The 56,788-nt window shown below is 55.3% G+C and carries 52 protein-coding genes and 1 tRNA gene; 36 read left to right on the top strand and 17 right to left on the bottom strand.

Translation table 11 applies throughout. The features are described from left to right. Positions 1 to 262: 262 nt before the first annotated feature. The 5 genes from ACZ6J2_RS21360 to ACZ6J2_RS21340 all read left to right on the top strand — a co-directional run bounded on the left by ACZ6J2_RS21360 (position 263) and on the right by ACZ6J2_RS21340 (position 2,330). A complete protein-coding gene (locus ACZ6J2_RS21360) occupies positions 263 to 511 on the top strand; it encodes a VENN motif pre-toxin domain-containing protein (RefSeq protein ID WP_471726606.1) in 249 nt (82 codons plus the stop codon). Next, a complete protein-coding gene (locus tag ACZ6J2_RS21355) occupies positions 508 to 756 on the top strand; it encodes a DUF4258 domain-containing protein (protein WP_471726605.1) in 249 nt (82 codons plus the stop codon). Before ACZ6J2_RS21360 ends, ACZ6J2_RS21355 begins: the two co-directional genes overlap by 4 nt. Next, on the top strand, positions 753 to 1,019 hold the full coding sequence (locus ACZ6J2_RS21350) for a hypothetical protein (protein ID WP_094935933.1): 267 nt from the start codon (positions 753 to 755) through the stop codon (positions 1,017 to 1,019). Before ACZ6J2_RS21355 ends, ACZ6J2_RS21350 begins: the two co-directional genes overlap by 4 nt. A gap of 485 nt (positions 1,020 to 1,504) precedes the next feature. Then, positions 1,505 to 1,756: a MafI family immunity protein gene (locus ACZ6J2_RS21345; protein WP_096150344.1), complete on the top strand. Its 252-nt coding sequence runs from the start codon at positions 1,505 to 1,507 to the stop codon at positions 1,754 to 1,756. A 304-nt stretch (positions 1,757 to 2,060) separates the two neighbouring features. After that, positions 2,061 to 2,330, top strand: a complete 270-nt coding sequence (locus ACZ6J2_RS21340; protein WP_471726604.1) for a contact-dependent growth inhibition system immunity protein — start codon at positions 2,061 to 2,063, stop codon at positions 2,328 to 2,330. Positions 2,331 to 2,362: 32 nt separating this feature from the next. Here the strand turns inward: ACZ6J2_RS21340 and ACZ6J2_RS21335 are convergent, their stop codons facing one another. After that, positions 2,363 to 2,563 carry a hypothetical protein gene (locus ACZ6J2_RS21335; RefSeq protein ID WP_471726603.1) on the bottom strand — a complete coding sequence of 67 codons (201 nt, stop codon included), beginning with the start codon at positions 2,561 to 2,563 and terminating at the stop codon, positions 2,363 to 2,365. Between ACZ6J2_RS21335 and ACZ6J2_RS21330 the strand changes: the two genes are divergently transcribed. The 4 genes from ACZ6J2_RS21330 (at position 2,552) to ACZ6J2_RS21315 (ending at position 4,959) form a co-directional block, all read left to right on the top strand. Then, positions 2,552 to 3,001: a VENN motif pre-toxin domain-containing protein gene (locus tag ACZ6J2_RS21330; RefSeq protein WP_471726602.1), complete on the top strand. Its 450-nt coding sequence runs from the start codon at positions 2,552 to 2,554 to the stop codon at positions 2,999 to 3,001. The two genes, ACZ6J2_RS21335 and ACZ6J2_RS21330, sit on opposite strands and share 12 nt — an antisense overlap. Further along, positions 2,989 to 3,216, top strand: coding sequence for a guanyl-specific ribonuclease (locus ACZ6J2_RS21325; protein ID WP_471726612.1), 228 nt, complete (start codon positions 2,989 to 2,991; stop codon positions 3,214 to 3,216). Before ACZ6J2_RS21330 ends, ACZ6J2_RS21325 begins: the two co-directional genes overlap by 13 nt. An 8-nt stretch (positions 3,217 to 3,224) precedes the next feature. Next, positions 3,225 to 3,611 (top strand): barstar family protein, encoded by a 387-nt coding sequence (locus ACZ6J2_RS21320; protein WP_471726601.1) that lies wholly within the window; start codon positions 3,225 to 3,227, stop codon positions 3,609 to 3,611. An 895-nt stretch (positions 3,612 to 4,506) separates the two neighbouring features. Further along, positions 4,507 to 4,959, top strand: a complete 453-nt coding sequence (locus ACZ6J2_RS21315; RefSeq protein WP_471726600.1) for a hypothetical protein — start codon at positions 4,507 to 4,509, stop codon at positions 4,957 to 4,959. A 209-nt stretch (positions 4,960 to 5,168) separates the two neighbouring features. Here ACZ6J2_RS21315 and ACZ6J2_RS21310 read toward each other — a convergent pair whose 3' ends face one another. The 5 genes from ACZ6J2_RS21310 to ACZ6J2_RS21290 all read right to left on the bottom strand — a co-directional run bounded on the left by ACZ6J2_RS21310 (position 5,169) and on the right by ACZ6J2_RS21290 (position 11,681). After that, a complete protein-coding gene (locus ACZ6J2_RS21310) occupies positions 5,169 to 6,239 on the bottom strand; it encodes an ABC transporter ATP-binding protein (protein ID WP_471726599.1) in 1,071 nt (356 codons plus the stop codon). Further along, positions 6,232 to 8,001, bottom strand: coding sequence for an ABC transporter permease (locus ACZ6J2_RS21305; protein ID WP_471726598.1), 1,770 nt, complete (start codon positions 7,999 to 8,001; stop codon positions 6,232 to 6,234). Before ACZ6J2_RS21305 ends, ACZ6J2_RS21310 begins: the two co-directional genes overlap by 8 nt. 80 nt (positions 8,002 to 8,081) lie before the next feature. Next, positions 8,082 to 9,170: an ABC transporter substrate-binding protein gene (locus ACZ6J2_RS21300; RefSeq protein ID WP_045355601.1), complete on the bottom strand. Its 1,089-nt coding sequence runs from the start codon at positions 9,168 to 9,170 to the stop codon at positions 8,082 to 8,084. Between the two features lie 168 nt (positions 9,171 to 9,338). After that, a complete protein-coding gene (locus ACZ6J2_RS21295) occupies positions 9,339 to 10,040 on the bottom strand; it encodes a response regulator (RefSeq protein ID WP_047646296.1) in 702 nt (233 codons plus the stop codon). Positions 10,041 to 10,043: 3 nt separating this feature from the next. Further along, positions 10,044 to 11,681 carry an ATP-binding protein gene (locus ACZ6J2_RS21290; RefSeq protein ID WP_471726597.1) on the bottom strand — a complete coding sequence of 546 codons (1,638 nt, stop codon included), beginning with the start codon at positions 11,679 to 11,681 and terminating at the stop codon, positions 10,044 to 10,046. A 176-nt stretch (positions 11,682 to 11,857) separates the two neighbouring features. Between ACZ6J2_RS21290 and yjdI the strand changes: the two genes are divergently transcribed. After that, positions 11,858 to 12,088 (top strand): 4Fe-4S mono-cluster protein YjdI, encoded by a 231-nt coding sequence (gene yjdI, locus ACZ6J2_RS21285; protein ID WP_008499689.1) that lies wholly within the window; start codon positions 11,858 to 11,860, stop codon positions 12,086 to 12,088. A 10-nt stretch (positions 12,089 to 12,098) separates the two neighbouring features. Continuing rightward, the gene (locus ACZ6J2_RS21280) at positions 12,099 to 12,371 is read left to right on the top strand and encodes a GNAT family N-acetyltransferase (protein WP_008499687.1); all 273 of its coding nucleotides are present in this window, start codon (positions 12,099 to 12,101) and stop codon (positions 12,369 to 12,371) included. Between the two features lie 27 nt (positions 12,372 to 12,398). Here ACZ6J2_RS21280 and ACZ6J2_RS21275 read toward each other — a convergent pair whose 3' ends face one another. Next, positions 12,399 to 13,010, bottom strand: a complete 612-nt coding sequence (locus ACZ6J2_RS21275) for a LysE family translocator (RefSeq protein WP_471726596.1) — start codon at positions 13,008 to 13,010, stop codon at positions 12,399 to 12,401. A 115-nt stretch (positions 13,011 to 13,125) separates the two neighbouring features. Here ACZ6J2_RS21275 and ACZ6J2_RS21270 point away from each other — a divergent pair, with 115 nt between their 5' ends. Next, entirely contained in the window at positions 13,126 to 13,578 is a 453-nt protein-coding gene (locus ACZ6J2_RS21270; protein ID WP_029742214.1) for an Lrp/AsnC family transcriptional regulator, read from the top strand. Between the two features lie 40 nt (positions 13,579 to 13,618). Here ACZ6J2_RS21270 and ACZ6J2_RS21265 read toward each other — a convergent pair whose 3' ends face one another. Both ACZ6J2_RS21265 and ACZ6J2_RS21260 read right to left on the bottom strand, forming a co-directional pair. Then, positions 13,619 to 14,848, bottom strand: coding sequence for an amino acid permease (locus ACZ6J2_RS21265; RefSeq protein WP_471726595.1), 1,230 nt, complete (start codon positions 14,846 to 14,848; stop codon positions 13,619 to 13,621). A 119-nt stretch (positions 14,849 to 14,967) separates the two neighbouring features. Further along, positions 14,968 to 15,429, bottom strand: a complete 462-nt coding sequence (locus tag ACZ6J2_RS21260) for a multidrug/biocide efflux PACE transporter (protein ID WP_023309065.1) — start codon at positions 15,427 to 15,429, stop codon at positions 14,968 to 14,970. A gap of 105 nt (positions 15,430 to 15,534) precedes the next feature. On the opposite strand from ACZ6J2_RS21260, the gene ACZ6J2_RS21255 reads away from it, so the two are divergent. The 7 genes from ACZ6J2_RS21255 (at position 15,535) to ACZ6J2_RS21225 (ending at position 23,418) form a co-directional block, all read left to right on the top strand. Then, positions 15,535 to 16,401 carry a LysR family transcriptional regulator gene (locus ACZ6J2_RS21255; protein ID WP_471726594.1) on the top strand — a complete coding sequence of 289 codons (867 nt, stop codon included), beginning with the start codon at positions 15,535 to 15,537 and terminating at the stop codon, positions 16,399 to 16,401. A 93-nt stretch (positions 16,402 to 16,494) separates the two neighbouring features. After that, entirely contained in the window at positions 16,495 to 17,673 is a 1,179-nt protein-coding gene (locus ACZ6J2_RS21250; RefSeq protein WP_038417283.1) for an acetyl-CoA C-acetyltransferase, read from the top strand. Positions 17,674 to 17,908: 235 nt separating this feature from the next. Further along, positions 17,909 to 18,745: a 5-dehydro-4-deoxy-D-glucuronate isomerase gene (gene kduI, locus ACZ6J2_RS21245; RefSeq protein ID WP_039263316.1), complete on the top strand. Its 837-nt coding sequence runs from the start codon at positions 17,909 to 17,911 to the stop codon at positions 18,743 to 18,745. 63 nt (positions 18,746 to 18,808) lie between these two features. Next, positions 18,809 to 19,570: a 2-dehydro-3-deoxy-D-gluconate 5-dehydrogenase KduD gene (gene kduD, locus ACZ6J2_RS21240; RefSeq protein ID WP_471726592.1), complete on the top strand. Its 762-nt coding sequence runs from the start codon at positions 18,809 to 18,811 to the stop codon at positions 19,568 to 19,570. A 313-nt stretch (positions 19,571 to 19,883) separates the two neighbouring features. Beyond that, on the top strand, positions 19,884 to 21,299 hold the full coding sequence (gene araE / locus ACZ6J2_RS21235) for an arabinose-proton symporter AraE (RefSeq protein ID WP_471726591.1): 1,416 nt from the start codon (positions 19,884 to 19,886) through the stop codon (positions 21,297 to 21,299). Between the two features lie 213 nt (positions 21,300 to 21,512). Continuing rightward, positions 21,513 to 22,637 (top strand): LPS O-antigen length regulator Wzz(fepE), encoded by a 1,125-nt coding sequence (gene wzz(fepE) / locus ACZ6J2_RS21230; protein WP_471726590.1) that lies wholly within the window; start codon positions 21,513 to 21,515, stop codon positions 22,635 to 22,637. An 88-nt stretch (positions 22,638 to 22,725) separates the two neighbouring features. Next, entirely contained in the window at positions 22,726 to 23,418 is a 693-nt protein-coding gene (locus ACZ6J2_RS21225) for an aspartate/glutamate racemase (RefSeq protein WP_471726611.1), read from the top strand. On the opposite strand, the gene ACZ6J2_RS21220 is transcribed toward ACZ6J2_RS21225, so the two are convergent. Beyond that, positions 23,413 to 24,339: a LysR family transcriptional regulator gene (locus ACZ6J2_RS21220; RefSeq protein ID WP_047646287.1), complete on the bottom strand. Its 927-nt coding sequence runs from the start codon at positions 24,337 to 24,339 to the stop codon at positions 23,413 to 23,415. The genes ACZ6J2_RS21225 and ACZ6J2_RS21220 overlap by 6 nt on opposite strands. 121 nt (positions 24,340 to 24,460) lie before the next feature. Here ACZ6J2_RS21220 and lysA point away from each other — a divergent pair, with 121 nt between their 5' ends. Continuing rightward, entirely contained in the window at positions 24,461 to 25,723 is a 1,263-nt protein-coding gene (gene lysA, locus ACZ6J2_RS21215; protein WP_471726589.1) for a diaminopimelate decarboxylase, read from the top strand. Here lysA and ACZ6J2_RS21210 read toward each other — a convergent pair. Beyond that, a complete protein-coding gene (locus ACZ6J2_RS21210; protein WP_471726588.1) occupies positions 25,693 to 26,730 on the bottom strand; it encodes a LacI family DNA-binding transcriptional regulator in 1,038 nt (345 codons plus the stop codon). The two genes, lysA and ACZ6J2_RS21210, sit on opposite strands and share 31 nt — an antisense overlap. A 220-nt stretch (positions 26,731 to 26,950) precedes the next feature. On the opposite strand from ACZ6J2_RS21210, the gene ACZ6J2_RS21205 reads away from it, so the two are divergent. Then, positions 26,951 to 27,436, top strand: a complete 486-nt coding sequence (locus tag ACZ6J2_RS21205) for a GNAT family N-acetyltransferase (RefSeq protein ID WP_471726587.1) — start codon at positions 26,951 to 26,953, stop codon at positions 27,434 to 27,436. On the opposite strand, the gene galR is transcribed toward ACZ6J2_RS21205, so the two are convergent. Further along, positions 27,397 to 28,413, bottom strand: coding sequence for an HTH-type transcriptional regulator GalR (gene galR, locus ACZ6J2_RS21200; protein ID WP_023309052.1), 1,017 nt, complete (start codon positions 28,411 to 28,413; stop codon positions 27,397 to 27,399). The genes ACZ6J2_RS21205 and galR overlap by 40 nt on opposite strands. A 623-nt stretch (positions 28,414 to 29,036) precedes the next feature. Here galR and aas point away from each other — a divergent pair. Together aas and lplT are read left to right on the top strand one after the other, a co-directional pair. Next, the gene (aas, locus tag ACZ6J2_RS21195) at positions 29,037 to 31,196 is read left to right on the top strand and encodes a bifunctional acyl-ACP--phospholipid O-acyltransferase/long-chain-fatty-acid--ACP ligase (RefSeq protein WP_471726586.1); all 2,160 of its coding nucleotides are present in this window, start codon (positions 29,037 to 29,039) and stop codon (positions 31,194 to 31,196) included. After that, the gene (gene lplT, locus ACZ6J2_RS21190) at positions 31,189 to 32,382 is read left to right on the top strand and encodes a lysophospholipid transporter LplT (RefSeq protein ID WP_047060028.1); all 1,194 of its coding nucleotides are present in this window, start codon (positions 31,189 to 31,191) and stop codon (positions 32,380 to 32,382) included. The genes aas and lplT overlap by 8 nt, the downstream gene beginning before the upstream one ends. 92 nt (positions 32,383 to 32,474) lie before the next feature. Here lplT and ACZ6J2_RS21185 read toward each other — a convergent pair whose 3' ends face one another. The 3 genes from ACZ6J2_RS21185 to mutH all read right to left on the bottom strand — a co-directional run bounded on the left by ACZ6J2_RS21185 (position 32,475) and on the right by mutH (position 34,686). Continuing rightward, positions 32,475 to 33,515 (bottom strand): NADP(H)-dependent aldo-keto reductase, encoded by a 1,041-nt coding sequence (locus ACZ6J2_RS21185; RefSeq protein WP_023309049.1) that lies wholly within the window; start codon positions 33,513 to 33,515, stop codon positions 32,475 to 32,477. Positions 33,516 to 33,646: 131 nt separating this feature from the next. Next, positions 33,647 to 33,865 (bottom strand): YgdI/YgdR family lipoprotein, encoded by a 219-nt coding sequence (locus ACZ6J2_RS21180; protein ID WP_008499668.1) that lies wholly within the window; start codon positions 33,863 to 33,865, stop codon positions 33,647 to 33,649. A gap of 128 nt (positions 33,866 to 33,993) precedes the next feature. Beyond that, positions 33,994 to 34,686, bottom strand: a complete 693-nt coding sequence (gene mutH, locus ACZ6J2_RS21175) for a DNA mismatch repair endonuclease MutH (RefSeq protein ID WP_047060026.1) — start codon at positions 34,684 to 34,686, stop codon at positions 33,994 to 33,996. A gap of 683 nt (positions 34,687 to 35,369) precedes the next feature. On the opposite strand from mutH, the gene rppH reads away from it, so the two are divergent. From rppH to recD, 12 genes are all read left to right on the top strand, one after another. Continuing rightward, positions 35,370 to 35,900, top strand: a complete 531-nt coding sequence (gene rppH, locus ACZ6J2_RS21170) for an RNA pyrophosphohydrolase (protein ID WP_013098553.1) — start codon at positions 35,370 to 35,372, stop codon at positions 35,898 to 35,900. A gap of 12 nt (positions 35,901 to 35,912) precedes the next feature. Further along, positions 35,913 to 38,159, top strand: a complete 2,247-nt coding sequence (gene ptsP / locus ACZ6J2_RS21165; RefSeq protein ID WP_023309047.1) for a phosphoenolpyruvate--protein phosphotransferase — start codon at positions 35,913 to 35,915, stop codon at positions 38,157 to 38,159. Between the two features lie 193 nt (positions 38,160 to 38,352). After that, positions 38,353 to 39,228 (top strand): prolipoprotein diacylglyceryl transferase, encoded by an 876-nt coding sequence (lgt, locus tag ACZ6J2_RS21160; RefSeq protein WP_023309046.1) that lies wholly within the window; start codon positions 38,353 to 38,355, stop codon positions 39,226 to 39,228. A 6-nt stretch (positions 39,229 to 39,234) separates the two neighbouring features. Continuing rightward, positions 39,235 to 40,029, top strand: coding sequence for a thymidylate synthase (gene thyA / locus ACZ6J2_RS21155; protein ID WP_014885081.1), 795 nt, complete (start codon positions 39,235 to 39,237; stop codon positions 40,027 to 40,029). Positions 40,030 to 40,212: 183 nt separating this feature from the next. Continuing rightward, complete coding sequence (locus ACZ6J2_RS21150; protein ID WP_471726610.1) at positions 40,213 to 40,677, top strand: prepilin peptidase-dependent protein; 465 nt, start codon at positions 40,213 to 40,215, stop codon at positions 40,675 to 40,677. Beyond that, a complete protein-coding gene (locus tag ACZ6J2_RS21145; RefSeq protein ID WP_471726585.1) occupies positions 40,668 to 41,228 on the top strand; it encodes a prepilin peptidase-dependent protein in 561 nt (186 codons plus the stop codon). The genes ACZ6J2_RS21150 and ACZ6J2_RS21145 overlap by 10 nt, the downstream gene beginning before the upstream one ends. Further along, the gene (locus tag ACZ6J2_RS21140) at positions 41,225 to 41,626 is read left to right on the top strand and encodes a DUF2509 family protein (protein WP_471726584.1); all 402 of its coding nucleotides are present in this window, start codon (positions 41,225 to 41,227) and stop codon (positions 41,624 to 41,626) included. The genes ACZ6J2_RS21145 and ACZ6J2_RS21140 overlap by 4 nt, the downstream gene beginning before the upstream one ends. Further along, positions 41,611 to 41,934: a prepilin-type N-terminal cleavage/methylation domain-containing protein gene (locus tag ACZ6J2_RS21135; protein ID WP_047173533.1), complete on the top strand. Its 324-nt coding sequence runs from the start codon at positions 41,611 to 41,613 to the stop codon at positions 41,932 to 41,934. Before ACZ6J2_RS21140 ends, ACZ6J2_RS21135 begins: the two co-directional genes overlap by 16 nt. A 12-nt stretch (positions 41,935 to 41,946) precedes the next feature. Further along, complete coding sequence (gene recC, locus ACZ6J2_RS21130) at positions 41,947 to 45,321, top strand: exodeoxyribonuclease V subunit gamma (protein WP_471726583.1); 3,375 nt, start codon at positions 41,947 to 41,949, stop codon at positions 45,319 to 45,321. A 140-nt stretch (positions 45,322 to 45,461) separates the two neighbouring features. Further along, positions 45,462 to 48,329 carry a pitrilysin gene (ptrA, locus tag ACZ6J2_RS21125; RefSeq protein ID WP_471726582.1) on the top strand — a complete coding sequence of 956 codons (2,868 nt, stop codon included), beginning with the start codon at positions 45,462 to 45,464 and terminating at the stop codon, positions 48,327 to 48,329. Next, entirely contained in the window at positions 48,326 to 51,868 is a 3,543-nt protein-coding gene (gene recB, locus ACZ6J2_RS21120; protein ID WP_471726581.1) for an exodeoxyribonuclease V subunit beta, read from the top strand. The genes ptrA and recB overlap by 4 nt, the downstream gene beginning before the upstream one ends. Beyond that, positions 51,865 to 53,685 carry an exodeoxyribonuclease V subunit alpha gene (recD, locus tag ACZ6J2_RS21115; protein WP_471726580.1) on the top strand — a complete coding sequence of 607 codons (1,821 nt, stop codon included), beginning with the start codon at positions 51,865 to 51,867 and terminating at the stop codon, positions 53,683 to 53,685. Before recB ends, recD begins: the two co-directional genes overlap by 4 nt. Positions 53,686 to 53,739: 54 nt before the next feature. Here the strand turns inward: recD and argA are convergent, their stop codons facing one another. Beyond that, positions 53,740 to 55,071, bottom strand: a complete 1,332-nt coding sequence (argA, locus tag ACZ6J2_RS21110; protein WP_471726579.1) for an amino-acid N-acetyltransferase — start codon at positions 55,069 to 55,071, stop codon at positions 53,740 to 53,742. 226 nt (positions 55,072 to 55,297) lie between these two features. Here argA and amiC point away from each other — a divergent pair, with 226 nt between their 5' ends. Further along, positions 55,298 to 56,551 carry an N-acetylmuramoyl-L-alanine amidase AmiC gene (gene amiC, locus ACZ6J2_RS21105; protein ID WP_029740496.1) on the top strand — a complete coding sequence of 418 codons (1,254 nt, stop codon included), beginning with the start codon at positions 55,298 to 55,300 and terminating at the stop codon, positions 56,549 to 56,551. A gap of 87 nt (positions 56,552 to 56,638) precedes the next feature. Here amiC and ACZ6J2_RS21100 read toward each other — a convergent pair. Continuing rightward, a tRNA-Met gene (locus ACZ6J2_RS21100) sits at positions 56,639 to 56,715 on the bottom strand. Positions 56,716 to 56,788: the final 73 nt, after the last annotated feature.

The raw sequence follows: 56,788 nt of genomic DNA, 5'->3' as shown, positions 1-56,788 counted from the left end.
GACACAGCCTGGATACCAGAATACTGAGTATGGTCCGGGGAGTGACTTCTGGACGAAGGGCAGTGCAGCGGCGGGATTACTGGCAGGTGCGCTTGGCGGTAACCTGAAGGCAGGCGCGGCAGCGGGGGCGGCCCCTCTGCTGGCGACCCTGGTCAAGGAGCAGAAAGACCCGACAGCCCGTGCCGCGCTGCACGGTATTGTGGCGGCGGCGCTGACGCAGCTGAGTGGCGGGAGCACAGCGGATGGCCTGAAGGCGGGTGCCATGGGCGCCATCACGGCCTCGGCGATGACCGGGCATCTGGTCAGCGCCCTGTACGGAGATAAAAAATCCAGTGACCTGACAGCGGATGAGAAACGGCTGGTCAGTAACCTGGTGAGTATCGCGGGAGGTCTGGCGGGTGCTGCGGTGACGGACGGCAGTGTCTCCATGGCGGCGATGGCGTCGGAAACGGCGAAGGTGGAGGCTCCAGAGGTGCTTACAATCCTACAGGTAGAAGTAGTAATCCCATGAATACCAAAGGTTCTAATTCACCTGCGGTAATTGGTGAGCGAGCATATTCAGCTCGTGCTGTTGATCGTATGCAGGGGCGTGGCGTCCCGCCTTCAGCAGTAGAAAATACAATAAAGACAGGAAACATTTATCCGACAAAACCTGGAACTACGGGATACTACGATGCAACCAACAATCTTCGGGTAATAATTAACACTAATACAGGCGATGTTGTAACTGTAATTCCGGGAGCACCTACGAAATGAATGATCGATTTTTATATGAGCAAGTTAGATCTGTTCTATTACAAGAATGGGATCCTATAGGTATCAATGATCTCATTGAGGCCAGTGATGAATATGATGCATATGTACAACCTATTTGTGAGATGTTATACGCGGGAAAAGAAATCGAAGATATTTATCAATATTTACATTGGGTTGCTACGGATCATATGTGTTTGAATGGAGATAGTGATTTGGATCGTATAATTGCTGAAAAGTTATTTTATTTGCCAAAAACTCACTAAGATAATAGATCCCGTCCACCGGGCCGGGATCTTCTTTTAGCCGTCAGGCTCACCTAAAATACCCGTCCCGGCCCCTAGTCACCAGCACATCGCCGATATCGTTCAGCACTCCCGCTGCACCAAGCTGGGTTTCAGTAATCTCCACAACGGTTGCCAGACCAGCGGCAACAGCTATACGGTGGCGCTTTCCAGCTGCGCGGATGGCAGAGGAAACGGTGAAAACCGCAACCTGGCACCGGCCATCGGTACGGGCCAGGCAGAAGACATTGCTACCTCCCCCGATACCCAATGGTTTGCTCAGACCGGAACTGGTGGGGCGTATACAAACGCAGGAAGGCCGGCAAGGTGGGTTGCTTGGGAAGAACGAGATGGTGTCAGAGTTCGTGTGCTATACGAGCCCGCTAGTGGGAAAATTGTAACAGCGTTTCCGGATAGTAATCCGACTCCTCCAACTTTAAAACCTATTAAAAAATAGTGTGGGTGAAATGGATATTAACGACGAAATTAGAGAATTTGGTGAAGGATTAAAAAGTCGTCTGGATCCTTCATTAGTTGACTTTGCCCTTGGTTATCTTGGGTTTTCAGAGAATGTATTAGCATTCGAAACGCTATGTGATCATATTGCTGATCATGATGTTGTGATCAGTAAAGATGAGTACACGCAAGTGCTTAAAATAGCTACTGATCTTGGTCTGGAAATTGATAGTAGGTATACATATATAAATCCAGAAAAATAACCGCTAAAACGTACAAATGCTCCCAACACCAACGTCAGGAGCATTTTTAAAAAGAGTTAGAAATGCGCAAAGGAAAGATTTCGTGCCGCAAGAAAGCGGATGTAACTAACTTTATGCAGCGATACAGACGCGCTAAGAAGTCAAATGCAAAAGTATGGATAATTTACTGAGCAGGATCTACGTTTCCTGTAAGAATTTAGACGTTAATTTCCGATTAGACAGGCGATTCTACTTTAGGTAAATTCTGCTAGTGATCCCAGTTCTAGAGCCGAGAATTGTTTACCAGCCATCAAGGCGATTAAAAGTGGAAGATCTTTGTCGCGCTATTCGACAAAAATTATGTATTGATCAGTTGATACCGAAAGTGTTGGAAGTTCTGACTGAAAATCCGTTGGCGGGTGAATATTACGATGGCGAACTAATTGCTGCCTTATCAACGATAAAAGGAGAAGATCTAAAAGATCAGAAACGTACTTTTATCCAAATAAGGAAGCTCATAAACCAGCTAGCACATTCAAGCGTTAACAATAAGTTAAGAAAAGATATATTAAGAATAAATCAAATAATCATATAACGAATCCCGGCCACTGTGCCTGGATCGCTTAATCAGCCGTTAAGTTTACCCGCAATGCGGCGCTGGGCGCGAAGCTGGCGACTCTGGTCAAGGAGCAGAAAGACCCGACAGCCCGTGCCGCGCTGCACGGTATTGTGGCGGCGGCGCTGACGCAGCTGAGTGGCGGGAGCACAGCGGATGGCCTGAAGGCTGGTGCCATTGGAGCCATTACGGCCTCGGTGATGACCGGGCATCTGGTCAGTACGCTGTATGGAGATAAAAAATCCAGTGACCTGACGGCAGAGGAGAAACGGCTGGTCAGTAGCCTCGTGAGTATCGCGGGAGGTCTGGCGGGCGCTGCGGCGACGGCGTCGGAAACGGCGAAGGTGGAAGTTGAGAATAACTCGCTGAGTCCTGGCCATGACGAGGAAGAGCTTGAAAAAAAGCACGGCGACCGGTTGCCAAAAGTTCATAACATTGCCAGGCCCGGGGTGTTGTTTGACGAAGATGGCAAGCCGCTTCCTGGAACTGCTGGTCTTGGCATTGGGGCAGTTCCTATTAAAAATGGCGGTGGGGTTGCAAAGGGAGCACAGGAAGCTACTCGATTTATTGACGGAATGAGAATTGTTGATCAAAAAACAGGTCAAATTTTCCAAGGGAAAATTGATCTCGGGCCAACCTGGAACGTATAGCGTCTGGCGGATCCTTCCCACACAGAAACGATGGTTCTGTTTATCAAAATCGCTCAGGTGCTCTCCCACAAAAAACGGTAGGATATTACACTGAATATGTGCACCCAACTAATGGCATCGCGGGGCCTGGGCCTCAGCGAATTGTTGTAGGAAAAGGTGGTAAAATGTTTTATACGCCAGATCACTATAAGACCTATATCCCAATTAAAAAATAAGGTTTAAAATGCTTCCATTCATCTTTGTAGAGAAATTTCCCTTGTACGATACTGCAGAAGTATTTGTCGTGCGAATAGACTCGACTATTGAACTTACGGAGGAGTTTTTGAAGTCTTTGTATTATTTATTATGGTTTCCTGGATACTTTGGTTTTAATTGGGATGCGTTGTATGACTGCTTGTGTGATCTTAGTTGGCTACCATGCAGAAAAATCGTGCTTCTACATGATTTCCTACCTCAAATACCAAAAGTTGATTTGCAGATCTACCTTGAGATTTTGAGGGATTCTGTTCTTGATTGGATAAATGATGAGGAGCATGAATTGGAAGTCGTGTTTCTCGCCTCTGACCGATCGTTGATTGAAAGTTTGATTATGTTAAAAAAAATGGACTAGCATTGTGCTCGTCATAAATGCCTATCAGCGAAAAAGTTGCAGTGGCAGATATAACTTGGCTAAGAATAACTGTAAATATTAGATTGTAAAGAGAAATGGTAGGGGTATAGGAAAGCGTTGTCGTTGAGAATAATGCGCTGAGTCAGGATAAGCCCGGCATCTTCGATATTAATCCGATGCTGCAAATGCTGATGGCGAACCGCTGAAAGGTGGTGGTGACGGGATAGCCAAAGATGGTAAATCTAAAGATACACAGATTTGGACAGATACCAAGAAGTTAAAGCCTGTAATTAATGCTTATGGGCACTGGACAAAAAATGGAAAGGAGTTTCCGGAGTATCAGAATGCTAAATTATATTCGGAAGCCAATCAGATTTTTGTAAATAATCCACCAGCAGGAGCGCTTACAACAACACGTAAAAACGGTGATATGATTGATTACAACTAGTCATCTAGTACTTTTGCCGTAAAAAATATGACGGTATACCAAAATCAATGTTTATGCCGGATTAGAAAGATCATGGTTGTCTAAAAAATTTGGACTATTTCAATGCAAAAAAATAACGAGCTATATATTTGTCGTATATGTGGTTCTGAACAGTTAGAAGCTCCCTAGAGTGAGGATGGAGAATCACCAACATACGATATATGTGATTGTTGTGGAGTGGGGTTTGGTTATGAGGATTAAACCTTACAGGGCATTAAGATGTACCGGTCGAAATGGCTAGATAATGGTGCCAAGTGGTACCATAAAAAATCTGAGCCTGAGAGCTGGTCCTTAGAAGAGCAGTTATCCCATATACAAGTTAAATATCTATAACCTAAATCACGGACTTAGCGCCAGGATCTTCTTGGGAAGTTTCGCGATCTCTGATAAATATCTGGGGTTAAAATAATGTTTCCGATAGATAAGAAAGAAACTATCTTGTTGGACTTCATTGGTTCTCTTGGAAGACTGGAGTGGTTACATTATCAGAGCCGTATTGAAGATGAATGGATAAATGACCATTTTGAAAAAATTGATCGCTCTAAGTACCCTCCTTATACCAGTTTTCGTTTTGAAAAAGAGGTTCTAGAAGTTATTACCTTACTGGAAGATGCGATTCAATCATATAAAGGTAAAGTTGAGTGGTGTATGACCCATCATCCGAAAGAGTATGGTACTGGTGTTAATCATCGTATTTTGCCTACATTTGTTAAGAATCTCAGAGTCAGTGAAGGTATGGAAGATGTTAACGAGTATATCGAAAACCATTATCCTGATTTTGGCCCAATCGCCTATGAAGATCTTGTTGGACTGACGGAGCATGTTCAATCTGTTTTCAAAAATGCTGGATATAATGCATAAATTTTCTTTATATGCTCTGTAATAACATTTTGATATGGAGCCTTAACCCGTTATGTATAGGGACGGAAAGAAGAGTCAGGTGAATATTTAAGTCGGAATGCATTAACAATAATGGCTAGCGCCACCAATCCTGGCATCTGTGCATTTCTTTGTTTTGTAGACCCGGTAAGCGAAGCGCCACCGGGCCATGGCAGATTAATATTGACTCATCACCCTTTCGGGAACACCCACACACACTTCTCAGGCAGCGAAAGATGGCAGTGCTGCGGATCCCGAACCTCATGCCCATACGCACGAATGACAAAATCATCTCCCACCGTGCGGAACAGGTACTCCCAGCGGTCGCCGAGATACATGCTGGTGAGCAGCGGCAGCTCAAGCTGATTTTCCCCTGGTCCCTCGACCACCGCCACGCGCTCGACGCGGATCACAGCCGTCGCTTCTTCACCGCTCTTCACCCCTTCGCCCGCCTGACCCCAAAGCACCCAGCCTTTCCCCTCGATACGTGCTTTGCCGTCGCGCACTTCGGTGACCTTGCCGTGCAGGCGGTTATTGCTGCCCATAAACTCGGCGGTAAATAGCGTCTTCGGCGAACCGTACATCTCCTGCGGCGTGCCCTGTTGCTCAATTTTGCCGTTGTTGAGCAGCAGGATGCGGTCGGAAATGGACATTGCCTCGTTCTGGTCGTGCGTCACCATCAGTGCCGATAGCCCGAGCTTAATAATCAGCTCGCGCAGGAACACGCGGGCCTCTTCGCGCAGCTTGGCGTCGAGGTTGGAAAGCGGCTCGTCCAGCAAAATTACCGGCGGGTTGTACACCAGCGCCCGGCCAATCGCCACGCGCTGCTGCTGCCCACCGGAGAGCTGGTGCGGGTGACGTTTGCCAAGATGGCCCAGACCCAGCTGGTCCAGCACGCCCTGTACGCGTTGCTGGATCTCTTTGGTCGGGACTTTGCGCAGCTTGAGCGGATAGGCCACGTTCTCAAACACGGTTTTGTGCGGCCACAGGGCATAGGACTGGAACACAAGCCCCAGGTTACGCTCTTCCGCCGGGACCTCGCTGCGCGGCGTGCCGTCGTAAACTTTATTGTTGCCAATGACAATCGACCCCTGCGTCGGTTTTTCCAGACCCGCGACGGCACGCAGCAGGGTGGTTTTACCGCTGCCGGAGGGGCCTAGCAGGGAGACCACTTCGCCGCGCTTCAGGTTCATGGAGACACCTTTTAAAACAGGATTGTCGCCGTAGGTTAAGTGCAGATCGTCAACCGCTAATTCAATCATGTATTTTCACTCCGAAACGAAGGGCAATGCCCAGACCTACCACGACCAGCAGGATGTTAATGAAAGAGAGCGCCGCCACGATATCGATGGCACCCGCGGCCCAGAGGGAAACCAGCATCGAGCCGATGGTCTCCGTGCCGGGTGAAAGCAGGTACACACCCGTTGAATATTCGCGCTCAAAGATCAGGAACATCAGCAGCCACGAACCGATAAGACCGTAGCGGGAGAGCGGGATGGTGACGTGGCGGGTGATCTGCCCGCGCGTCGCCCCGGTGCTGCGCGCCGCCTCTTCAAGCTCCGGCCCCACCTGCAGCAGCGTGGAAGAGATAAGCCTCAGCCCGTAAGCCATCCACACCACGGTATAGGCCAGCCAGACGCTGAAAATGGTGCTGCGCAGCGAACGCAGCCAGACGATGACGTTTTCACGCATCCAGTCGGTCCAGGCGAACCCGGAAAGCCAGCCGGATTTCAGCGAGTTATCCAGCCACATCGGCAGGAACAAGAACACCCACAGGAACGCCAGACCCGCCAGCAGGCCAGGCACGGCGCGCGGCACCAGCACGCTGTAGTCCAGAAAACGCGTGGTGTTGTCCGGCTTGCGGTGCATGGCAATGCCGACAAACAGGTAGCACACCACGGCCAGCGCGCCGCCAATCACGCCAATCGCCATGGAGTTGACGATGGCGCGCAGCAGGTTGGGCTGCGCCCAGATGGTGCGGAAGGTGTTCAGAGAAAGCTCGTCCCACAGCGAAACGCCCACGCCCCAGTTGGAGATAAACGCGCGTAATACCACGCCGAGCAGCGGAACGCCGATGGTGACGGTAAGCCAGAAGGCAATCACTCCGCCAGCCACCCAGCGCCATTTACCCAGCGGTAGCGCGCGGGCCTGCGAAGCCTTGCCCTTCATGGTGACGAAGCGGTTGGCGGTGCGCATCAGGCGACGCTGGAGCATCACCAGCGGAATGGTTATGCAGATCAGCACCACGGCAACTGCCGCCATCAGGTTATAGGATGGGGTGCCCATCTTGTTCGTCAGCTTATAGAGATAGGTTGCCAGCACCATGTTGCCTTCCGGGTCGCCGAGGACCAGCATCAGGCCGAACACTTCCAGCCCGAGGAAGAACAGCAGCACGGTGGCGTACAGAATGGACGGGCGCACCATCGGCAGGCTGACGGAGGTCATCACCTGCCAGGGCGACGCCCCCGCGGTGCGCGCGGCTTCTTCCACATCGGAGCCCACGCTGCGCAGCGCAGACGAGATATACAGATAGGCGTGCGGGACGTGCGTCAGGCCGGCGATGACCACAATGCTCGACATGTCGTAGATATTCCACGGCACAAAGCCAATCAGCGCCTGAGCCCATTGGGAGAGAAAGCCTACCGGACCGGCGGCCACCACGTAGCCAAAGCCCAGCACCATCGGTGAAACGAAGATCGGGACCAGGATCAGCGGCTCAATCAGCCGGCGGCCGGGCAGGTCGGTACGCACCATCAGAAACGCCAGCACGCCGCCCAGCGGGATGGAAATAAAGACCAGCCCGAAAGCAAGAATAAAGCCGCTTTTCAGGGCCTTATAAAAATCAGGGTCGGTGAAAATAAATTCAAATGATTCAAAGCTCCACTCTTTTGACGGCGAAAAGAACGGGGCGGACAGGAAGCTCTGTATCACGATAAACGACAGCGGGGTGTAGATAACCAGGGCGGTTATCAGCACGACGATGCTTCGCGGCAGGCTTTGCCACTTTCTGCGTAATGTATTCATGGGGTATCCCTGGTGTTGCAGCCCAGAAAAACGAACTCAGTCGATAAGGGAGCGCGGCGGCCTGCGCCGCGCTCAGACGCTTATTTACCGGCGGCGGTACGCCACTCTTTGATGTACTCCAGGCGTTTTTTCGGCTGCAGGTATTCCAGCAGCGTTTCATCAACCGGAATTGGCTTCAGCGCGTTGCCCAGGATTTTGGTCAGGCCGTCGATATCATTTTTCCCTTCGATATCGTTACGAATGGAGGGAATATCCGCCTGACTGGCCAGAATACTTTGCCCTTGCTCAGACAGCACATAGTCAAGCCACAGCTTCGCGGCGTTGCTGTTTTGCGATTGCTGGCTGATGAACGACACGCGCGACAGCACCAGGGTGTAATCTTTTGGATAGGAGATGCCGAGCGACGGATCGTTCTTCGCGCGCGCTTCCGCGTAGGAACCGAGGATGTTGAAGCCGATCAGGTTTTCACCGGAGGAGACCCGCTCCATCATGGTGCCGGTAGACGACTGCACCGATAAGCCACCTTTGGCGACGTCGGCCAGGGTTTTAAAGTAATTAGGATCGGCGTTGTGATCCTGAACCGAGAGCATAAAGCCCAGACCCGATTTTTCGATGTCGTAGGTGGTGACTTTGCCCTTGAATTTGTCCGTCTGGCTGGCAATCAGCTTCGCCAGCGCGGCGTGAGAATCCGGCACGTCGCCGGCCGGGATCAGGCGCTTGTTGTAGATAAAGACCACCGGTTCATAGGTGGTGCCGTAAGCCTTATCCTTCCAGACCGCCCATTTCGGCAGCTGGCTTTGCTCCGGCGATTTATACTCCATGGCGTAGTCGGTGGCGAGCTTCAGGCCGGTGTCCATAGAGGAGCTCCAGACCACGTCGCCGCTCACGCCACCGGAGGCCTGTTCGCTGATGAAGCGGTTGTACAGCTCGGTGCTGTTCATGTCGTTGTATTCGACTTTAATGCCCGGGTAGGTTTTTTCGAAGCCCTGGATCAGCGGTCCGGCGGCCTTGATGTCGGTGGTGGAGTAAATAACAACCTTGCCCTCTTTCGTTGCGGCATCAACAACTTTTTGATACTCAGCAGGATACCCCTGCGGCAGGGCAGAGAGTGCAGAAGCAGAGAACAGTACAGTAGCGGTAAGCAGAGAAATTCGGAACGTGTTCGACATTATAGTTAACCTTTTAGTTACATTTGAGGAACTAATTGTCAACATAGCGTATCGGGCTCCACCCACAAGAGGGTGAAGCGGGCAATGATTCCGAAGTGTGATTGTCGCCGTCGTTTCAGCAATTAACACCATAAAATCCGCGAACGTTAGCCTGTGAACGGTTCTGGATTACGGTTTATCGGGCGCTTTGCGGTATAACCTTCGCGGATGACCAATATTGCCATACAGCATTTCGACGCTGATTAACCCGCTCTCCACGCAGTATTCAAGGTAGCGACGCCCCGTGGTTTTGCTGATCCCCACGTTTTCCACCACCTCTTCAACCGACATCGCGGTGTCGGGATGCTCGGCGAACAGGTTTTTAATCCGTTCCAGCGTCTGGGGTTCAATACCCTTCGTCGACGGCGTAATGGAGGCTTCCGCAGCGGGCAGGTTAAACAGGCGATCCAGCGCATGCTGATCGACCACCTTCACCTGCTGCACGGTGTGGATAAAACGCATAAACCGCTCCAGCGAGGCGTGCAGGCGCTGGAAAAAGACGGGCTTAATCAGGTAGTCAAACGCGCCGCTGCGCATGGCGTGGCTGCAGGTCTGCATATCGCTGGCGGCGGTGATGAAGATCACCGAACACTCATAGCTTTTCAGCAGCGGATTATCGATGAGCTCAACGCCTTTACCGTCCGGGAGATAGTTGTCCAGCAGGATAAGCCTCGGCTGATGCTGACGAATCAGGCTGCATGCCTGCTCAATCGACGCGGCGATGCCCACCACGCGCAAATGGAAATTCTGCTCGATATACTCGCGATGCAGCTCCGCCAGGTGCGGCTCATCTTCAACTATCACAACGTCAAGTGGTCGGGTGGTGCTCATGCTTTAGCCCTGTTGATCGGGGAGTAGAATAGGTATAAACACAGAAAAAATCGTGCCCTGCGGCGTGTTGTCGGCAATCTCAATGCTGCCGCCGGCCTTGTCGATATATCCTGCCACCAGAAACAGGCCGATACCGTGCTCGGTGCCAACAATGTCGTTTTCGCTGTCAGGCTTGCTGCTGAACCCCTGGCGGAAAATGTGCGGCTTCAACGCATCGTCCACCCCGCAGCCCCGGTCGGCTACCTCGATCAGCAGCTCCTGGTTACGGTCAGAAATGTAGAGTTCTACCGGCGCGTGGACCGACGCGTTGAGGGTCGCCTCCACGGCGTTGTCCAGCAGGTTACCAATAATGGACATCAGCTCCGTTTCACTCAGCGCGGCAGGCATGCGGGTGAGCTGGCAGGCGGGGTCAAACAGCAGCTCGATGCCTTTTTCGCGCGCGCTGACGTATTTTCCGAGCAGCAGCCCGCACAGTGCCGGGGAGACAAAATGGGCAGAGACAAAGTCCAGCACGCGCTGGGCGCCTTCTGACTGCACCTGAATGTAACGGATCGCCTCGTCATAGTGTTTCATCTGCAGTAACCCGACCAGAGTGGCGGTCCAGTTCAGCTGTTCATGGCGCATAATGCGCAGGTTATCCGCATAGCGTTTGATCTGACTGAGCTGGCTGCTGAGCGTGTTAATGTCATTTTTGTCGCGAAAGCTGTACACCCAGCCGCTTTCAACGCCCGGTTCGACCTCAATCGCTACGCGGTTGACGATCACCTCCCGCTGGTTCAGCACCGCAATCTGGTCGTGGCTGCCAGCGCTCACCGAGGCGTAGCGCTGGGATAAAAAGCCCGGCGCCGTCTGCAGAATGTCTTCCAGCGGTTTCCCGATAAGTTCATTCTCACTTTGCCGAATATCCAGCATTTCGCGTGCCGCGCGGTTAATTAAAATCAGCTGCTTCTCACCGTTGACGGCAAATACCCCTTCGTACATGGCTTCTAACAGCGCGCGCTGCTGCAAAACCAGCTGAGCGATATCTTTCGGCTCCAGCCTGAACATCTGTTTTTTTAAATTGCGGGTAAACAGCCAGGAGAAAATAAACAGCAGCAGCAGAAGCGCAGCGCCGTATAGCCCGGACTGCCAGAGAATGCGGGCGTTAATATTGGCAATATACGACGTCAGATAGCCGACCGAGACAATACCAATCACCTGATGCTGCGCGTTGAAGATGGGCGCTTTGCTGCGTAGCGACACGCCAATCCCGCCCTGACGCACGGAAATAATGGTTTTACCCTTTAACACCTCCGCATTATCCCCGCCGATCATCGGTAAATTAATACGCTCCGGAGATTCCGAATGATAAAGGTGCTGCTCCTCGGTATCGCCAATCACAATGTAGCTGGCATCGCTTTCGGCGCGCAGCGGCTGAATTAACCGGGCTATTCCCGGAATATCTCTGGCTGCAACCATAGCCGCCAGTCCCGGCATCAGCGCGATCTGGCTGGCCTGAACCCGGGCGCGCTGGCCGAGATCGTGATGGAGCTGTCGGTCAATAAAATGAAACAGGATTGTTCCCAGCAGAACTAACAGCAGGCAGGAGAAGCACACCAGCGCTAAAAACAGCTTTACCTGAAAAGAGAGTCTGCGTTTCATTCAACCTGCGGAAGTTATGTAAAAGTGACATTTGCCGAGCCTGACATGGGCCAATAGCGGACGCAATCTGGCGAGAAAAGAGTTGTGACCTGGCTTTTCGTTTTCGGCGTTATAGCCATCAGGATCCCGTAAGGCTATGCTTCATTCAGCACGATAATAATTACAGAGGCAATGTCATGGATAAAGAACTACTGGATGCGGGTTACCGGGCCTATACCGGCGAGAAAATTGACGTTTACTTCAATACCGGGATCTGCAAACACTCAGGTAACTGCGTGCGTGGGAGCGCAAAGCTGTTTAATCTGAAACGTAAACCGTGGATCATTCCCGATGAAGTGGACGTTGAAACGGTTGTACGCGTGATTGATACCTGCCCGAGCGGTGCGCTGAAGTATCGCCAAAAATAAGCGAGGAACCATGGATATTCTGGAAGGCCATAACAAGTTTTACGTGAATGATGCGAACGGCAACCAGGTCGCGGAGATTGTCTTCGTGCCGACCGGCGAGCACCTGAGCATTATCGAGCACACCGACGTGGATGAGAGCCTGAAAGGGCAGGGCGTTGGCAAGCAGCTGGTGGCGAAAGTGGTAGAGAAGATGCGCGGTGAGAACCGCAAAATTATTCCGCTGTGCCCGTTCGCGAAACATGAGTTTGATAAAACGCGGGAATATGACGATATTCGGGCGTAAATAACACCGGCGATGGCCGGTGTTTTTTTATCTTACCTGCTCAAGCAGCAATACCATCGCGATCAGCACCATTATCCCTCCAGATGCCATGCTCACCCGACGCGCCGCCTGTGGCCGGGTCGCCAGCACCGCTTTCGAACCATACCCCACCAGCAGATAGACCAGCGTACAGGTGATAAGGTGCATCACGCCAAGCGCGGACATCTGCATCGCTATCGACCAGCTTCCGGTCGGGTCGGTAAACTGCGGAAGCAGCGCCAGGAAAAGTAAAAAAACTTTCGGGTTAAGACCGCTAATGCAGAGCCCTTTCACCGCCCACTGCCTCCAGTTTCCCGCATGATGGGTGGCCTTTTCCGGTGCGGCAGGGTGACGCAACAGTCCGATGCCAAGCCACAGGAGATACGCGGCCCCCGCGACGGTCAGCCCGGTTAACGCCAGCGGATGCTGAGCAATCACTACGCCCACGCCAGCCACCACAATCAGCGTAGCTAACAGATGCCCGGACATTAACCCCATCACCGCCGGTACCACGCGTCGTCCGTTAATCCCGGCGCTAATGGCGTAGGCCCAGTCGGCGCCCGGCGTCATGATAAGCAGAAAAGAAACCACCCAAAAGCCGGCCACAATACTCATTTCCATCGTCCTGAAATCTCCCGCAGTGCGTCAAAAGCTGAGAAAAAGAATATCGCTAACCCTGCGAAATAGGTTTTCAATGTTATGCTCATAACACCGTGAAAATGAGAAAATCTTCCACATGGATAGCATCGATCGAAAAATTCTTGCTGAGCTACAGTCTGATGGCCGTTTATCCCTGACCGAGCTGGCGGAAAGAGTGAATCTGAGCCTCTCGCCGTGCCATCGTCGCGTGCGGGCGCTGGAGCAAAGCGGGGCCATAACGGGATACCGAGCCAGCCTCGATCCCGCCAAAATGGGATTCAACTTCCTGGCAATAGTGTTTGCGACGCTGAAGGAGGGTGACCGTAAGGCGGTTAGCGCGTTTGAAGCTGCGGTGGAGGAAATTCCGCAGATCGTGCTGGCACAGCGCCTGTTTGGCGATCCCGATTATCTAATGCACGTCGTGACCCGCGACCTGTCCGCTTTCCAGAAACTTTACGACGAGAAGCTCTCCGCCATGCCCGGCGTGCAGCACCTTCGCTCTACGCTTGTGATGAAAACGGTCGTGCAGGACAGACCTTTTCCGCTGTAAGCAATGGCCTGCCCGGCAGAGCGCCGGACAGGAAAAGGGATCAGCCTACAAACATCACCGACACGCACAGCACGCCTACGATCAGCGTCAGCAGGTTGCCAATGGAGCGGTACTGTTTCAGGGAGGGGATCAGATACGTCGACAGCGTCGGCATGATAAACAGGATCATGGCGATAAGCGGGCCGCTGATGGCGTAAATCATCGAAATGGCGTTCGGGTTAATGCAGCAGACGGCAAAGGTGATTAACGACACCCCCATAATGGAAATCGCGCGGTTAAAGGCGCGGCTCTTTTTCACGCCTACCTGATTGAGAGACGACTTCACGATCTCCGTCGCCCCTTCAATCACCCCAAAATAGGTGCCGAGGAACGATTTCGACATCGCAATAATCGCCACGATAATCCCGGAAATGCCCAGCCACGCCGGTGAAGAAGGCATCATCGACAGCGCAGACAGGATCGTCACCCCTTCCTCTTTGGCGGCCACAATGTACGACGGCGGAATAGAGAGCAGGCAGCTGAAGACAAAGAACAGCACGCTCAGGCAGATAATCAGGTACGCCACCTTCATGATTTTCTTACATTTATCCATAGCGCCGTCGGCAAACTTCTCGCGGCGGTCAACGGCAAACGTGGAGATAATCGGGGTATGGCTGAACGCAAACACCATCACCGGAATCGAAATCCATACCTGATGCAGCGTATGACGATCGACGGCCATCTGGCTGGTCAGCAGCGAGGGTTGCCAGCTTCCGGTCAGATAGAGCGAGACAAACAGGAAATAGGCAATCAGCGGAAATACCAGGAAGCCCATCACTTTTATCGTGATATGGCGCCCCATCAGGAAGATCAGATTCAGAACCAGCACCACTCCCAGGCTGACCAGCACGCGAACGGAGGTATCCACCGTCAGGTGTTTTGCCAGCTGCTCCGTGAGCGAGTTGGTGATGGCCACCGCATAAATCTGCACCACCACAAAGAAGGCGATGAAATAGAGCGTGGTGATCAGATTGCCAATCTTCCTGCCGTAATAGTGCGAGACGGCGCCGGTGATCCCTTCATTGCCTTTTGTTTTTGACGACAGGATAAACTGCGCCAGCGCCCGGTGCGGCCAGTAGGTTAAGGGATAGGCCACGAGGGCGGTAATAAACAGGACGATAGCGCCTGCGGAGCCCAGCTGAATGGGCAAGAACAGCGTTCCTGCGCCCACGGCCGTGCCATAGAGAGCGAAACTCCAGAGAGTCTCATCTTTTGACCAAATTTTCGACATTAGAGCAACGTATCAACTATCAAACTATCGGAATGGAGTGCAATTTACCATAGTTATGCACGGAGAGCGCAGTTGCTTCGACGGAGTTTGGCCGGAACGGGCGTCCGGCCAGAAGCGGTTTAGCCTGCCAGGGCGCGCCGTTGCTGGCGACGCTTAAGAAATTTCTCGCGCAGGCTATCGTACGCCCAGTTGTAGAACATGGTGTACGGCAGGAAGAACAGGAAGAAACCTATTTCCAGCGTGAATGCCTGAAGCAGGGTAACGCCCAGCACGGCGGCGACAATCGATACGCCAATCACAATAAACCCGCATTCGAACCCCAGCGCATGCAGCGCACGCACTTTTGCGGTACGTTTGACGCGCTGAACGGGCCAGAAACGGTCGAAGCCGAAGTTATAAATAATGTTCCAAAGCATGGCGGTGGTGGCCAGAATAATGGTCAACCCACCCATCTCCACCACGGAACGCTGCATCAGCCACGCCGCCGTAGGGGCGAGGATCGCAGTAGCAATCCCTTCGAAACAGACAGCATGAAAGATCCGCTCCGGCAGCTTACGTTGGAGTGCATCCTGATGTTGCATAGTCATAGACCTCATTAATTCGCCGGTATGGGCGTTGATGCAGCCTATTTTCATCGCTAAAGCTGATATATTAAAGATAGTATCCATCGCTAAAGTAGATAGGTTATGCGCTATTCACCCGAAGCCCTTACCGCGTTTGTCGAGACCGTTGCGGCGGGCTCTTTTTCTGCTGCCGCACGCCGGCTGCGTAAAAGCCAGTCGACGATCAGCACGTCGATTGCCAATCTTGAAGCCGATCTGGGTTTCGAGCTGTTTGACCGCTCGGCGCGCCAGCCGGTGTTAACGGTCCAGGGAGAACAGGTGCTGGGTTACGTGCAGGCGATCCTGGCCGCCAGCACGCGGCTGGACGAGCTGGCGGTGTCGCTAACGGCGCAAACGGAGGCGCGTCTGACGTTTGTCCTTTCCGATACCCTCAACCCGGACGTGCTGGAAGAGATGATGAAGCAGTTTGACGCGCGTTTTCCCCATACGGAATTCGAATGTCTGATTGGCGAGGAAGAGGACGTGATCGATCTGCTGCAGAAGGAGCGAGCGCAGATTGGCCTGACGGAAGCGCGCGACAGTTACCCTACGGATATTGGCGTCACCCGCCTGCCGATGCAGACCCGCATGGCGATCTACGTCGCGACCACGCATCCGCTGGCCGGACAACATGACGTTCAGCATGACGAGCTGCACGGCTGGCGGGAGCTGCGGCTCAGCACCTATCTTGAGCGCGAGGCTGAGATCGCGCGCGGGCCCGTCTGGTCAGCGCCGAATTACCTGTTACTCTTGAGTATGGCGGTACAGGGATTTGGCTGGTGCGTGCTGCCGTGTGCGCTGGTGGATGAATTTGCCGCCGCGAAATCCCTGGTACAGCTCAATGTTCCCGGCTGGCCGCGGGCGATCGGCATCGATCTGCTGTGGAATAAACGATCCCCTCCCGGCGTTGCCGGAAGCTGGCTGCGGCAGTATCTGCAGGATGCGCGCTGATCCTTGTGATTAAACTCACTATTTTTAAACAATTAAGATAATTGCCAGTAACAATCCTCTACTATCGTCATGTCATTTAACACAGAGGTCGTGATGAAAGATGTCGTAATAGTGGGTGCGTTGCGTACAGCTATCGGCTGTTTTCAGGGAGCGCTCGCGCGTCACTCGGCGGTTGACCTGGGCAGCGTGGTGGTAAAAGCGCTGGTGGAACGTAGCGGGATCGCAGCGCATGAAGTTGATGAGGTGATCCTGGGACAGGTTCTCACGGCCGGTGCCGGGCAAAACCCTGCGCGTCAGGCGGCGCTGAAGGGCGGGCTGCCCAATACCGTTTCGGCCATTACCATCAACGACGTCTGTGGTTCAGGATTAAAAGCGCTGCATCTCGCGACGCAAGCCATTCAGTGTGGTGAAGCGGACGTGATCATCGCGGGCGGGCAGGAGAATATGAGCCGCGCGCCGCACGTGTTGACCGACAGCCGGACCGGCGCACAGCTTGGCAACAGTCAGCTGCTCGACAGCCTGGTGCATGACGGGCTTTGGGATGCGTTCAATGACTATCATATGGGCGTGACGGCGGAAAACCTGGCGCGCGAGTACGGCATCAGCCGTGAGGTGCAGGATGCCTATGCGCTAAGCTCGCAGCAAAAAGCGCGTGCGGCGATTGATTCCGGTCGCTTTCGCGACGAAATTGTCCCGGTCAGCACGCAGCGTCAGAGCGGCGAGCGTATCCTCGTGGATACTGATGAACAGCCGCGCACCGACGCCAGCGCTGAAGGCCTGGCGAGGCTGAATCCCGCGTTTGAAATGCAGGGCTCGGTGACGGCGGGAAATGCTTCTTCCATTAACGACGGCGCTGCCGCCGTCATGATGATGAGCGAAAGCAAAGCCCTTGAACTCGATCTTCCGGTCCTGGCTCGCATCAAGGCGTTCGCCAGCGTAGGGGTTGATCCTGCGTTAATGGGGATCGCACCGGTCTACGCGACCCGCCGCTGCCTGGAGCGCGCGGGGTGGCAGCTTTCGGATGTGGATCTGATCGAGGTGAACGAAGCCTATGCCGCGCAGGCGATCTCCGTCGGAAAAATGCTGGAGTGGGATCCTCTGCGGGTCAACGTTAACGGCGGCGCGATCGCGCTGGGTCATCCTATCGGTGCGTCCGGCTGCCGGATCCTGGTTTCGCTGGTCCACGAAATGAAAAAGCGCAATGCCCGCAAAGGGATTGCCACACTCTGTATAGGCGGCGGGCAAGGGGTGGCGCTGGCCATCGAACGCTAACCTCTCCTCATTCAAAATGACCTCCTCCGGGAGGTTTTTTTTCGCGTCCTTTTTCTCCCGGCGGTTGAATTGTGATCCGAACATCATTTCCGCTATAAACAAAAATAAAAATGAAACGTTGTTTTAAATATAATTGAAAAGCCCGCTTTATGCCGATAGTATGTGCTCATTATGAAAAACGGAACGCTGTTTCGTTTATTTCCGCCTTCGGGCATGACCACATCTGGAGGTTACCGTGGACGTCAGAGAAAGCATCCACAGTGCGCACGCCAAAACGCTGGATACGCAGGGGCTGCGCAATGCATTTTTAGTCGAGCAGGTATTCGAGGCCGACAGGTACACCATGGTTTACAGCCATATCGACCGCATCATTGTGGGCGGGATTCTGCCCGTCACGAAAAGCGTCTCCGTGGGCGGTGAGGTCGGTAAACAGCTGGGCGTGAGCTACTTCCTCGAGCGTCGCGAGCTGGGGGTGATTAACATCGGCGGGCCGGGCACCATCACCGTAGACGGAAAATGCTATGAGATTGGCCATCGCGAGGCGCTGTACGTGGGTAAAGGGGCGAAAGACGTGGTCTTTGCCAGCATCGACGGCAGCAGGCCTGCGAAGTTTTACTACAACTGCGCGCCGGCTCACTCCACCTACCCAACCAAAAAAGTGACCACGGCAGACGTCGCACCCGTGACGCTGGGCGATAACCTCACCAGCAACCGCCGCACCATCAATAAATACTTTGTGCCGGACGTGCTGGAGACCTGCCAGCTCAGCATGGGATTGACCGAGCTGGCACCGGGCAACCTGTGGAACACCATGCCGTGTCATACCCACGAGCGCCGCATGGAAGTCTACTTCTACTTCAACATGGATGAGGACGCCTGCGTATTCCACATGATGGGACAGCCGCAGGAAACGCGCCATATCGTGATGCACAACGAGCAGGCGGTGATTTCACCGAGCTGGTCCATTCACTCCGGCGTAGGGACGAAAGCCTACACCTTTATCTGGGGAATGGTGGGGGAAAACCAGGTCTTTGATGATATGGACCACGTTGCGGTCAGCGATCTGCGCTAGTCGCGGGCGGTGAAGCATAAACCTGCCTGTGAGTGACAGGCTCTGAAAGAGTAAGGAATAAACATGATTCTGGATGCATTCTCTCTGCAGGGGAAAGTGGCTGTGGTTTCCGGGTGTGACACCGGGCTGGGTCAGGGAATGGCGTTAGGCCTGGCGGAAGCGGGCTGCGATATCGTCGGAATTAATATCGTTGAACCGACTGAGACCATCGAACGCGTGACGGCCCTGGGGCGCCGTTTCCTGAGCCTGACCGCTGACCTGCGTAAAATCGATGCCATTCCTGAACTGCTGGACCGCGCGGTGGCTGAATTCGGTCATATCGACATTCTGGTGAACAACGCCGGGCTGATCCGCCGCGAAGACGCGATCAGCTTCAGCGAGCGCGACTGGGATGACGTGATGGATTTGAACATCAAGAGCGTATTTTTCATGTCCCAGTCGGCGGCGAAGCATTTTATTGCCCGGGGGAAAGGCGGCAAGATCATTAACATTGCCTCTATGCTCTCGTTCCAGGGCGGCATCCGCGTGCCGTCTTACACCGCGTCCAAAAGCGCCGTGATGGGCGTGACCCGCCTGCTGGCAAACGAATGGGCGAAACATAACATCAACGTGAATGCGATTGCGCCGGGCTACATGGCGACCAACAACACGCAGCAGCTGCGTGCTGACGAAGAGCGCAGCGCGGCGATCCTCGAGCGTATCCCTGCGGGACGCTGGGGTCTGCCGAGCGATCTGATGGGGCCGATTGTCTTCCTGGCCTCCTCTGCATCGGATTACATCAACGGTTACACCGTGGCTGTAGACGGCGGCTGGCTGGCGCGTTAATTCCACCTGTATTAAGAACCTCTGCCTGTGGGCGGAGGTTTTTTTTGCGCAATAATTGGCTTAGTCCATATCGATAAAGATGAAAAATCCATACTAAAAAATCCCAAATGACGGCAATCACACTTTTATTGCTTAAATATTAACTGATTAGTAAAAATACGTGATTATTCGCCACGAGTTGAAATTGTAATGTCCATCACAGAACCGTATGCCGTAGCGGAATAATCCATAACTTCGCGATTTCCTGCCTGACACTTTTCTTCGCTTTCTCGTAATTTCAGTTAACGAATTTTGCTGTTGAGGCAGGAAAAATATGACATCGATAAATGACTCTACCCTAATGCCCGCTGCGCTGCGTGATACTCGCCGCATGAACCAGTTTGTCTCCATTGCCGCCGCCGTGGCGGGCCTGTTATTTGGACTGGATATCGGCGTCATTGCCGGCGCATTACCGTTTATTACCGATCACTTTACCCTCAGCAGTCGCCTGCAGGAGTGGGTGGTGAGCAGCATGATGCTCGGCGCGGCCATCGGCGCGCTGTTCAACGGCTGGCTGTCGTTTCGTCTGGGGCGCAAATACAGCCTGATGGTCGGGGCGATTCTGTTCGTTGCCGGCTCTATTGGCTCGGCGTTTGCCTCTAACGTTGAAATCCTGCTGCTCTCCCGCGTGCTGCTGGGCGTGGCGGTGGGGATTGCCTCCTACACCGCGCCGCTTTATCTCTCCGAAATGGCGAGCGAAAACGTGCGCGGCAAGATGATCAGCATGTATCAGCTGATGGTCACGCTGGGCATCGTGCTGGCGTTCCTGTCTGACACCTACTTCAGCTACAGCGGTAACTGGCGCGCGATGCTGGGCGTGCTGGCCTTACCGGCGCTGGTGCTGATCGTCCTGGTGATTTTCCTGCCAAACAGCCCGCGCTGGCTGGCGCAAAAAGGGCGTCACGTGGAGGCGGAAGAGGTTCTGCGCATGCTGCGCGATACCTCGGAAAAAGCGCGCGAAGAGCTGAACGAAATCCGCGAAAGCCTGAAGCTAAAGCAGGGCGGCTGGGCGCTGTTTAAGATCAACCGCAACGTGCGCCGTGCGGTCTTCCTCGGCATGTTGCTGCAGGCGATGCAGCAGTTCACCGGCATGAACATCATCATGTATTACGCACCGCGCATTTTCAAAATGGCCGGGTTCACCACCACGGAACAGCAGATGATTGCGACTCTGGTGGTCGGGCTGACCTTCATGTTCGCCACCTTTATTGCGGTATTCACCGTGGACAAAGCCGGGCGTAAACCGGCGCTGAAAATTGGCTTCAGCGTGATGGCGCTCGGCACGCTGATTCTGGGCTACTGCCTGATGCAGTTTGATAACGGCACGGCCTCAAGCGGGCTTTCCTGGCTTTCTGTCGGTATGACCATGATGTGTATCGCAGGTTACGCGATGAGCGCCGCGCCGGTGGTGTGGATCCTGTGCTCCGAAATTCAGCCGCTGAAATGCCGTGACTTTGGCATCACCTGTTCCACGACCACCAACTGGGTGTCGAACATGATCATCGGCGCGACGTTCCTGACGCTGCTGGACGCGATTGGCGCTGCCGGAACCTTCTGGCTCTATACGGTGCTGAACGTAGCGTTTATTGGCGTTACGTTCTGGCTGATCCCGGAAACCAAAGGCGTGACGCTGGAACATATCGAACGCAAGCTGATGGCAGGAGAGAAACTGCGAAACATCGGCGTGTGATTGTTCTGCATGTTCGAAGGCTTCACTCTATGCCGTAACTGGAAAAAAAAGCGGCTTAGCCACAATAATAATGTGACTAAGATCACTACTAACTCTGGTAGGGAGTAGACACAGAGAGGGAACTGGCATTAGGATTTTTCTTAGATTGTTGAATTGTCGGGCCACCGCTATCAATTGAGCAGACGCGTTGCATCCGGAAAAAGAAGAATCACTATGTCAGAAATGGATTTAAGAAAAAGCACGGACCTCGACTTTCCCCGTTTTGCCGCCCCGTCTGTAAGCGCAAAAGAGATAGATCTTCTGGGATTGTTTGAGGTCCTTCTGGCGGCGAAAAAACGTATCGCCGCCATTATCTTTACTTTCGCGCTGGTGGGGCTGGCCGTTTCATTTTTACTGCCGCAGAAGTGGACCAGTAAAGCGGTGATCACCCCGGCAGAACAGCTGCAGTGGAACCCACTGCGCCAGATGATGGTTGCGTTACAGGTGCTTGATGTGGACGTGAAGATTACCCGTCCGCAAACCTTTGACCTGTTTATTAAAAAGTTCCAGTCTCAGTCATTGCTCGAAGAGTATATGACAACCTCTCCTTACGTAACATCGAAGCTGCAAGGCACCACGGTGGATCCGCTTGAGCTGCATCGCGCGATAGTCAACATTTCAGATCGAATGAAAGCGGTGAATAACGCTCAGGGAAAAGAGGCGGATAAAACGCCTTATGTTTCCTGGACATTGAGCTTCACTGCACCGACGGCTGACGATGCGCAAGCCGTCCTGGCGGGGTACATTGATTATATCGCGGCTATTGTAGAAAAAGAGACGGTGCAGAATATCCGCAACCTGATCGCCCTAAAAACGAACGTCGTTGAGCAGCAGCTGGAACTGGATCGAGTTCGTCTGACCAATATTCACAATACCAACCTGCAGCGACTGAATTATTCGCTGGAAGTGGCAAATGCCGCAGGCATCAAGAGGCCGGTTTACAGCAACGGGCAGGCCGTAAAAGATGACCCGGATTACTCCGTTGCGCTCGGTGCTGACGGTATCGCGCAAAAGCTGCAGATTGAAAAAAATTTGAAGGACGTGACCGAGCTGAATGCGGATTTCCAGAACAGGGAATACTACCTCGCACAGCTGAAAAAGCTCTCCTTTGCCGATGTTAAACTTGAGCCATTCAGATACCAGCTTTCTCCCTCCATGCCGGTGAAAAAGGATGGCCCGGGCAAGGCTCTGATTGTCGTTCTGGCGGCGCTCCTGGGGGGGATGTTTGCCTGCGGTAGCGTTTTACTGCGCGAGGCGATGCTCACCCGTACTTCGCCGCCAGAGCCGGTGGCTAAATAAGCTCTGCAGTTTAAAAAGGCGCTGAATACAGCGCCTTTTTTTATGTACTTCGGTTGTGTTAAAAAAGAAACAAAGAAAAGGAGGGATGATGAAAACGATCGGCCTGTTAGGTGGAATGAGCTGGGAATCGACAATCCCTTATTACCGCCTGATTAATGAAGGGGTAAAGCAGCGTCTGGGTGGTTTGCACTCCGCAAGCCTGCTGCTGCACAGCGTTGATTTCCATGAAATCGAAGCCTGCCAGTCGAGCGGGGAGTGGGATAAAGCCGGGGAGATCCTGGCCCAGGCGGCGCTGGGACTGGAGCGTGCCGGCGCCGAGGGTATCGTGCTTTGTACCAATACCATGCACAAAGTGGCGTCGCATATTGAGGACCGCTGCTCGCTGCCGTTTCTGCATATCGCGGACGCGACCGGTCGTGCGATTGCCGCATCCGGTATGCGCCGCGTAGCGCTTTTGGGCACACGCTACACCATGGAACAGGATTTTTATCGCGGGCGTTTGCACAGTGAATTTGGGATCGAGAGCCTGATCCCGGATGAAGACGATCGGGCGCGCATCAATCAGATTATCTTTGACGAGCTCTGCCTCGGTACCTTCACCGAATCTTCCCGCGCGTATTACGTCAGCGTCATCGATAAACTCGCGCAGCAGGGGGCAGAAGGGGTGATCTTCGGCTGCACCGAGATTGGCCTGCTGGTGCCAGCCGAGCGAAGCCCCGTCCCGGTATTCGATACCACCGCCATCCATGCCGCGGATGCCGTGGCGTTTATGCTGTCATAACGGGTTTTGCAGGTCAGGTAAGCGAAGCGCCACCTGACGCGCGTGCTCCTTTAAGTGTTCGGTGAAAGCGTCCACCAGCGCGGAAGCCGGACGGTGCAGCGGGCGGATCAGGCTCACGGTGAACGGGACGGACACGCTAAAGCGGCGGATGACGATCCCGCTTCCGGCATAGTCCAGCGCCGTGAGCGGATTCACCACCGCGACGCCGACGCCTGCACGCACCATCGCGCAAATCGAAGCCGCGCTGTGCGTTTCCACCACCATTCGCCGTTTGACCTGATGCTCGGCAAATAGCGTATCCAGCAGCTGTCTGTAACTGTCGGTCTGCGACAGGCTAATGTAGTTTTCCCCGTGAAAATCCTCCGGCGTGAGCACTGCCTTACCGGCAAGCCGATGTCCGGCGGGCAGAACGCACACTTCATCTAACGAGATCAGCTCCGTACGCGCCGTTCCCGCTGGCGTGGAAAGGGTTTCGGTTAGCCCTAAATCATGGCGCTGGGCCGAAAGCCACTCTTCAAGCAGAGGGGATTCCTGAGGCACGATGGTGAGGCTGACCTCCGGGTATCGGGCCAGAAAGGGCTGCAGCAGCATCGGCAAAAAGGATTGCGAAAAGACGGGCAGGCAGACGATAGACAGCTCGCCCTGGCGAAACTCGCGCAGGCTTTCCGCAGCACTCACTATTCTGTCCAGTCCGTACCAGGAGCGCTGGACTTCCTCGAACAGGCGCAACCCCTGCACCGTCGGGTGAAGCCTGCCCCGGGTACGCTCGAACAGCTTTAACCCCAGCACTTTCTCGAAGCGGGCCAGCTCGCGGCTCACCGTCGGCTGCGAGGTATGCAACATCTGTGCGGCTTCGGTGAGATTGCCGGTGGTCATCACGGCGTGAAAAATCTCGATGTGGCGTAAATTGACGGCGGGCATAGGGCACCTGAAAGCAGATTACTGTCCATATCATTTTTGCATAGACTCGCGATAAAACGATATTTTTTATTCTCTTCGCGCTGTGGCGTAATCATCAAAACGCATTTACCCGGAGAAGACCATGCCACGCCCGCTGAACCAGACTGAGACCGATTTGAACGCCGACAACCTGCTGCGCCTGCCTGCCGAGTTTGGCTGCCCGGTGTGGGTCTACGACGCGCAGATTGTTCGCGAGAAGATCGCCGCCCTGCATCAGTTTGACGTGGTGCGTTTTGCCCAGAAGGCGTGCTCCAATATTCATATTCTGCGCCTGATGCGTGAGCAGTGCGTGAAGGTCGACTCCGTTTCACTTGGCGAAATCGAGCGCGCGCTGGCTGCCGGATTCGATCCGAAAGCCGACGGCGACGCGATCGTCTTCACCGCCGATGTGATCGACGATGCGACGCTTGCGCGCGTCCACGAACTGCAGATCCCGGTGAATGCCGGTTCTGTAGATATGCTGGAGCAGCTGGGTCAGGTTTCTCCCGGCCATCGCGTCTGGCTGCGCGTGAATCCAGGCTTTGGTCATGGTCACAGCCAAAAAACCAATACCGGCGGTGAAAACAGCAAGCACGGAATCTGGTATGCCGATATGCCTGCCGCGCTGGAGGTATTACAGCGCTATGGCCTGAAGCTGGTGGGGATTCATATGCACATTGGCTCTGGCGTCGATTACGGCCACCTGGAGCAGGTGTGCGGTGCGATGGTGCGCCAGGTTGTCGACTTCGGTCAGGATCTGGAGGCGATCTCAGCCGGTGGCGGTCTCTCCATTCCTTATCGCGAAGGCGAAGAGGCGATCGATACCGATCACTACTACGGTCTGTGGAGCGCCGCGCGTGACCAAATCGCCGCGCATCTTGGTCACGCGGTGAAGCTGGAAATTGAGCCGGGTCGTTTCCTGGTGGCGGAAGCCGGCGTGCTGGTTTCGCAGGTGCGCAGCGTCAAAGAGATGGGGTCTCGCCACTTCGTCTTGATTGACGCAGGCTTTAACGATCTGATGCGTCCGTCCATGTACGGCAGCTATCACCACATTACCGCCCTGGCTTCCGACGGCCGTGATTTAACGCAGGCGCCGCGCGTTGAGACGGTCGTTGCGGGCCCGCTGTGCGAATCGGGTGACGTGTTTACCCAGCAGGAAGGCGGCAAAGTGGAGACCCGCGCGCTGCCAGAGGTCAAACCGGGTGATTATCTTGTGCTGCATGATACCGGTGCCTACGGGGCGTCGATGTCATCTAACTACAACAGCCGCCCGCTGCTGCCGGAAGTGCTGTTTGATAACGGCAAGGCACGGCTGATCCGTCGTCGCCAGACCATTCAGGAACTTCTGGCTTTAGAACTCATCTGATGAAAGTACGGCCCCGTTGTGACCGAATCGCGTAACACCAGCGTGCCGGTAAACGGCGGGATAGCATCGACCGGCTGGTTTTTTGCCAGCCGGATCGCCTGATCGATGGCCGTGACAATCATATTGTCGATGGGCAGATAAACCGATGAGAGCGCGGGCTCCAGCCATTTCGCGCTTGGGGCATCGTCAAAGCCGAACAGTGAAATATCCTGCGGAATTTTAAGCCCCGCCTGGTGTAACGCTTTGGACGCACCCAGGGCCATATCGTCGTTACAGGCAAACAGGGCGCTAAACGGCACTCCGTCGGCAATCAACTCCTTGCACAGCTCGTATCCCCGCGTCATTCCCGCATCGCCGTACTTTATCCGACGCTCGTCCAGACGAATGCCGTGCTTTTCCAGCGCTTTACGGTAGCCCATCAGCCGCGCTTTCCCGGTTGGGGTATGGATCGGAACGGTGATACAGGCGATCTCCCGATGGCCCTGGGCGATCAGGTAATCCACGGCCTTAAATGCGGCATCCTGCTGTTCGAAAAACACGCAGCGATCCGGCGCCTGGCTCACTTCACGGTTAATGACCACCAGCGGCGTTTTCACGGTATTCATCAGTTTGACGATCGCTTTTTCGCTCATGTAGCGCGTGTAAAGCACGATGGCATCGCACTGGCGATCGGCCAGCATCTGCACCGCCTGTTCTTCCTGTTCCGGCGCGTCGTGACCGTCGGTGACGATCAGCTGTTTCCCGTGAGTTTCCGTCTGCCGCGACGCCTGCTGGAGAAGACGACCAAAGTAAAAGCCGTCGAAGGTCGAGACGACCAGGCCAATGCTGTTGCTGGTCTGGTTAGCCAGCGAACGCGCGAGAAAGTTCGGGCGATAGCCCAGCTCTTCCATCGCAGCAAAGACCTGCTGACGCGTACTCTCTTTAACCTGACCTGTGCCGTTCAGCACGCGCGAGACGGTAGCCTTCGACACGCCCGCACGCAGTGAGACATCCAGCATTGTTGCCATTCTACATTCCTGCTTCCACGTAATGATTTGCAGTTTAACACAGACCTCACGGCGTATAGGCGATGCGGGAAGCGCAAAACTTCTGCCACGATCACGCTTTTTGGTCACGATTCGTCTGGCATGCCTGAAGTAAAACTAAATAGTCTGACTCTGGTAAAATAATCGCCGAACCGAGCTGGGGCGACAGGCCAGCAAGTACATGAGAAAACACAGGTGAAACGTGAAAAAGAGTGTCATCCTTCCGCTGTACCAGGCACCGCACTATGCGGAGCAGGTCACCGACTGGCTCTGGCAGGCCTTTGGCGAAGGGCTTTCTCGGGAATTTTTCCACAGCATTATTGAGCACAGCCAGACGCCGGGAGCATTACCGCTGACCTTTATCGCCGTAGAAGACGAACAGCTTGTTGGTACGGTAGGACTCTGGCGCTGCGATTTGATCACCCGTCAGGATCTCTTTCCGTGGCTGGCGGCGCTCTACGTTGACGACGCGGCGCGAGGCAAGGGACTGGCAGGAAAGCTACAGCAGCACGTTATTACCTGGGCCGCGCTGGCGGGATATGAAGAACTGCACCTCTGGTCTGCCTGCCGCGACTTCTACGAACGTTACGGCTGGCAGTATATCGGTGATGGGCTGGAATACCCCAACACGCGGGTTCACCTCTATCGCTATTCGCTCTGCGCTTCCGCAGGTGACGCAACGGAGTGACGGCGAACCAGCGTCGGGCTAAACAGATGCGTAATATCCGGCGGCTGGCGCTGTTCAGCCAGCGCTAGCGCCAGCTCGGCGGCCTGCGTTGCCATGGTGATAATCGGGTAACGCACGGTCGTCAGACGCGGGCGCACATAGCGAGAGACCAGCACGTCATCGAAGCCAATCAGCGAAATTTCTGCCGGTACCTCAATCCCGTTGTCATTCAGCACCCCCATTGCCCCTGCGGCCATCGAGTCGTTATAGCTGGCAACCGCCGTGAAATTTCGTCCACGACCCAGCAGCTCGGTCATGGCCTGTTCACCGCCGCTCTCATCCGGTTCACCGTAGGCCACCAGACGGTCATTACACGGCAGGCCGTTTTCGCGCAGGGCGTCGTAGTAGCCCTGCAGACGGTCTTCCGCATCAGAAATCGGGTGATTGGAACAGAGATAGCCAATCCGGGTATGGCCCTGTTGAATCAGATGACGGGTCGCAAGCCAGGCACCGTAGCGGTCGTCGAGGGCCACACAGCGTTTTTCAAACCCGGGAATAATGCGGTTGATGATCACCATTCCGGGCATCTGCTTCATCAGGTGAATCAGCTCGGCATCCGGGATCATTTTGGCGTGAACTACCAGCGCGGCGCAGCGGTGGCGGATCAGCTGCTCGATGGCCTGGCGTTCTTTTTGCTCATTGTGATAGCCGTTGCCGATCAGCAAAAAATTGCCTGTCTGATAAGAGACCTGTTCAACCGCTTTCACCATGGCGCCGAAAAAGGGGTCGGAAACATCACCCACCACCAGCCCAATGGTTTCGGTGGACTGCTGGGCAAGCGCGCGGGCATTGGCATTGGGATGATAATTCAGGGATTCCATGGCGGTTTGTACCGCCTGGCGCGATGCGTCACTGGCTTTTGGGGAGTCGTTAATCACACGAGAGACGGTTGCCACCGACACACCTGCCAGACGGGCCACATCCTTTATTGTCGCCATTCATTACCTTCTTATTGGGGGTAAGCGTTTACACACCAAATAGTGTTGCGGAAAAGCGGCGCGCATTCAAGGGGAGCGGATTTCCGCGCTCCACAAACGTGACGCAGGACAACCCTGGTAGTGTAATCGTTACACGCGCAGTCATGTCTGAAGAATGTCAATCTGAACCTTTGGTTACACTTTGCGTCAGGCTGTTGCGATTGGCCGATGGCGAGGTGGTCAAAGAGGTTGATACAGTCAAAGTCCCAGAGGTATTGATAGGTGGAATCAACTCCGGTTGATTAACACGCTTTACACCAACCTGCGTTTTTACGCAGGTTTTTTTTGCCTGATAGTTCAATCTGTAACAGCAACAGAGAATATTCACACCTGGTTGCACTTAGGCTCATTCCCTTGCGTTTTCCTGCTGGCGAAGCGCAGGGCGAACGGCCACAATCAAGATCCCAGAGGTATTGATTGGTGAGAATTCTTAGTACGGTTTCGTACTCATCTCTTGCACCAACCTGCGCGGATGCGCAGGTTTTTTTTCGCCTCCACTTTTGCTGTCGCTCCCGTATCACTTCTCGTGTAATCTGCCACCATTTACTATCAACCCTCCACACTGGCTGGCAAAGGGAGTTGAGATGCTATTTGGGTTCTTCCGTACACTGTTCCGTATTCTTTTTCGCATCCGCGTCACTGGCGATGCCCAGGCGCTTCGCGGTGAACGCGTTCTTATCACACCAAATCATGTTTCCTTTATAGACGGCATTCTGCTGGCGCTATTTTTACCCGTGCGCCCGGTGTTTGCGGTCTATACCTCTATCAGCCAGCAGTGGTACATGCGCTGGCTCACGCCGCTGATTGATTTTGTGCCGCTCGACCCGACAAAGCCGATGATGATTAAGCATCTGGTGCGTCTGGTCGAGCAGGGTCGTCCGGTGGTGATTTTCCCGGAAGGGCGTATTTCAGTGACCGGTTCGCTGATGAAAATTTACGACGGCGCGGGGTTTGTTGCCGCGAAGTCAAAAGCGACCGTGGTGCCGCTGCGCATTGAAGGCGCAGAGTTGACCCATTTCAGCCGCCTGAAGGGGCTGGTGAAGCAGCGTCTGTTCCCAAAAATCACGCTGCATATTCTGCCGCCCACGTCGTTACCGATGCCGGATGCGCCGCGTGCCCGCGATCGCCGTAAAATCGCCGGGGAAATGCTGCATCAGATTATGATGGAAGCGCGCATGGCCGTGCGCCCGCGCGAAACGCTGTACGAATCTCTGCTTTCTGCCCAGCACCGCTATGGCGCGAAGAAAAACTGCATCGAAGACATCAACTTTACCCCGGATACCTATCGAAAGCTGCTGACTAAGACCCTGTTTGTGGGCCGCATTCTGGAGAAGTACAGCAAAAAGGGCGAAAAGATTGGCCTGATGCTGCCTAACGCGGGCATCAGCGCGGCGGTGATTTTTGGTGCGGTTTCCCGGGGGCGCATCCCGGCAATGATGAACTACACGGCGGGGGTGAAAGGACTGACCAGCGCCATCACCGCTGCCCAGATTAATACCGTCTTTACTTCCCGTCAGTTCCTGGACAAAGGCAAGCTCTGGCATCTTCCCGAGCAGCTCACCCAGGTGCGCTGGGTCTTCCTGGAGGATCTGAAAGCGGACGTCACCACCGGTGACAAGCTGTGGATTTTTGCTCACCTGCTGATGCCGCGTCTGGCGCAGGTCAAACAGCAGCCGGAAGATGACTCGATTATCCTCTTCACGTCGGGTTCGGAGGGCAACCCGAAAGGCGTCGTCCACAGCCACAAGAGCATTCTGGCGAACGTTGAGCAAATTAAAAGCATTGCCGACTTTACCGCGGATGACCGTTTTATGTCGGCGCTGCCGCTGTTCCACTCCTTTGGCCTGACGGTGGGGCTGTTTACGCCGCTGCTGACCGGCGCAGAAGTGTTCCTTTATCCAAGCCCGCTGCATTACCGGATTGTGCCGGAGCTGGTGTATGACCGTAACTGTACCGTCCTGTTCGGCACCTCAACGTTCCTCGGCAACTATGCGCGTTTTGCTAATCCGTACGATTTCTATCGCGTGCGGTATGTGGTGGCCGGTGCGGAAAAACTGCAGGAGAGCACGCGTCAGATCTGGCAGGACAAGTTTGGCCTGCGCATTCTCGAAGGTTATGGCGTTACCGAGTGTGCTCCCGTGGTCTCGATTAACGTACCGATGGCGGCGAAGCCGGGCACGGTGGGCCGAATTCTGCCGGGGATGGACGCGCGTCTGCTGGCCGTGCCGGGCATTGAAGACGGTGGCCGTCTGCAGCTGAAAGGGCCAAACGTGATGAACGGTTATCTGCGCGTGGAAAACCCAGGCGTGCTTGAGGTGCCGACGGCGGAAAACGTCAACGGCGAGGTTGAAACCGGCTGGTACGACACCGGTGATATTGTCCGTTTTGATGAACAAGGCTTTGTACAGATTCAGGGACGGGCGAAGCGCTTCGCCAAAATCGCCGGTGAAATGGTCTCTCTGGAAATGGTTGAGCAACTGGCGACGGCCGTGTCCGCGGATAAGATGCACGCAACGGTAGTGAAGAGCGATGCCAGCAAAGGCGAGGCGCTGGTGCTGTTTACGACCGACGCTGAGCTTAAGCGCGACAGGTTACTGAGCTATGCGCGTGAACACGGTATTCCTGAACTGGCCGTGCCGCGCGATATTCGCTACCTGAAGCAGCTCCCGGTGCTGGGTAGCGGGAAGCCCGATTTCGTGACCCTGAAAGGCATGGTTGAAGAGGCGGAACAGCAAAATGCGTGAGTCAGTACACACTAACACATCGCTCAGGTCGAAAGGCATGATGGCCGTCATCGCCGCGCAGTTTCTCTCTGCGTTTGGTGATAACGCGCTGCTGTTTGCAACGCTGGCGCTGCTGAAGGCCGAGTTTTACCCCGACTGGAGCCAGCCGATCCTGCAGATGGTGTTTGTGGGCGCTTACATTATCTTTGCTCCGTTCGTCGGGCAGGTGGCGGACAGTTTCCCGAAAGGCCGGGTGATGATGTTTGCCAACGGCCTCAAGCTGCTGGGTGCCGCCAGCATTTGCTTTGGCTTCAACCCGTTTATTGGCTACACGCTGGTGGGCATTGGCGCTGCCGCCTACTCCCCGGCGAAGTATGGCATTCTCGGAGAGCTGACCACGGGCGATAAGCTGGTGAAAGCCAACGGCCTGATGGAGTCGTCAACCATTGCCGCAATCCTGCTCGGATCCGTCGCGGGCGGCGTACTGGCCGACTGGCATGTCCTGGCGGCACTGGGCATCTGCGCGGTGGTGTATGGCGGCGCGGTCGTGGCGAACCTGTTTATTCCCAAACTGCCGGTGGCTCGTCCGGGGCAATCCTGGCGCTTTAAACCGATGACCGGCAGTTTCTTTACCGCCTGTCGCGTGCTGTGGCGTAACGGTGAAACGCGTTTCTCATTGATGGGGACCAGCATGTTCTGGGGCGCGGGCGTCACGCTGCGCTTCCTGCTGGTGCTGTGGGTGCCGGTGGCGCTGGGAATTACCGACAACGCGACGCCGACCTATCTTAACGCGATGGTGGCCATCGGGATTGTGGTTGGGGCAGGCGCGGCGGCGAAGTTGGTGACGCTCGAGACGGTAGCACGCTGCATGCCCGCAGGGATCCTGATTGGCGTCGTGGTGCTGATTTTCTCGCTGCAGCATGCATTATTGCCTGCGTATGTCCTCCTCATCCTGATTGGTATTCTGGGCGGTTTCTTCGTGGTACCGCTGAACGCGTTGCTGCAGGAGCGTGGCAAGCAGACCGTCGGGGCGGGGAACGCCATCGCGGTACAAAACCTGGGTGAAAACCTGGCGATGCTGTTAATGCTGGGGCTCTACTCGCTGGCGGTAAAAGTGGGTGTGCCGGTGGTGGGGATTGGCGTCGGGTTTGGCGGGCTGTTTGCGCTGGCGATTGCGGGATTGTGGATCTGGCAGCGTCGGCGTTGATAAGTGCGGCCTGATGCCCTCAACCCGGCCTTCTCCCACCGGGAGAGGGAGCAAACCCAAAAACGGCAACCTGCGTTGCCGTTTTGCTTTTATTACGGTGCCGGGTATGTGTATACCTGATGAACCGCTTCAATCTCCGCTAACACCTCTTCACTCAGGTTCAGATGGAAACTCTCAATATTGGTTTTCAGCTGTTCCATCGTGGTTGCGCCCAGCAGGGTGCTGGCAACAAACGGCTGACGACGCACGAAGGCCAGCGCCATCTGTGCAGGGTCTAGACCGTGACGCTTTGCGATATCCACATAGGCGGCAACGGCTTTCTGCGTCTGCTCGCCGCTGTAGCGGGTAAAGCGGCTAAAGAGGGTATTTCTCGCCCCGGCCGGTTTCGCGCCGTTCAGGTATTTCCCCGTCAGCGTGCCAAAGCCGAGACAGGAATAGGCGAGCAGTTCCACTTCTTCATATTGCGTCACTTCGGCCAGACCCACTTCATAGCTACGGTTAAGCAGGCTGTACGGGTTCTGAATGGTAACGATACGCGGCAAATCGTGTTTATCCGCCAGGTGCAGATAGCGCATTACGCCAAAGGCCGTTTCGTTAGAGACTCCAATGTAGCGGATTTTTCCCGCGCGCTGGCACTCGGTCAGCGCTTCCAGCGTTTCCAGCAGCGTTACGGCGGGGGCGCTCTCATTCCAGCTGTAGCCGAGCTTACCAAAGCAGTTGGTTGGACGCTGCGGCCAGTGCACCTGATACAGGTCGAGATAGTCGGTTTGCAGGCGCTTCAGGCTGGCGTCCAGTGCGGCGCGGATATTCTTGCGATCGAGGATCTGATTCGGGCGGATCCCGGTATCGTTGTTGCGCGCAGGACCACTGACTTTTGAGGCAATCACCAGCTTTTCACGGTTGCCGCGTTTTGCCAGCCAGTTACCGACGTAGGTTTCGGTAAGTCCCTGCGTTTCCGGACGTGGCGGAACAGGGTACATCTCTGCGACATCAATCAGGTTAATCCCCTGGCTGACGGCGTAATCGAGTTGTGCATGGGCATCGGCTTCGCTGTTTTGTTCACCAAATGTCATCGTGCCCAACCCCAGTTGGCTTATTTCCAGAGCGCTGTGGGGGATACGGTGATAATGCATAGCCGGCTTCCTCAGTAGACTTATAGACCGCGTCAGGGCGTGCCCGACAAAGGAATATAAACATGGCAGAGGGGAAGCAAAAGGGGAAGAAAAAAATCAAAAAGGCCAGTAAGCGACTGACCTTTATCTGTTTATCGCTCGATAATTTGCGATACTTCGTCGCGATTGATCTGCATTTTATTGCCTTCCTGGTCGCGGTAGCTGACCAGACCGGTATCATCGTCGACTTCGGGTTTGCCGTCGGTCAGGATCATTCGACCATCTTTTGTCGCCATGACGTAATCGCTGCTACAGCCCGATACGGCAAACGCTAAACCGACTGCTGAAACTAACACTGCCCATTTTTTCATCGTTATCGTCCTCATCTGGCGCGTATCAAATCATAATCTAGTATTAACCCGATATGGCGACTTGAGGAAGCGGTAAAATCTTAAAAAGCAGTCGATTATGTTTGAGAGCTCGCAAAATAAGTAAAAAACTATGTTTTTAACAGGAAATGACGGGCAAGGAGTGCGCCGGTGAAATTCTTTTTGAGATAAAAACCGCGCGGTAACGTCAGTATCGGCTCACCCTTCGCGCCGATTGCCTCGGTAAGCGCTTTGCTGTTGGCCGCTTTCGGGCGCAATTGTAAAACTTCTCCGTGTCGGGCGGTGATGCGCTCTACCTGCCCAAGCACAATCATGTCCATCAGCTCCTCCCAGTCCAGACGCAGCTGTTGCTCCTCATCGTCGTTCGGGCTCCAGAGCAGCGGCGCGCCAACGCGACGGTCAGCCAGGGGGATCTGACGTTCACCTTCGACCGGTACCCACAACACGCGCTTCAGCTTGTGGCGAACGTGGCTGGTTTCCCACGTCACGCCGGTGTTGCCGGTTAGTGGCGCAACGCAGACGAAGGTGGTCTCAAGAGGCTTGCCCTGGCTGTCTATCGGGATGGTTTTTAACTCCACGCCAAGCGCTGCAAAATCCTGCTCGGGTTTGCTCCCTGCGCTGGCACCCAGCCACAGCTCAAGCAGCATGCCGATCCAGCCTTTATCCCGTTTCAGATCCTTCGGGATCTGAAGCCCTGCCATTGCCGCCAGCTCGCCAAGCGAAAAGCCTGCAAGACGCTGTGCCTGCTGTAGCAACTGGCCCTCGCTGGACGGCGGCGAGAGCAAGGGTGTAAGCGGATGCATGAAGGTAACCTTTTGATTAAAAAATAAACGAAGAAATTCTCCCCTGTGGATAGAGTTTAACTATTTCTGTACCAATATTCCATGTCTATGATTTATAGGTTTTTTTATTGGTTTGAAATCGTTTCACCAGACTCAAAAAACCGGTTGTTCAAATCTGGTCACTGACAATGAACAGGATCTTACACCATGTTATCCACAGAAAAATGGGATAACTGGGCATAACCCTGACTACTGTTTCAATTTACAGCCTTGACGTGCGATGAAAATCGAATTTTCAAACAAATTTTGACTAACTTATTGGCACAATCTGTGGATAAAACCGACGCTGTTCGATCTTTCATCAGCACGACGATCCCTGATGTGACGATCGTCACGATATTCTGTTTTATGCTCATGAAAATACATTTAACTGTATGAAAATAATTGCATTATTTAATTCAGGTGAAAAGGGGGAAACTGCATCGTTTGAGGTTGTTCATCGGTAATCAGACACTTCTTCACAACTATATCCACAGAAAAGGTGAATAAAATTCCCTTCACTGCCTCTCATCTGTTTATAACTCAGCATTTATTTGTGAGTTATTCAAATGTTATTAGGTTGCAGCCCTGTAAGAGAGTGGTTTACCGCCTCCCTGTAGTGTGAAACAATCATTCATATATAAGGTTTAGTTTGGGGTAGTCCGGTGATTGATGACGATGGCTACCGCCCGAACGTAGGAATAGTAATTTGTAATCGTCAGGGTCAGGTAATGTGGGCCCGGCGATATGGTCAGCACTCCTGGCAGTTCCCTCAAGGCGGGATCAATCCGGGAGAGTCCCCAGAACAAGCGATGTACCGGGAGCTTTTTGAAGAGGTCGGTTTAAGCCGTAAAGATGTTCGCATCCTGGCTTCGACCCGCAACTGGTTGCGTTACAAGTTACCGAAACGTTTGGTGCGTTGGGACACAAAGCCGGTTTGTATCGGCCAGAAACAGAAGTGGTTTCTGTTGCAGTTGGTGGGCAACGATTCAGACATCAATATGCAAACCAGCAGTACGCCGGAGTTCGATGGCTGGCGCTGGGTGAGCTATTGGTATCCTGTTCGTCAGGTCGTGTCATTTAAACGCGATGTTTACCGTAGGGTGATGAAAGAGTTTGCAAGTGTGGTAATGCAGCTTCAGGAGATCCCGCCTAAGCCGCAAAGCGCACCTGCCTGGCGACGTAAAAGAGGTTAAGCTACGCAAATCATGCTCACCCGCTTGCGAGAAATAGTCGAGAAGGTGGCCAGTGCTCCGCGTCTGAACGAGGCGCTGAATATTCTGGTCACTGACATCTGTCTTGCGATGGAGACCGAGGTCTGTTCGGTGTATCTGGCCGACCACGATCGGCGCTGCTATTACCTGATGGCGACCCGTGGTTTGAAAAAACCACGTGGACGCACCGTCACGCTCGCATTTGATGAAGGTATCGTGGGCCTGGTTGGGCGGCTGGCTGAACCCATCAACCTTGCTGACGCGCAAAAACACCCCAGCTTTAAATACATCCCTTCCGTAAAAGAAGAGCGCTTCCGCGCTTTCCTTGGCGTGCCGATTATCCAGCGTCGCCAGCTGCTCGGCGTGCTGGTCGTCCAGCAGCGCGAGCTACGTCAGTACGATGAAAGCGAAGAGTCTTTCCTCGTCACGCTGGCCACGCAGATGGCGGCGATCCTCTCCCAGTCCCAGCTTGCCGCGCTCTTTGGTCAATATCGCCATACGCGCATTCGTGCCCTTCCGGCATCGCCAGGCGTAGCAATTGCGGAAGGCTGGATGGACGCCACGCTGCCGTTAATGGAGCAGGTTTACGAAGCCTCTACGCTTGATGAAGCGCTTGAGCGCGAGCGTCTTACCGCCGCGCTGGAAGAGGCGGCGAATGAATTTCGTCGTTACAGCAAGCGCTTTGCCGCAGGCGCACAGAAAGAGACGGCGGCCATTTTCGACCTCTATTCTCACCTGCTCTCCGACGCGCGTCTGCGTCGTGAGCTGTTTGCGGAAGTGGATAAAGGCTCGGTCGCAGAGTGGGCGGTTAAGAAGGTCATCGAAAAATTTGCCGATCAATTTGCGGCACTGACCGACGGTTACCTGAAAGAACGGGCTGGCGATCTCCGCGCCCTGGGACAGCGTCTGCTGTTCCATCTCGATGACACCATTCAGGGGCCGAATGCCTGGCCAAAACGGTTTGTTCTGGTCGCCGATGAGCTCTCGGCAACGACGCTGGCTGAACTGCCTCAGGACAGGCTGGCCGGTGTGGTGGTGCGCGATGGCGCAGCCAACTCGCATGCCGCCATTATGGTGCGCGCGCTGGGTATTCCAACCGTTATGGGCGCGGATATCCAGCCGTCGGTACTGCACCGCCGTACGCTGGTAGTGGACGGCTATCGCGGTGAGCTGCTGGTCGATCCTGAGCCGGTTCTGCTCCAGGAATACCAGCGTCTTATCAGCGAAGAGAATGAATTAAGCAAGCTGGCGGAAGATGACGTTAACCTGCCCGCACAGCTTAAGAGCGGAGAGCGGATCAAAGTCATGCTCAACGCCGGTTTAAGCCCTGAGCATGAAGAAAAGCTTGGCAGCCGCATCGACGGTATTGGCCTGTACCGTACTGAAATCCCGTTCATGCTGCAGAGCGGTTTCCCCTCCGAAGAGGAACAGGTGGCGCAGTATCAGGGGATGCTGCAGATGTTTAACGACAAACCTGTCACCCTGCGAACCCTCGATGTCGGCGCGGATAAACAGCTGCCCTATATGCCGATCAGCGAAGAAAACCCGTGCCTGGGCTGGCGTGGGATCCGCATTACGCTCGATCAGCCGGAGATCTTCTTGATCCAGGTGCGTGCAATGCTGCGCGCCAACGCGGCGACGGGCAATCTCAGCATCTTACTCCCGATGGTCACCAGCATTGATGAGATCGACGAGTCCCGGCGACTGATCGAACGTGCCGGCCGTGAAGTGGAAGAGATGATCGGCTATGCGATCCCGAAACCGCGGATCGGGGTGATGCTTGAAGTGCCGTCTATGGTCTTTATGCTGCCGCAGCTGGCAAACCGTGTTGATTTTATCTCTGTCGGCACGAACGACCTGACACAATATATTCTGGCCGTCGATCGTAACAATACGCGTGTCGCCAGTATCTACGACAGCCTGCACCCGGCGATCATTCGCGCGTTAGCGATGATTGCCCGTGAAGCGGAACAGTACGGCATTGATTTACGCCTGTGCGGTGAAATGGCCGGGGATTCAATGTGCGTTGCGATCCTGATTGGTCTGGGGTACCGCCATCTGTCGATGAACGGTCGCGCTGTCGCCCGCGTGAAGTACCTGCTGCGACATATCGATATCAACGATGCCCGCGAGCTGGCTGAACGCAGCCTTGACGCGCAGCTGGCCGCTGAGGTTCGTCATCAGGTCGCAGCGTTTATGGAACGACGCGGTATGGGCGGCCTGATCCGCGGCGGCCGCTAATCATCTTTCTGCCTCTCCCTCCGGGAGAGGGCTCCAGCGCGCATAAAACCCTATACACATCTTTTACATCTCTGGCGCATCCTCCGCGCCCGCCTTGTGCTATGATTCGCAACTTTGGAGCCTCTGCTTACGGCAGAATCGCATTTCTACCGCTGTCCACTTTCAGCGGAATAACAACATCTTGTGGTGACAGATGAACAGTGGTTATCTGCATTTTCCGGAATTTGATCCGGTCATTTTCTCAGTAGGACCTGTTTCGCTTCACTGGTACGGTCTGATGTACCTGGTGGGCTTCATTTTTGCCATGTGGCTCGCTGGCCGTCGCGCCAGTCGTCCGGGCAGCGGCTGGACTAAAAACGAAGTTGAAAACCTGCTCTATGCGGGCTTCCTCGGCGTGTTCCTCGGTGGCCGTATTGGGTATGTGCTGTTCTATAACTTCCCGGTATTCCTGAATGACCCTCTCTATCTGTTCCGCGTCTGGGATGGCGGCATGTCCTTCCACGGCGGCCTGATTGGGGTGATCCTGGTGATGGTGATTTTTGCCAAACGCACCAAACGCAACTTCTTCCAGGTTTCAGATTTTATCGCACCGCTGATCCCGTTTGGTCTCGGCGCTGGCCGTCTGGGTAACTTTATCAACGGTGAGCTGTGGGGCCGCGTCGACCCGAGCGTGCCGTACACGATGCTCTTCCCGGGCTCCCGCGCAGAGGATATCGCGCTGCTGCCATCACACCCGGAGTGGCAGTCCATTTTTGATACCTACGGCGTTCTGCCGCGCCATATGTCTCAGCTGTACGAGCTGGCGCTGGAAGGCGTGGTGCTGTTTATCATCCTCAACCTGTTTATCCGCAAACCGCGTCCGATGGGCGCTGTCTCCGGCCTGTTCCTGATTGGCTACGGCGCATTCCGTATTATCGTCGAGTTCTTCCGTCAGCCTGACGCACAGTTTACCGGCGAATGGGTACAGTACATCAGCATGGGGCAGATCCTCTCCATTCCGATGATTGTCGCGGGTGCCATTATGATGATTTGGGCGTATCGTCGTCGTCCACAGCAACAAATTTCCTGAGGAACCATGAAACAGTATCTTGAATTGATGAAAAAAGTGCTCGACGAGGGCACGCCGAAAAACGACCGCACCGGCACCGGTACGCTCTCCATTTTTGGCCACCAGATGCGCTTCAACCTGCAAGAAGGCTTCCCACTGGTGACGACAAAGCGCTGCCACCTGCGCTCGATCATTCATGAACTGCTCTGGTTCCTGCAAGGCGATACCAACGTTGCGTATCTGCACGAAAATAACGTCTCAATCTGGGACGAGTGGGCAGATGAAAACGGCAACCTGGGCCCGGTTTATGGCAAGCAGTGGCGCGCCTGGCCAACGCCTGATGGCCGCCATATTGACCAGATCACCACCGTGATGAACCAGCTTAAAAACGATCCAGACTCGCGCCGAATCATCGTTTCCGCCTGGAACGTCGGCGAGCTGGATAAAATGGCGCTGGCACCGTGCCACGCGTTCTTCCAGTTCTATGTCGCTGACGGCAAGCTCTCCTGCCAGCTCTATCAGCGCTCCTGTGACGTGTTCCTCGGCCTGCCGTTTAACATTGCCAGCTATGCGCTGTTAGTCCACATGATGGCGCAGCAGTGCGATCTGGAAGTGGGCGATTTTGTCTGGACCGGTGGGGACACCCATCTTTACAGCAACCATATGGAACAGACGCATCTCCAGCTGACCCGCGAACCGCGTGCGCTGCCGAAGCTGATTATCAAACGCAAACCGGCATCAATCTTCGACTATCGCTTTGATGATTTCGAGATTGAGGGCTATGACCCGCATCCGGGCATCAAAGCGCCCGTCGCTATCTGATGCGATAAAGCGTGACACAACCGGTGCTCTTTAGCGCCGGTTTTTTTCGCCTTTATCCCGTTTCCCGAAGCGCTATCCAGAAAGCGTGCAACGCGCTGCAACACTCCTGATTCTCCGGATAACGCCTCGTAAAACGAGGATCCGTCGCTCGTCATGTTCACCGCGCTTCGCCACACTCCCGGTATGAAAAAAGAGAACGGTTTTACGCTTATCGAAACGCTGGTCGCGATTTCGCTTGTCGTTATCCTCAGCGCCTCAGGTCTTTACGGCTGGGACAGCTGGCAGCGGCAGCAGCGGCTGTGGCAAACCGCCAGTCAGGTACGAGATTACCTGCTGTTTCTGCGCAATCATGCCAACCGCTACAACCGCGACCATCAAATCACCCGTCTGCGGGTGGGAGGCATGGATTGTCTGGTGAGCTCTGCCGCGCAAGGCTGTGAGAAGGGCAGTCCCTTTGTGCTGATACCACTCTGGCCTGAGGTCGCGATCGGCGAGGTAACGCCGTCGCTCGCGTTCTATGGATTAAAGGATACGGCATGGGCTGGGCGGATACGCGTTCAAAGCCGCGCGGGAGAATGGCTGATTATTGTCTCAAATGGAGGACGCATCAGGATGTGTAAGGTCTCTGCGGGGGGGGCATGTCGATGAAGCAGCGAGGTTTCTCACTGACTGAAGTTCTGATTGCAACAGTGATTAGCAGTCTCCTGCTGATAAGCGCATCGCGTTTTTTACCCGGCTTGCAGTGTGCGATCTTAGTGCAATCTGGTCAGAGACAACTGGAGGAAGAGGTCTGGCACCACCTGTTCGCCCTGGGCAAACAGCTCCAGCGTGCGGGGTACTGCGCGGGAAACTGTCAGGGACAGGCGCTGGTGACAGCCAGGCAAGGAAGTTGCGTCATTGTGCGATGGGATGCCAACAGTAACGGCAGCTGGGATAACAGCGCATCAGAAAGTGACAGCACCGGTTTTCGTCTGGAGTCTGGCGCTCTTGAAACCCAGCGTGGAGCGACCTCATGTGAAGGAAAAGGATGGGAAAAGCTCACGGACCCGGACAGGCTAGCGATCACGCATTTTGTGGTGAGGACAGTTGAACATGCCGGTTTTGCGCCAGAGGTGAATATCGAACTGGCGGCGATTCGTAAAGGCGAGCAGGGGGAACCCTGGCAGGCGTTGTATACGGTCACGGGGTACAACCTGTGAATCGTCAACGCGGAATGTCTTCGCTGGCGCTGGTTCTGTTTTTACTGGTGCTGGGAACCCTTATCCTCACGGGTCTCAATCAGCAGCTCACAACGTTTAGCGCGCTCGTCGGCGGGGAGAGCCGTTCGCTTCAGCAGCAGGCGACGGTACAGTCCGCGCTTGAATGGGGACGGGTTCAGAGCTGGTCGTCAGAGCCACAGGTTCAGTGCAAGAAGACTCCTGTGTGGCGAGCGTGTTTGCGCCCTCTGAGTGGGGCGCGTGTGCTGCTGATTGCCGGAGAAAGCGGCCTGCTGCTCTGGCGCTCAGGAGAGATTGTCGACGGGAACGTTCGCTTTTCGCCTCACGGCTGGAGTGATTTTTGTCCCCTTAAGGAGAGCGCGTTATGCCAGCTGCCGTGAGCAGAGAAAAAGGGTTTAGCATGGTTGAGGTACTGCTGGCGATGATGCTGCTGGTGATCGTCGTGACGGCTTTGTCCGGTTATCATCGGGCGCTGGCGGCTCGGTTTACACTGTTTAATCAGTATCGCCAGCTCTGGCATCATGCCTGGAATCAGTCTCAGCTCTCAACAAATGTTCTCCCGGCAGGCTGGCAGGCCAGTCGGGGGCAGACAACGCACGCAGGATGTGTCAGCATCACGGTCACACTTATTTCTCCTCTGGGGCGGCGCGGTGAGATAACGCGTCTGCATTGCCCGGTTAGCCAGTAGTCGGGAGCGTCTATGTTAAGGGTCTACCACTCAAATCGTCTGGATGTGCTGGAAGCGCTGATGGAATTTATCGTTGAGCGCGAGCGGCTTGACGATCCTTTTGAGCCTGAAATGGTGCTGGTGCAGAGCACCGGTATGGCACAGTGGCTGCAAATGTCGCTTTCCCGTAAATTTGGCATAGCCGCAAATATTGATTTCCCGCTGCCCGCGAGCTTTATCTGGGAGATGTTTGTGCGCGTGTTGCCGGACATCCCGGAGCAGAGCGCCTTCAACAAGCAAGGCATGAGCTGGAAGCTCATGGCCCTGCTGCCGGAAATGCTGCAGCACGATGAATTCGCCATGCTGCGCCACTACCTCAATGACGATACCGATAAGCGCAAGCTGTTCCAGCTGGCGTCGCGCACCGCCGATCTCTACGACCAATACCTTGTTTACCGCTCTGACTGGTTAATTCGTTGGGAAGCGGGCGAGTTGGTTGAAGGGCTACCGGAGGCGCAAATATGGCAGGCACCGCTGTGGAAAGCGCTGGTAGAGCATACGGAGAAACTTGGGCAACCTAAGTGGCACCGTGCCAACCTGTACGATCGGTTTATCTCCATACTCGAGAATGCGTCGGAGCGCCCGGCACGACTGCCGTCACGCGTTTTTATCTGCGGGATATCCGCATTACCGCCTGTTTATCTGAAGGCGTTGAACGCGCTGGGTAAACATATTGATATCCATATTTTGTTCACCAACCCTTGCCGACAGTATTGGGGGGATATCCTCGACGAACGTTGGCTTGCGCGGCTGGTAACTCGCCAACGAAAGCGCCTTTTTGAAGAACGTTCCGTCCCGCTGTTTAAAGACGGCTCGACTGCCGGTCAGCTTTTTGATGAAGACGGTATCCAGAACCTGCCCAATCCACTGCTTGCCTCATGGGGGAAGCTGGGGCGTGACTACATTCACATGCTTTCAGACATCACTTCATCAGGCGAAGGCGACGTGGATGCCTTTGTCGATATTGCCCCGGATAGCCTGCTGCATCATATTCAACTGGATATCCTCGATCTGGAAAACCGTGCCGTGATGGGCGTGACGGCGAAAGAATTCGAACGCAGCGACAGCAAGCGTAAGCTGGATGCTGACGATCGCAGCATCACGATCCATGTTTGCCATAGCCCACAGCGTGAGGTCGAAGTACTTCACGACCAGCTGCTGGCGATGCTGCAGGACGATCCCGAACTCACCCCGCGCGATATCGTGGTGATGGTGGCGGATATCGACAGCTACAGTCCCTTCATCCAGGCCGTTTTTGGCAGTGCGACGGGCGAGCGATATCTGCCTTACGCTATCTCTGACCGTCGTGCCCGTCAGTCGCATCCGGCACTGCAGGCCTTTATCACTCTGCTTTCACTGCCGGATAGCCGCTTTATCTCCGAAGATGTCCTGGCGTTACTGGATGTTCCCGTGCTGGCTGCACGCTTCAACATCAATGAAGAGGGGCTGCGCTACCTTCGCCAGTGGGTGAACGAATCTGGCGTTCGTTGGGGGATCGATGACGATAACGTTCAGGAGTTCGAACTTCCTCCAACCGGGCAGCACACGTGGCGTTTTGGCCTGACGCGTATGCTGCTGGGCTACGCCATGGAGAGCAGCCAGGGCGAGTGGAATGAGGTGCTGCCTTACGATGAGTCCAGCGGGTTAATTGCTGAACTGGTGGGGCATTTAGCATCACTCCTGATGCAGCTTAACCGCTGGCGACACGAGCTGATGCAGCCGCGTCCGCTTGAAGCGTGGCTCCCGGTTTGCAGGGCATTGCTTAATGATTTCTTCCTGCCAGACAGTGACACCGAAGCGGCAATGGCACTGATTGAAACGCAGTGGCAGGCGATCGTCGATGAAGGCGTGAATTCCCATTATCAGGATGCAATCCCACTGTCGCTGTTGAGGGATGAGCTAACGCAGCGGCTTGACCAGGAGCGAATCAGCCAGCGTTTCCTGGCAGGCCCCATCAATATCTGCACCCTGATGCCAATGCGTTCTATCCCGTTTAAAGTGGTCTGTCTGCTTGGCATGAACGACGGCGTTTATCCGCGCGCGCTGGCGCCGCTGGGGTTCGATTTGATGAGCGCAGATCCAAAGCGGGGCGACCGTAGCCGCCGCGATGATGACCGCTACCTCTTCCTTGAGGCGCTCATTTCCGCCCAGAGTAAGCTCTATATCAGCTATATCGGCCGTTCCATTCAGGACAACAGCGAGCGTTTTCCCTCCGTTCTGGTGCAGGAGCTGGTGGACTATATCGGCCAGAGTCACTATCTGACGGGGGATGAAGAGCGCAACTGCGATGAAAGCGAGAAGAGGGTGAAAGCCCATATCACCTGTTTCCACAGCCGCATGCCGTTTGACCCGGTGAACTACACGCCCAGCGAGCGCCAGAGCTATGCGCAGGAGTGGCTACCGGCGGCGAAAAAGGAGGGGAGTGCGCATACCGATTTCATTCAGGAGCTTGACCCGCGCCCTGTCGATACCCTGACCTTCGAACATCTTCAGCGGTTTTGGGCGCATCCGGTGCGCGCCTTCTTCCAGCAGCGATTGCAGGTCAACTTCCGTTCTGAAGAGAGTGAAATTCCTGATGCAGAGCCTTTTACGCTGGAAGGGCTGGAGCGCTACCAGTTAAACCTGCAGCTGTTGAATGCGCTGGTTGACGAGGAAGATGCGGACAAACTTTATCGCCGCTACCGTGCTGCAGGGCAGCTGCCCTATGGGGCATTCGGGGAAATTGTCTGGGAGGCGCAGTGTCAGGAGATGACCGCCCTGGCAGAGCGTGTAAGAGCGTGCCGACAGCCAGGGAAAAGCATTGAAATCGATCTCAACTGCAATGGTGTACAGCTCACGGGCTGGTTAACTCAGGTTCAGCCGGACGGGCTACTGCGCTGGCGGCCTTCTATGCTGAGCGTTTCACAGGGTTTGCAACTCTGGCTGGAACATCTTGTCTACAGTGCGGGTGGTCATAAAGGTGAAAGTAGGATATTTGTGCGCAAAGAGGGCGAATGGCGCTTCCCGCCGATGGAGTCTGAGCAGGCGTTACGGTATCTGTCTTTGTACATTGAGGGCTACCGTCAGGGAATGAATAAACCGCTCCTGTTACTGCCGGAAAGTGGCGGGGCCTGGATAAAAGCCTGTTATGACGCACAGAATGATGCGATGTTAACGGATGAGGCGTCACTGCAGAAAGCGCGCAGTAAATTTATGCAGGCCTACGAAGGTAACATGATGGTGCGGGGCGAAGGTGAAGATGTCTGGTATCAGCGCTTATGGCGAACGCTTGAGCCAGAGTACTTTGAGGCCATCACGGAAGAGGCGCAGCGCTACCTGCTGTCGTTGTTTAAATTTAATCAGTCCTGAGCGCTGTATAAAAATTGCGCAGCATGGGGTGTTCAATTATGATGCACTTCTTATCACGGACTGATGTACCCAATAAAGAGATGTTGGCGTGTCCAGCACGCAATGTGTTAATGATGTAGCCGTGATAAAGAGGTAGCACCTTGTTTAAAGCGTTTGTTTTGTTTTTCGCCCTCTGGGTACCTGTCACTCAGGCAGACTCCGGTTGGCAACCCGTTCAGGAAACTATTCGTAAAAGCGAAAAAGATACCCGTCAATATCAGGCTATTCGTCTTGATAACGGCATGACTGTGCTGCTGGTTTCCGATCCGCAGGCGGTGAAGTCCCTCTCGGCATTAGTGGTGCCGGTTGGATCGCTGGAAGATCCTGACGCGCATCCTGGGCTTGCACACTATCTGGAACATATGACGCTGATGGGGTCAAAAAAATACCCGCAGCCAGATAGCCTGTCCGAATTTTTGAAAATGCATGGCGGCAGCCACAATGCCAGTACGGCACCGTACCGCACGGCCTTTTATCTCGAAGTCGAAAATGATGCGCTGGAAGGCGCGGTCGATCGCCTTGCTGATTCCATCGCCGCCCCCCTGCTGGATAAAAAATATGCCGACCGTGAACGCAATGCCGTCAATGCTGAGTTGACCCTTGCCCGCACGCGAGACGGTATGCGCATGGCCCAGGTCAGCGCCGAAACCATCAACCCTGCGCACCCGGGTTCGCGCTTCTCCGGCGGTAACCTTGAGACGTTAAGCGACAAACCGAACAGCCCGGTGCTTGATGCCCTGCACGCGTTTCGCGATAAATACTACTCCGCCAACCTGATGAAAGCGGTCATCTACAGCAATAAACCGTTGCCAGAACTGGCAGGCATGGCGGCTAAAACGTTTGGCCGGGTGCCGAATAAAAATATCGACCTGCCGCAGATAGACGTACCGGTGGTCACGGACGCGCAAAAGGGCATCGTGATCCACTACGTGCCTGCGCTGCCGCGCAAAGTGCTGCGCGTGGAATTCCGCATTGATAACAACACCGCACAGTTTCGCAGTAAAACCGATGAGCTGGTGACCTATCTGATAGGTAACCGTAGCCCGGGTACGCTTTCTGACTGGCTGCAAAAACAGGGGCTGGTGGAAGGTATTCGCGCCGACTCCGATCCGGTTGTGAACGGCAATAGCGGCGTGCTGGCGATCTCCGCCACCCTGACCGACAAGGGCCTGGCAAACCGTGACGAAGTGGTGGCGGCGATCTTCAGCTACCTCTCTTTACTGCGTGAGAAAGGCGTCGATAAGCGCTACTTTGATGAGCTCGCCCACGTGCTGGATCTCGATTTCCGTTACCCGTCCATTACCCGCGATATGGATTACGTTGAGTGGCTGGCGGATACCATGATCCGCGTGCCGGTGGAACACACCCTCGATGCGGTCAATATTGCCGACCGCTATGATGCCGATGCGGTAAAAGCCCGCCTGGCGATGATGACGCCGGAGAATGCCCGCATCTGGTACATCAGCCCGAACGAACCGCATAACAAGACGGCGTATTTTGTCGATGCTCCTTATCAGGTGGACAAAATCAGCGCGCAGACCTTCGCCGACTGGCAGAAGAAGGCCGGGGAGATTGCGTTGAAGCTGCCGGAGCTGAACCCCTATATTCCGGATGACTTCTCGCTGACCAAAACGACTAAAGATTACCCGCACCCGGCGCTCATCGTTGATGAACCGACGCTGCGCGTGGTGTACACCCCCAGCCGCTACTTCGCAAGCGAGCCAAAGGCCGATGTCAGCGTGGTGCTGCGTAACCCGAAAGCGATGAACAGCGCCAAAAATCAGGTGATGTTCGCGCTCAATGACTATCTCGCCGGGATTGCGCTCGATCAGCTCAGCAACCAGGCGGCGGTGGGCGGGATCAGCTTCTCCACCAACGCCAACAACGGTTTGATGCTCAATGCAAACGGCTATACCCAGCGTTTGCCTCAGCTGTTCCAGGCACTGCTGGAGGGCTATTTCAGCTATACGCCGACGGAAGAGCAGCTTGAACAGGCCAAATCGTGGTATGCGCAGATGATGGATTCTGCGGAGAAGGGCAAAGCTTACGATATGGCGCTTATGCCGGCGCAAATGCTGTCGCAAGTTCCTTATTTCCAGCGAGAGGATCGCCGCGCGCTGTTGCCTTCGATCGCCTTAAAAGACGTGCTGGCTTACCGTGATGCGCTGAAAACCAACACGCGTCCGGAGTTCCTGATCGTCGGCAACATGAGTGAGGATCAGGCCAAAACCCTGGCAGAGAATGTACGCACTCAGCTCGGTTCGAAAGGCGACGAGTGGTGCCGCAACCAGGACGTGCTGGTTGAGAAAAAACAGAATGTGATTTTTGAAAAGGCGGGTAACAGCACGGATTCCGCGCTGGCCGCGGTATTTGTGCCAACGGGCTATGATGAATTCGCAAGCTCAGCGCAGAGTGCCGTACTGGGGCAAATTATTCAGCCGTGGTTCTACAACCAGTTACGCACTGAGGAGCAGCTTGGCTACGCGGTGTTTGCCTTCTCCATGAACGTAGGCCGACAGTGGGGGCTGGGTTTCCTGCTGCAAAGCAGCGATAAACAGCCGGCGTATCTCTGGAAGCGTTACCAGGCCTTCTTCCCGCAGGTGGAAGCAAAACTCCGCGCCATGAAGCCGGAAGAGTTTGCGCAGATCCAGCAGGCCGTCATCGCACAGGTGATGCAGCCGCCGCAGACGCTGGGTGAAGAAGCCTCGCAGCTGAGCAAAGATTTCGATCGCGGTAATCTGAAATTTGATTCGCGTGATAAAGTAGTGGCCGAGATAAAACAGCTGACGCCGCAGAAAGTTGCCGACTTCTTCCATCAGGCGGTCATTAAGCCGCAGGGAATCACCATCCTGTCTCAGGTTTCCGGTAGCCAGAACGGGAAAACGGAGTACGTGAACCCGAAAGGCTGGAAAGTCTGGAAGAGCGTCAGCGCGCTGCAGCAATCTATGCCCTGGAGTAAGAAAGAATGACCGATACCGCTGAGTCCCTTGATCCCTTACGTTTACCTCTGCAGGGTGAACGATTGATTGAAGCCTCAGCGGGAACGGGAAAAACCTTCACCATTGCCGCCCTGTACCTGCGTCTGCTGCTGGGGCTTGGCGGCAACGCCGCTTTTCCACGCCCTTTGAGCGTAGAAGAGCTGCTGGTGGTCACCTTCACCGAGGCTGCCACCGCTGAGTTGCGGGGCCGTATTCGCAGCAATATCCACGAGCTGCGCATCGCCTGTCTGCGTCAGAGCACGGATAACCCTCTCTACGCGAGCCTTCTGGAAGAGATTGCCGATAAGCAACAGGCAGCCCAGTGGCTGTTACTCGCTGAACGGCAGATGGACGAAGCGTCCGTCTTCACCATTCACGGTTTTTGCCAGCGTATGCTGAGCCTGAATGCATTTGAATCCGGAATGCTGTTTGAACAGCAGCTCATTGAAGATGAATCCGTGCTTCGCTATCAGGCCTGCGCGGATTTCTGGCGTCGCCACTGCTACCCGTTACAGCGCGATATCGCCGAAGCGGTACATGCGCTGTGGAAGGGCCCGGAGGCGCTGCTGCGCGCTATCGATCGTTATCTGCAGGGTGAAGCACCTGTCATCAAATCCCCGCCGCCAGCGGATGAAACCCTGGCCTCACGGCATGAAAAAATCATCGCGCAAATTACCGACATCAAGCAAAAATGGATTGAGTCCGTTGGCGAGATTGACGCAATCATCGAAAATTCCGGGATTGACCGACGCAAGTTTAACCGTGGCAACCAGGGGAAATGGATCGACAAGATCAGCGCCTGGGCGCAGGAAGAGACGCGAGGCTACCAGCTCCCGGATGCGCTGGAGAAATTCTCCCAACGTTTCCTGGCTGAGCGGACCAAAGCCGACGGCATTGTGCCTGAGCATCCTCTGTTTGTGGCGATTGAAACCCTGCTGGCTGAGCCCTTAACGCTCAACGATCTGATGATTACCCGCGCCATGACGGAAATTCGCGACGCCGTCGCGCGTGAGAAACGCCGCCGGGGTGAGCTGGGGTTTGACGATATGCTGAGCCGCCTCGATGCGGCGCTGTGCAGTGAAAATGGCGAAGCGCTTGCCGCCGCGATCCGCACCCGCTTCCCGGTGGCGATGATTGACGAATTTCAGGATACCGACCCTCAGCAATACCGCATTTTCCGCCGTATCTGGCGCCAGCAGCCCGGCACTGCGCTGTTGTTAATCGGCGATCCGAAACAGGCCATTTATGCCTTCCGCGGTGCGGATATTTTCACCTACATGAAAGCCCGTAGCGAAGTTGATGCGCACTACACGCTTGATACTAACTGGCGCTCCTCTCCCGGCATGGTGGAAAGCGTCAACGCGCTCTTCAGCCGCATGGATACGGCGTTTATGTTCCGGGAGATCCCGTTTCAGCCGGTAAAGTTCGCCGAGAAAAATGCCTCGTTGCGCTTTGAGTTCAACGGCGAGACGCAACCTGCCATGAACTTCTGGCTGCTGGACGGGGAAGGCTGCGGCGTTGCCGACTATCAAAATGCCATGGCCCAGCACTGTGCCGCACAAATCCGCGACTGGCTCAGCGCGGGCGCGCACGGTAAAGCGCTGCTGTGGAAGGGGGATAAACCTGCCCCGGTAAAGGCATCCGATATCACGGTGCTGGTGCGCAGCCGTCAGGAAGCCGCGCTCATCCGCGATGCCCTGACGTTACTGAATATTCCCTCCGTCTATCTCTCGAACCGCGATAGCGTCTTTGAAACGCTGGAAGCGCAGGAGATGCTATGGCTGCTGCAGGCCGTGCTGGCCCCGGAGCGGGAAAGCACGTTGCGTAGCGCACTGGCGAGCGCGATGCTCGGGCTGAACGCGCGGGATATTGATGCGCTCAACAATGATGAAGCCGCGTGGGATTCTGTCGTAGAAGAGTTTGTTCGCTACCGCGAAAAATGGCAGAAGCGTGGAGTCATGGCGATGGTGCGCGAGCTCATGGCGCAGCGCCACATTGCGGAGAATATGCTGGCGACAGCAGGCGGCGAGCGCCGTTTGACCGATATTTTACATATCAGCGAACTGTTGCAGGAAGCCGGTACGCAGCTGGAGAGCGAACACGCTCTGGTACGCTGGCTGGCGCAGCAGATTGCCGATCCGAACAGCAATTCGTCCAGCCAGCAGATGCGCCTTGAGAGTGATAAACATCTGGTGCAGATCGTCACCATCCACAAGTCGAAAGGCCTGGAATATCCGCTGGTCTGGCTGCCGTTTATCGCCAATTATCGCGTGCAGGATCAGGCCTTTTACCACGATCGCGAGTCTTTTGAGGCGGTGCTCGATCTCAGCAACGCGGAGTCCAGCGTTGAGCTGGCCGAAGCCGAGCGTCTGGCGGAAGACCTGCGCCTGCTTTACGTGGCGCTGACCCGTTCGGTCTGGCACTGCAGCCTGGGCGTTGCGCCTCTGTTCCGTCGCCGTGGCGAAAAGAGCGGTGAGAGTGATTTTCATCTGAGCGCGCTGGGGCGGCTTATTCAGCACGGCGAACCCAAAGACGCGGCGGGCCTGCGCCAGTGCATCGAATCGCTTTGCACGGAGCATGTTGCCCTGCATATTCCGTCGCAGCCCGACAACAGCCGCTGGCAGATGCCGGAGCTGCGTGAGTCAGAGCTCCATGCCCGCCAGGTTGTGCGTACCATTGCCGACGACTGGCGCGTCACCAGCTACTCCGGTTTGCAGCAGCACGGGCAGAGTATTGCGCAGGATCTGATGCCAAAACTGGACGTGGATGCCGCAGGAGCCGGTAGCGTACCCGCTGAGCCGGTGCTCACGCCGCACCAGTTCCCGCGCGGCGCCTCGCCGGGCACGTTTTTGCACAGCCTGTTTGAAGAGCTGGATTTTACCCAGCCGGTATCCGAAGAGTGGGTGCTGAAGATGTTACAGAGTGGCGGCTACGACGCGCAGTGGCAGCCGGTTCTCACCGACTGGATCCGCGCGGTACTGCACGCGCCGCTCACGACGCGGGGGATCTCGCTGAACCAGTTGACTGCCAAAGATAAGCAGGTGGAGATGGAGTTTTATCTCCCCATCGCCAGCCCGCTCAGGGCCGAGGCGCTTGATGCGCTGATCTGCGAGTACGATCCGTTATCCGCCGGGTGCCCGCCGCTGAACTTCCGCCAGGTGCAGGGGATGCTCAAAGGCTTTATCGACCTGGTTTTCCGCCACGAAGGGCGCTACTACCTGCTGGATTACAAATCAAACTGGCTGGGTGAAAGCAGCGAAGCCTACACCCAGGACGCGATGGCCTCTGCCATGCAAATGCATCGCTACGATCTGCAGTACCAGCTTTACACCCTTGCGCTGCACCGTTACCTGCGCCATCGCATGGCCGATTACCGCTACGAAGATCATTTTGGTGGCGTCATTTACCTGTTCCTGCGCGGAGTGGATGCTAACGACCCGCGTTCCGGCGTCTTTAGCACGCGTCCGGCTGCGGAACTGATTGAAAAAATGGATAACCTGTTTGCTGCAAGCACGGAGGAGGTGGCATGACGATGCAGGCGCTACTGCTGGACGCTGTTGAACAACGATTACTGCGTCACCTGGATGTGCAGTTCGCCATGATGGTGGCTGGCGAGGAGCCTGCCGTCATGCTGGCCGCCGCCATTCTGAGCAAAGACGCGGGGGAAGGGCACGTATGTCTGCCGCTGTCGCGTCTGGCGGTGGATGAGAAAATGCCTCCGGCTTTACAGGCGTGTTTCGCGCTGCTGGGTGACGAAGTGGACTGGCAGGGGATATTACTCGGCTCGCCTGCCGTGAGCGGAGCCGATACCGGGACGCCGATGATCCTTGTCGGCGAGCGTTTGTATCTTAACCGGCTGTGGCGTAACGAACTGACGGTAGCGCGCTTCTTCAGCGAGACCAACGCCCCGCTTCCCTGTGATGAAGCGCAGCTCCGGCAAACGCTGGATACGCTGTTTACCTCTGACGACGCGACAGACTGGCAAAAAGTGGCGGCAGCCGTGGCCTTAACGCGACGGATCTCGGTGATTTCTGGCGGCCCGGGTACAGGGAAAACGACCACTGTGGCAAAACTGCTTGCCGCGCTGATTCAGTTATCGGGTGAGCAAAAGTGCCGTATTCGCCTGGCGGCCCCCACCGGTAAAGCTGCTGCACGTCTGACGGAATCGTTGGGCGGCGCGCTGCAAAAACTGCCGCTAACCGGGGATCAGCTTGCGCTTTTCCCCAATGAGGCGAGCACGCTGCACCGTTTGCTTGGCGCACAGCCGGGTAGCCAGCGTCTGCGCTATCATGCCGGTAACCCACTGCACCTTGACGTGCTGGTCGTGGATGAAGCGTCGATGATTGACCTGACGATGATGTCGCGTTTGATCGATGCGCTCCCGCCTCACGCGCGCGTCATTTTCCTCGGCGATCGCGACCAGCTTGCCTCCGTTGAGGCCGGGGCCGTATTGGGGGATATCTGTACCTATGCCAGCCTGGGATATACCGCGGAACGCGCTCAGGAGCTGGCCCGTCTCACCGGATGTTCGCTCACGTCTGAAAACCATTCGCTTGCAGGGGCGCTGCGCGACAGCCTGTGTCTGCTGCAAAAAAGCTACCGTTTCGGCAGCGACTCCGGCATCGGCCAGCTTGCGGCGGCGGTGAACCGGGGCGACCGGCGCACCACCACAGCGGTATTTGACGGTACCTTTACGGATATTGAGAAAAAATCGCTGCAAAGCGGGGAAGAGTATCAGGCGATGCTGGACGACGCCCTGCAGGGGTACCAGCACTTTCTGACGGGCGTACAACAGCAAAGTACGCCGGAGCAGGTCATTGCCGCGTTTGGCGAATACCAGCTGCTCTGTGCGCTGAGGGAAGGCCCTTTTGGCGTCCGGGGGTTGAACGACAGGCTGGAACAGCTGTTGGCGCAAAAACGCAAAATTAACCGTACCTCGCACTCGCGCTGGTATGAAGGGCGACCGGTGATGATCTCCCGCAACGACAGCGCGCTGGGGTTGTTTAACGGGGATATCGGAATTGCGCTCGACTGCGGTCAGGGCCTGCGAGTCTGGTTCCAGATGCCGGACGGGAGCGTGAAGTCCTTCCAGCCCAGCCGTTTGCCCGAGCATGAAACCGCCTGGGCGATGACGGTGCATAAATCCCAGGGCTCCGAGTTTAACCATGCGGCGCTGATCCTGCCCACGCAGCTTTCACCCGTCGTTACCCGCGAGCTGATCTATACTGCCATTACGCGAGCGCGTCAGCGTCTTTCGCTCTATACCGATGAGCGGGTGCTGGTGCAGGCGATCGCCACCCGAACGGAACGCCGAAGCGGGCTGGGCGCGATATTTGAGTCACTCTGAACAACGCCAGACATCCAGGCCGGGTACGAACAGCGCGACCCGGCAAGCGTTGTATTATCCCAGGTCAGCCATCAGCACCTTTGAACGACGCTGATAGTTGTACATCTCTTTCTTCGTTTCCGGCAGAGAATCGATATCCACCGGCGTGAATCCGCGCTCCTGGAACCAGTGAATACTGCGCGTCGTCAGGACGAACAGCTTGCTCAGCCCCATCTGGCGCGCCTGTGCCGCCACGCGTTCAAGCAGCATTTCGCCGCGTGAAGAGCTACGGTAATCAGGATGCACCGCCACGCAGGCCATTTCACCGATCTTCTCTTCCGGGAACGGATAGAGCGCGGCGCAGGCAATGGTCAGGTTATCGCGCTGAATAATGGTGAATTTGTCGATCTCCATCTCCAGCTGTTCGCGTGAGCGACGCACCAGAATACCCTGCTGTTCCAGCGGGCGGATGAGCTCCAGAATGCCGCCGATGTCATTGATGGTGGCTCGGCGGATCTGCTCCGCACTCTCCATCACAATCTGTGTACCGATACCGTCGCGGGAGAACAGCTCCTGGAGCAGGGCCCCGTCTTCCTGATAGCTGATCAGGTGGCTGCGGCGCACGCCGCTGCGGCAGGCCTTCACGGCGCCACGCAGGAAGCGGACGGTGCCGGAGTGGTAATCGCCTTCGGATTCCAGCGCTTCAACGCGGGCCTGGGCTTCATTCGGGAAGAGTTCCGGTACGATTGTTCCTTCAGCGTCCACGACGCCCTGGGAGGAGCAGAACCCAATCATTTTTTCCGCCTTCAGCTTGATCGCCAGCTGCGTGGCAATCTCTTCGGACGTCAGGTTAAAGCTTTCGCCGGTCACGGAAACGGCGACCGGGCCCATCAGCACGATGGCACCGCTGTCCAGCTGGCGGTGAATAGCTTCCTCATCAATACGACGGATACGGCCGCTGTGGCAGTAATCCACGCCATCGTCCACGCCGAGCGGCTGGGCAATGATAAAGTTGCCGCTCACGACGTTGATATGCGCCCCCTGCAGCGGCGTATTGTTCAGGCTCATGGAGAGACGCGCGGTAATATCCAGCTGCAGCAGACCCGCCGCCTGTTTCACCAGCTCCAGGGTTTTGGCATCGGTGACGCGGGTGTGCTTGTGGTAAATCGGCTCGTGGTGGTGAGCGGCCAGGTTGGCGTCGATCTGCGGACGCGCGCCATACACCACCACCAGGCGGATCCCGAGGCTGTGCAGCAGGCCAATGTCATTGACGATGCTGGAAAAATTTTCATGCTCAATGGCTTCGCCACCAAGCATGATGACAAACGTTTTTCCCCGATGGGCATTGATATAGGGAACAGAATGGCGGAATCCCTGGACCAGTTCGGTTCTACGTTCCTTCACCATGGCACAACCCTTAATGAATGTTTATTCGTAATTTCTGTATTTTTATTCGATTGTGGCCGCGTGTGCAAGCGCAAATTTTCCGCGACCCACAGAAATTGGTAAGTAATCCGTGCGTTAGCGTATGATTGTTTACCCTTTATAGATGACAGTTTATGCGTCATTCGTTAAAGTTTTCGGTCAATTTGGACATTTTGTATATCAGTCAGTGTTCTTGCTCGGGAGAAGCATGTCGGGATCCAATTCAGCAATAAGCCGCCGCCGTTTGTTAAAAGGGGCCGGGGCAATGTGGTTGCTTAGCGTCAGTCAGGTCGGTCTTGCCGCCACGAGTCAGGTGGTGGCGGTGCGCGTCTGGCCGTCGTCGACCTATACGCGCGTGACGGTTGAATCCAATCGCGTGCTGAAATATAAGCAATTCGCCCTCAGCAACCCGGAACGCGTGGTGGTGGATCTCGAAGGCGTTAACCTCAACTCCGTGCTGAAAGGGATGGCGGCGCAGATCCGCGGTGACGATCCGTTTATTAAATCGGCTCGCGTCGGGCAGTTTGATCCGCAAACCGTGCGCATGGTGTTTGAGCTTAAACAGAACGTTAAGCCGCAGCTGTTCGCCCTGGCGCCCGTCGCGACGTTTAAAGAGCGCCTGGTGATGGATCTCTACCCGGCCAACGCAACGGATATCCAGGATCCGCTTCTCGCTCTGCTGGAGGACTACAACAAGGGCGATCTTCAGCGTCAGGTGCCGCCTGCGCAAAGTGGCCCGCAGCCCGGAAAAGCAGGGCGCGATCGTCCGATTGTGATCATGCTCGATCCCGGCCACGGCGGCGAAGACTCCGGCGCGGTGGGGAAATACCGCACGCGTGAAAAAGACGTGGTGCTGCAAATTGCCCGCCGCCTGAAGGCGTTGATTGATAAAGAAGGCAATATGCGCGCCTATATGACGCGCAATGAAGATATTTTTATTCCGCTGAAGGTCCGGGTGGCGAAAGCGCAGAAGCAGCGCGCCGATTTGTTCGTGTCGATCCATGCGGATGCCTTTACCAGCCGCCAGCCAAGCGGCTCGTCGGTGTTCGCGCTCTCAACCAAAGGCGCGACCAGTACCGCAGCAAGATTCCTGGCGGACTCCCAGAACGCCTCTGACCTGATTGGTGGCGTGAGCAAAAGCGGCGACCGCTACGTCGACCACACCATGTTCGATATGGTGCAGTCGCTGACCATTAACGACAGCCTGAAGTTTGGTAAAGCGGTGCTGGGCAAGCTGGGGAACATCAATAAGCTGCATAAAAACAGCGTTGAACAGGCCGGGTTTGCGGTACTCAAGGCACCGGATATCCCGTCCATCCTGGTCGAAACCGCGTTTATCAGTAACGTCGAAGAGGAGCGTAAGCTCAAGACGGCAAAATTCCAGCAGGAGGTTGCGGAGTCGATTCTGGCGGGGATACGGGCGTATTTCTCTGACGGGGCGACGCTGGCGCGACGCGGATAACACTTTCAGCCGGGTAAACGCCCGGCAAATTCACAAACGACAGATACAAAAAAACACCCTTAAGGGTGTTTATTGTTTTAGAAGTGTTGGTTGCGGGGGCCGGATTTGAACCGACGACCTTCGGGTTATGAGCCCGACGAGCTACCAGGCTGCTCCACCCCGCGTCCGTCTTTCTACAGTCGTAGAAGATACTTCATCAAATTTTAATTGGTTGCGGGGGCCGGATTTGAACCGACG

Source organism: Enterobacter sp. E14S (genome assembly GCF_055666685.1).
This window is presented reverse-complemented; position numbering and strand designations above follow the sequence as displayed.

Excerpts from the sequence above, each read along its gene's own strand:
- ACZ6J2_RS21360 (WP_471726606.1), top strand. The coding sequence starts at position 263 with ATGGGCGCCATCACGGCCTCGGCGATGACCGGGCATCTGGTCAGCGCC.
- ACZ6J2_RS21355 (WP_471726605.1), top strand. The coding sequence starts at position 508 with ATGAATACCAAAGGTTCTAATTCACCTGCGGTAATTGGTGAGCGAGCA.
- ACZ6J2_RS21350 (WP_094935933.1), top strand. The coding sequence starts at position 753 with ATGAATGATCGATTTTTATATGAGCAAGTTAGATCTGTTCTATTACAA.
- ACZ6J2_RS21345 (WP_096150344.1), top strand. The coding sequence starts at position 1,505 with ATGGATATTAACGACGAAATTAGAGAATTTGGTGAAGGATTAAAAAGT.
- ACZ6J2_RS21330 (WP_471726602.1), top strand. The coding sequence starts at position 2,552 with ATGACCGGGCATCTGGTCAGTACGCTGTATGGAGATAAAAAATCCAGT.
- ACZ6J2_RS21335 (WP_471726603.1), bottom strand. The coding sequence starts at position 2,563 with ATGCCCGGTCATCACCGAGGCCGTAATGGCTCCAATGGCACCAGCCTT.
- ACZ6J2_RS21320 (WP_471726601.1), top strand. The coding sequence starts at position 3,225 with ATGCTTCCATTCATCTTTGTAGAGAAATTTCCCTTGTACGATACTGCA.
- ACZ6J2_RS21315 (WP_471726600.1), top strand. The coding sequence starts at position 4,507 with ATGTTTCCGATAGATAAGAAAGAAACTATCTTGTTGGACTTCATTGGT.
- ACZ6J2_RS21310 (WP_471726599.1), bottom strand. The coding sequence starts at position 6,239 with ATGATTGAATTAGCGGTTGACGATCTGCACTTAACCTACGGCGACAAT.
- ACZ6J2_RS21305 (WP_471726598.1), bottom strand. The coding sequence starts at position 8,001 with ATGAATACATTACGCAGAAAGTGGCAAAGCCTGCCGCGAAGCATCGTC.
- ACZ6J2_RS21300 (WP_045355601.1), bottom strand. The coding sequence starts at position 9,170 with ATGTCGAACACGTTCCGAATTTCTCTGCTTACCGCTACTGTACTGTTC.
- ACZ6J2_RS21295 (WP_047646296.1), bottom strand. The coding sequence starts at position 10,040 with ATGAGCACCACCCGACCACTTGACGTTGTGATAGTTGAAGATGAGCCG.
- ACZ6J2_RS21290 (WP_471726597.1), bottom strand. The coding sequence starts at position 11,681 with ATGAAACGCAGACTCTCTTTTCAGGTAAAGCTGTTTTTAGCGCTGGTG.
- yjdI (WP_008499689.1), top strand. The coding sequence starts at position 11,858 with ATGGATAAAGAACTACTGGATGCGGGTTACCGGGCCTATACCGGCGAG.
- ACZ6J2_RS21280 (WP_008499687.1), top strand. The coding sequence starts at position 12,099 with ATGGATATTCTGGAAGGCCATAACAAGTTTTACGTGAATGATGCGAAC.
- ACZ6J2_RS21275 (WP_471726596.1), bottom strand. The coding sequence starts at position 13,010 with ATGGAAATGAGTATTGTGGCCGGCTTTTGGGTGGTTTCTTTTCTGCTT.
- ACZ6J2_RS21270 (WP_029742214.1), top strand. The coding sequence starts at position 13,126 with ATGGATAGCATCGATCGAAAAATTCTTGCTGAGCTACAGTCTGATGGC.
- ACZ6J2_RS21265 (WP_471726595.1), bottom strand. The coding sequence starts at position 14,848 with ATGTCGAAAATTTGGTCAAAAGATGAGACTCTCTGGAGTTTCGCTCTC.
- ACZ6J2_RS21260 (WP_023309065.1), bottom strand. The coding sequence starts at position 15,429 with ATGCAACATCAGGATGCACTCCAACGTAAGCTGCCGGAGCGGATCTTT.
- ACZ6J2_RS21255 (WP_471726594.1), top strand. The coding sequence starts at position 15,535 with ATGCGCTATTCACCCGAAGCCCTTACCGCGTTTGTCGAGACCGTTGCG.
- ACZ6J2_RS21250 (WP_038417283.1), top strand. The coding sequence starts at position 16,495 with ATGAAAGATGTCGTAATAGTGGGTGCGTTGCGTACAGCTATCGGCTGT.
- kduD (WP_471726592.1), top strand. The coding sequence starts at position 18,809 with ATGATTCTGGATGCATTCTCTCTGCAGGGGAAAGTGGCTGTGGTTTCC.
- araE (WP_471726591.1), top strand. The coding sequence starts at position 19,884 with ATGACATCGATAAATGACTCTACCCTAATGCCCGCTGCGCTGCGTGAT.
- ACZ6J2_RS21225 (WP_471726611.1), top strand. The coding sequence starts at position 22,726 with ATGAAAACGATCGGCCTGTTAGGTGGAATGAGCTGGGAATCGACAATC.
- ACZ6J2_RS21220 (WP_047646287.1), bottom strand. The coding sequence starts at position 24,339 with ATGCCCGCCGTCAATTTACGCCACATCGAGATTTTTCACGCCGTGATG.
- lysA (WP_471726589.1), top strand. The coding sequence starts at position 24,461 with ATGCCACGCCCGCTGAACCAGACTGAGACCGATTTGAACGCCGACAAC.
- ACZ6J2_RS21210 (WP_471726588.1), bottom strand. The coding sequence starts at position 26,730 with ATGGCAACAATGCTGGATGTCTCACTGCGTGCGGGCGTGTCGAAGGCT.
- galR (WP_023309052.1), bottom strand. The coding sequence starts at position 28,413 with ATGGCGACAATAAAGGATGTGGCCCGTCTGGCAGGTGTGTCGGTGGCA.
- aas (WP_471726586.1), top strand. The coding sequence starts at position 29,037 with ATGCTATTTGGGTTCTTCCGTACACTGTTCCGTATTCTTTTTCGCATC.
- lplT (WP_047060028.1), top strand. The coding sequence starts at position 31,189 with ATGCGTGAGTCAGTACACACTAACACATCGCTCAGGTCGAAAGGCATG.
- ACZ6J2_RS21185 (WP_023309049.1), bottom strand. The coding sequence starts at position 33,515 with ATGCATTATCACCGTATCCCCCACAGCGCTCTGGAAATAAGCCAACTG.
- ACZ6J2_RS21180 (WP_008499668.1), bottom strand. The coding sequence starts at position 33,865 with ATGAAAAAATGGGCAGTGTTAGTTTCAGCAGTCGGTTTAGCGTTTGCC.
- mutH (WP_047060026.1), bottom strand. The coding sequence starts at position 34,686 with ATGCATCCGCTTACACCCTTGCTCTCGCCGCCGTCCAGCGAGGGCCAG.
- ptsP (WP_023309047.1), top strand. The coding sequence starts at position 35,913 with ATGCTCACCCGCTTGCGAGAAATAGTCGAGAAGGTGGCCAGTGCTCCG.
- lgt (WP_023309046.1), top strand. The coding sequence starts at position 38,353 with ATGAACAGTGGTTATCTGCATTTTCCGGAATTTGATCCGGTCATTTTC.
- thyA (WP_014885081.1), top strand. The coding sequence starts at position 39,235 with ATGAAACAGTATCTTGAATTGATGAAAAAAGTGCTCGACGAGGGCACG.
- ACZ6J2_RS21150 (WP_471726610.1), top strand. The coding sequence starts at position 40,213 with ATGAAAAAAGAGAACGGTTTTACGCTTATCGAAACGCTGGTCGCGATT.
- ACZ6J2_RS21145 (WP_471726585.1), top strand. The coding sequence starts at position 40,668 with ATGTCGATGAAGCAGCGAGGTTTCTCACTGACTGAAGTTCTGATTGCA.
- ACZ6J2_RS21135 (WP_047173533.1), top strand. The coding sequence starts at position 41,611 with ATGCCAGCTGCCGTGAGCAGAGAAAAAGGGTTTAGCATGGTTGAGGTA.
- recC (WP_471726583.1), top strand. The coding sequence starts at position 41,947 with ATGTTAAGGGTCTACCACTCAAATCGTCTGGATGTGCTGGAAGCGCTG.
- recB (WP_471726581.1), top strand. The coding sequence starts at position 48,326 with ATGACCGATACCGCTGAGTCCCTTGATCCCTTACGTTTACCTCTGCAG.
- recD (WP_471726580.1), top strand. The coding sequence starts at position 51,865 with ATGACGATGCAGGCGCTACTGCTGGACGCTGTTGAACAACGATTACTG.
- argA (WP_471726579.1), bottom strand. The coding sequence starts at position 55,071 with ATGGTGAAGGAACGTAGAACCGAACTGGTCCAGGGATTCCGCCATTCT.
- amiC (WP_029740496.1), top strand. The coding sequence starts at position 55,298 with ATGTCGGGATCCAATTCAGCAATAAGCCGCCGCCGTTTGTTAAAAGGG.